This is a genomic window from Corynebacterium sp. HMSC063G05, from assembly GCF_001810555.1.
Classification (GTDB): Bacteria; Actinomycetota; Actinomycetes; order Mycobacteriales; family Mycobacteriaceae; genus Corynebacterium; species Corynebacterium jeikeium_D.
Genome location: NZ_KV801846.1, coordinates 56,423 through 114,093 on the forward strand (window position 1 = coordinate 56,423; position 57,671 = coordinate 114,093).

At 59.2% G+C, this 57,671-nt stretch carries 49 protein-coding genes and 2 pseudogenes (1 of these 51 cut by a window edge); 24 read left to right on the forward strand and 27 right to left on the reverse strand.

The genetic code is table 11. From position 1 onward, the window contains the following. Window positions 1-38: 38 nt before the first annotated feature. From ychF to HMPREF2751_RS04115, 3 genes are all read left to right on the forward strand, one after another. Window positions 39-1,118 (forward strand): redox-regulated ATPase YchF, encoded by a 1,080-nt coding sequence (gene ychF, locus HMPREF2751_RS04105; RefSeq protein ID WP_042389448.1) that lies wholly within the window; start codon window positions 39-41, stop codon window positions 1,116-1,118. A gap of 123 nt (window positions 1,119-1,241) precedes the next feature. After that, complete coding sequence (locus tag HMPREF2751_RS04110; protein ID WP_070595528.1) at window positions 1,242-2,216, forward strand: NAD-dependent epimerase/dehydratase family protein; 975 nt, start codon at window positions 1,242-1,244, stop codon at window positions 2,214-2,216. 617 nt (window positions 2,217-2,833) lie between these two features. Further along, window positions 2,834-4,780, forward strand: a complete 1,947-nt coding sequence (locus HMPREF2751_RS04115; RefSeq protein ID WP_016423165.1) for a hypothetical protein — start codon at window positions 2,834-2,836, stop codon at window positions 4,778-4,780. A gap of 276 nt (window positions 4,781-5,056) precedes the next feature. Here HMPREF2751_RS04115 and HMPREF2751_RS11020 read toward each other — a convergent pair whose 3' ends face one another. After that, window positions 5,057-5,320: a hypothetical protein gene (locus HMPREF2751_RS11020; RefSeq protein WP_197737674.1), complete on the reverse strand. Its 264-nt coding sequence runs from the start codon at window positions 5,318-5,320 to the stop codon at window positions 5,057-5,059. A gap of 160 nt (window positions 5,321-5,480) precedes the next feature. Next, window positions 5,481-5,636 (reverse strand): annotated as a pseudogene (locus tag HMPREF2751_RS11025) (hypothetical protein); the annotation flags it as partial. A 1-nt stretch (window position 5,637) separates the two neighbouring features. Here HMPREF2751_RS11025 and HMPREF2751_RS04125 point away from each other — a divergent pair. The 5 genes from HMPREF2751_RS04125 to erm all read left to right on the forward strand — a co-directional run bounded on the left by HMPREF2751_RS04125 (window position 5,638) and on the right by erm (window position 9,533). Then, entirely contained in the window at window positions 5,638-7,119 is a 1,482-nt protein-coding gene (locus HMPREF2751_RS04125) for an ApeA N-terminal domain 1-containing protein (RefSeq protein WP_016423163.1), read from the forward strand. A 274-nt stretch (window positions 7,120-7,393) separates the two neighbouring features. Next, complete coding sequence (locus tag HMPREF2751_RS04130; protein ID WP_042389445.1) at window positions 7,394-7,723, forward strand: nucleotidyltransferase family protein; 330 nt, start codon at window positions 7,394-7,396, stop codon at window positions 7,721-7,723. Beyond that, complete coding sequence (locus HMPREF2751_RS10980; protein WP_081636726.1) at window positions 7,644-7,898, forward strand: HepT-like ribonuclease domain-containing protein; 255 nt, start codon at window positions 7,644-7,646, stop codon at window positions 7,896-7,898. The genes HMPREF2751_RS04130 and HMPREF2751_RS10980 overlap by 80 nt, the downstream gene beginning before the upstream one ends. 197 nt (window positions 7,899-8,095) lie before the next feature. Further along, entirely contained in the window at window positions 8,096-8,329 is a 234-nt protein-coding gene (locus tag HMPREF2751_RS04140) for a recombinase family protein (protein ID WP_224784272.1), read from the forward strand. A 349-nt stretch (window positions 8,330-8,678) separates the two neighbouring features. Beyond that, on the forward strand, window positions 8,679-9,533 hold the full coding sequence (gene erm / locus HMPREF2751_RS04145) for a 23S ribosomal RNA methyltransferase Erm (RefSeq protein WP_070517629.1): 855 nt from the start codon (window positions 8,679-8,681) through the stop codon (window positions 9,531-9,533). Between the two features lie 70 nt (window positions 9,534-9,603). On the opposite strand, the gene HMPREF2751_RS10900 is transcribed toward erm, so the two are convergent. The 7 genes from HMPREF2751_RS10900 to HMPREF2751_RS04180 all read right to left on the reverse strand — a co-directional run bounded on the left by HMPREF2751_RS10900 (window position 9,604) and on the right by HMPREF2751_RS04180 (window position 17,286). Further along, a complete protein-coding gene (locus tag HMPREF2751_RS10900; protein WP_016423158.1) occupies window positions 9,604-9,957 on the reverse strand; it encodes a type IIL restriction-modification enzyme MmeI in 354 nt (117 codons plus the stop codon). A 642-nt stretch (window positions 9,958-10,599) separates the two neighbouring features. After that, entirely contained in the window at window positions 10,600-12,492 is a 1,893-nt protein-coding gene (locus tag HMPREF2751_RS04155) for a heavy metal translocating P-type ATPase (protein WP_016423157.1), read from the reverse strand. Then, window positions 12,489-12,848 (reverse strand): Cd(II)/Pb(II)-sensing metalloregulatory transcriptional regulator CmtR, encoded by a 360-nt coding sequence (locus HMPREF2751_RS04160; protein ID WP_005530797.1) that lies wholly within the window; start codon window positions 12,846-12,848, stop codon window positions 12,489-12,491. The genes HMPREF2751_RS04155 and HMPREF2751_RS04160 overlap by 4 nt, the downstream gene beginning before the upstream one ends. An 82-nt stretch (window positions 12,849-12,930) precedes the next feature. Beyond that, entirely contained in the window at window positions 12,931-13,998 is a 1,068-nt protein-coding gene (locus tag HMPREF2751_RS04165) for an LLM class flavin-dependent oxidoreductase (protein ID WP_016423156.1), read from the reverse strand. Window positions 13,999-14,312: 314 nt separating this feature from the next. After that, window positions 14,313-14,855: a DUF488 domain-containing protein gene (locus HMPREF2751_RS04170; RefSeq protein ID WP_042389435.1), complete on the reverse strand. Its 543-nt coding sequence runs from the start codon at window positions 14,853-14,855 to the stop codon at window positions 14,313-14,315. 189 nt (window positions 14,856-15,044) lie between these two features. Next, on the reverse strand, window positions 15,045-16,757 hold the full coding sequence (locus tag HMPREF2751_RS04175; RefSeq protein WP_016423154.1) for a SulP family inorganic anion transporter: 1,713 nt from the start codon (window positions 16,755-16,757) through the stop codon (window positions 15,045-15,047). Between the two features lie 286 nt (window positions 16,758-17,043). Beyond that, entirely contained in the window at window positions 17,044-17,286 is a 243-nt protein-coding gene (locus HMPREF2751_RS04180; RefSeq protein ID WP_016423152.1) for a hypothetical protein, read from the reverse strand. A 388-nt stretch (window positions 17,287-17,674) separates the two neighbouring features. On the opposite strand from HMPREF2751_RS04180, the pseudogene HMPREF2751_RS10610 reads away from it, so the two are divergent. Further along, window positions 17,675-17,854 (forward strand): annotated as a pseudogene (locus tag HMPREF2751_RS10610) (YtoQ family protein); the annotation flags it as partial. 16 nt (window positions 17,855-17,870) lie between these two features. Here the strand turns inward: HMPREF2751_RS10610 and HMPREF2751_RS04185 are convergent. Continuing rightward, the gene (locus HMPREF2751_RS04185) at window positions 17,871-18,194 is read right to left on the reverse strand and encodes an amphi-Trp domain-containing protein (protein WP_168161663.1); all 324 of its coding nucleotides are present in this window, start codon (window positions 18,192-18,194) and stop codon (window positions 17,871-17,873) included. Window positions 18,195-18,528: 334 nt separating this feature from the next. On the opposite strand from HMPREF2751_RS04185, the gene HMPREF2751_RS04190 reads away from it, so the two are divergent. Then, the gene (locus HMPREF2751_RS04190; protein ID WP_016423149.1) at window positions 18,529-19,023 is read left to right on the forward strand and encodes a 2'-5' RNA ligase family protein; all 495 of its coding nucleotides are present in this window, start codon (window positions 18,529-18,531) and stop codon (window positions 19,021-19,023) included. 98 nt (window positions 19,024-19,121) lie between these two features. Here the strand turns inward: HMPREF2751_RS04190 and HMPREF2751_RS04195 are convergent, their stop codons facing one another. The 5 genes from HMPREF2751_RS04195 to HMPREF2751_RS04215 form a co-directional block, all read right to left on the reverse strand. Continuing rightward, the gene (locus HMPREF2751_RS04195) at window positions 19,122-20,006 is read right to left on the reverse strand and encodes a hypothetical protein (protein ID WP_070595532.1); all 885 of its coding nucleotides are present in this window, start codon (window positions 20,004-20,006) and stop codon (window positions 19,122-19,124) included. A gap of 146 nt (window positions 20,007-20,152) precedes the next feature. Then, entirely contained in the window at window positions 20,153-21,394 is a 1,242-nt protein-coding gene (locus tag HMPREF2751_RS04200) for an MFS transporter (protein ID WP_222865410.1), read from the reverse strand. Between the two features lie 51 nt (window positions 21,395-21,445). Then, complete coding sequence (locus HMPREF2751_RS04205) at window positions 21,446-21,970, reverse strand: CBS domain-containing protein (protein ID WP_049189374.1); 525 nt, start codon at window positions 21,968-21,970, stop codon at window positions 21,446-21,448. Between the two features lie 295 nt (window positions 21,971-22,265). Then, a complete protein-coding gene (locus HMPREF2751_RS04210; RefSeq protein ID WP_070438737.1) occupies window positions 22,266-23,138 on the reverse strand; it encodes a patatin-like phospholipase family protein in 873 nt (290 codons plus the stop codon). 98 nt (window positions 23,139-23,236) lie between these two features. Continuing rightward, window positions 23,237-24,487, reverse strand: coding sequence for a glutaminase (locus HMPREF2751_RS04215; RefSeq protein ID WP_049189376.1), 1,251 nt, complete (start codon window positions 24,485-24,487; stop codon window positions 23,237-23,239). A 152-nt stretch (window positions 24,488-24,639) separates the two neighbouring features. On the opposite strand from HMPREF2751_RS04215, the gene HMPREF2751_RS04220 reads away from it, so the two are divergent. Both HMPREF2751_RS04220 and HMPREF2751_RS04225 read left to right on the forward strand, forming a co-directional pair. Continuing rightward, on the forward strand, window positions 24,640-26,073 hold the full coding sequence (locus tag HMPREF2751_RS04220) for a GuaB1 family IMP dehydrogenase-related protein (protein WP_049189377.1): 1,434 nt from the start codon (window positions 24,640-24,642) through the stop codon (window positions 26,071-26,073). A gap of 167 nt (window positions 26,074-26,240) precedes the next feature. Then, entirely contained in the window at window positions 26,241-26,690 is a 450-nt protein-coding gene (locus HMPREF2751_RS04225; protein WP_088611608.1) for a YchJ family protein, read from the forward strand. On the opposite strand, the gene HMPREF2751_RS04230 is transcribed toward HMPREF2751_RS04225, so the two are convergent. After that, window positions 26,687-27,640: a DUF808 domain-containing protein gene (locus HMPREF2751_RS04230; protein ID WP_069359251.1), complete on the reverse strand. Its 954-nt coding sequence runs from the start codon at window positions 27,638-27,640 to the stop codon at window positions 26,687-26,689. The genes HMPREF2751_RS04225 and HMPREF2751_RS04230 overlap by 4 nt on opposite strands. A 171-nt stretch (window positions 27,641-27,811) precedes the next feature. Between HMPREF2751_RS04230 and HMPREF2751_RS04235 the strand changes: the two genes are divergently transcribed. After that, window positions 27,812-28,519: an isochorismatase family protein gene (locus HMPREF2751_RS04235; protein WP_016423140.1), complete on the forward strand. Its 708-nt coding sequence runs from the start codon at window positions 27,812-27,814 to the stop codon at window positions 28,517-28,519. 62 nt (window positions 28,520-28,581) lie between these two features. Here HMPREF2751_RS04235 and HMPREF2751_RS04240 read toward each other — a convergent pair whose 3' ends face one another. Then, window positions 28,582-29,136, reverse strand: coding sequence for a gamma carbonic anhydrase family protein (locus HMPREF2751_RS04240; RefSeq protein WP_005510604.1), 555 nt, complete (start codon window positions 29,134-29,136; stop codon window positions 28,582-28,584). A 106-nt stretch (window positions 29,137-29,242) separates the two neighbouring features. Here HMPREF2751_RS04240 and HMPREF2751_RS04245 point away from each other — a divergent pair, with 106 nt between their 5' ends. The 4 genes from HMPREF2751_RS04245 to HMPREF2751_RS04260 all read left to right on the forward strand — a co-directional run bounded on the left by HMPREF2751_RS04245 (window position 29,243) and on the right by HMPREF2751_RS04260 (window position 32,877). After that, window positions 29,243-29,566: a putative quinol monooxygenase gene (locus HMPREF2751_RS04245; protein ID WP_038629105.1), complete on the forward strand. Its 324-nt coding sequence runs from the start codon at window positions 29,243-29,245 to the stop codon at window positions 29,564-29,566. Further along, on the forward strand, window positions 29,566-30,183 hold the full coding sequence (locus HMPREF2751_RS04250) for a hypothetical protein (protein ID WP_048732750.1): 618 nt from the start codon (window positions 29,566-29,568) through the stop codon (window positions 30,181-30,183). Before HMPREF2751_RS04245 ends, HMPREF2751_RS04250 begins: the two co-directional genes overlap by 1 nt. Before the next feature lie 188 nt (window positions 30,184-30,371). Beyond that, window positions 30,372-31,238, forward strand: a complete 867-nt coding sequence (locus HMPREF2751_RS04255) for a 3-hydroxybutyryl-CoA dehydrogenase (RefSeq protein ID WP_005510660.1) — start codon at window positions 30,372-30,374, stop codon at window positions 31,236-31,238. 280 nt (window positions 31,239-31,518) lie between these two features. Further along, on the forward strand, window positions 31,519-32,877 hold the full coding sequence (locus HMPREF2751_RS04260; protein WP_070595537.1) for an acid phosphatase: 1,359 nt from the start codon (window positions 31,519-31,521) through the stop codon (window positions 32,875-32,877). A gap of 8 nt (window positions 32,878-32,885) precedes the next feature. On the opposite strand, the gene HMPREF2751_RS04265 is transcribed toward HMPREF2751_RS04260, so the two are convergent. From HMPREF2751_RS04265 to HMPREF2751_RS04275, 3 genes are all read right to left on the reverse strand, one after another. Beyond that, window positions 32,886-34,037, reverse strand: a complete 1,152-nt coding sequence (locus HMPREF2751_RS04265; protein WP_049189383.1) for a MalY/PatB family protein — start codon at window positions 34,035-34,037, stop codon at window positions 32,886-32,888. A 96-nt stretch (window positions 34,038-34,133) separates the two neighbouring features. After that, a complete protein-coding gene (locus HMPREF2751_RS04270; protein WP_049189384.1) occupies window positions 34,134-35,717 on the reverse strand; it encodes a glycerol-3-phosphate dehydrogenase/oxidase in 1,584 nt (527 codons plus the stop codon). Window positions 35,718-36,339: 622 nt separating this feature from the next. Beyond that, window positions 36,340-38,034 (reverse strand): FAD-binding oxidoreductase, encoded by a 1,695-nt coding sequence (locus HMPREF2751_RS04275; protein ID WP_083304404.1) that lies wholly within the window; start codon window positions 38,032-38,034, stop codon window positions 36,340-36,342. Window positions 38,035-38,258: 224 nt separating this feature from the next. Here HMPREF2751_RS04275 and HMPREF2751_RS04280 point away from each other — a divergent pair, with 224 nt between their 5' ends. Beyond that, the gene (locus HMPREF2751_RS04280; protein ID WP_049189386.1) at window positions 38,259-39,218 is read left to right on the forward strand and encodes a diacylglycerol kinase; all 960 of its coding nucleotides are present in this window, start codon (window positions 38,259-38,261) and stop codon (window positions 39,216-39,218) included. A 55-nt stretch (window positions 39,219-39,273) separates the two neighbouring features. Here the strand turns inward: HMPREF2751_RS04280 and HMPREF2751_RS04285 are convergent, their stop codons facing one another. The 6 genes from HMPREF2751_RS04285 to HMPREF2751_RS04310 all read right to left on the reverse strand — a co-directional run bounded on the left by HMPREF2751_RS04285 (window position 39,274) and on the right by HMPREF2751_RS04310 (window position 47,929). Next, window positions 39,274-41,190: an ABC transporter ATP-binding protein gene (locus tag HMPREF2751_RS04285; RefSeq protein ID WP_049189387.1), complete on the reverse strand. Its 1,917-nt coding sequence runs from the start codon at window positions 41,188-41,190 to the stop codon at window positions 39,274-39,276. 59 nt (window positions 41,191-41,249) lie between these two features. Continuing rightward, complete coding sequence (locus HMPREF2751_RS04290) at window positions 41,250-42,602, reverse strand: maltokinase N-terminal cap-like domain-containing protein (RefSeq protein ID WP_049189388.1); 1,353 nt, start codon at window positions 42,600-42,602, stop codon at window positions 41,250-41,252. Between the two features lie 32 nt (window positions 42,603-42,634). Continuing rightward, the gene (treS, locus tag HMPREF2751_RS04295; protein ID WP_049189389.1) at window positions 42,635-44,446 is read right to left on the reverse strand and encodes a maltose alpha-D-glucosyltransferase; all 1,812 of its coding nucleotides are present in this window, start codon (window positions 44,444-44,446) and stop codon (window positions 42,635-42,637) included. 108 nt (window positions 44,447-44,554) lie between these two features. Beyond that, entirely contained in the window at window positions 44,555-45,874 is a 1,320-nt protein-coding gene (locus HMPREF2751_RS04300) for a PH domain-containing protein (RefSeq protein ID WP_049189390.1), read from the reverse strand. A 60-nt stretch (window positions 45,875-45,934) separates the two neighbouring features. Beyond that, the gene (locus HMPREF2751_RS04305; RefSeq protein ID WP_049170706.1) at window positions 45,935-46,423 is read right to left on the reverse strand and encodes a PH domain-containing protein; all 489 of its coding nucleotides are present in this window, start codon (window positions 46,421-46,423) and stop codon (window positions 45,935-45,937) included. Between the two features lie 231 nt (window positions 46,424-46,654). Continuing rightward, window positions 46,655-47,929 carry a carboxylesterase family protein gene (locus HMPREF2751_RS04310; protein ID WP_049170708.1) on the reverse strand — a complete coding sequence of 425 codons (1,275 nt, stop codon included), beginning with the start codon at window positions 47,927-47,929 and terminating at the stop codon, window positions 46,655-46,657. 108 nt (window positions 47,930-48,037) lie between these two features. On the opposite strand from HMPREF2751_RS04310, the gene HMPREF2751_RS04315 reads away from it, so the two are divergent. Continuing rightward, the gene (locus tag HMPREF2751_RS04315; protein ID WP_070595539.1) at window positions 48,038-50,092 is read left to right on the forward strand and encodes a M3 family metallopeptidase; all 2,055 of its coding nucleotides are present in this window, start codon (window positions 48,038-48,040) and stop codon (window positions 50,090-50,092) included. Window positions 50,093-50,167: 75 nt separating this feature from the next. After that, window positions 50,168-50,383: a hypothetical protein gene (locus HMPREF2751_RS10715; RefSeq protein WP_042388817.1), complete on the forward strand. Its 216-nt coding sequence runs from the start codon at window positions 50,168-50,170 to the stop codon at window positions 50,381-50,383. A 359-nt stretch (window positions 50,384-50,742) separates the two neighbouring features. Here the strand turns inward: HMPREF2751_RS10715 and malQ are convergent, their stop codons facing one another. Beyond that, window positions 50,743-52,962, reverse strand: a complete 2,220-nt coding sequence (gene malQ / locus HMPREF2751_RS04320; RefSeq protein ID WP_049189616.1) for a 4-alpha-glucanotransferase — start codon at window positions 52,960-52,962, stop codon at window positions 50,743-50,745. A gap of 154 nt (window positions 52,963-53,116) precedes the next feature. Between malQ and HMPREF2751_RS04325 the strand changes: the two genes are divergently transcribed. The 4 genes from HMPREF2751_RS04325 to hrcA form a co-directional block, all read left to right on the forward strand. Next, window positions 53,117-54,949 (forward strand): AMP-dependent synthetase/ligase, encoded by a 1,833-nt coding sequence (locus HMPREF2751_RS04325; RefSeq protein WP_016423122.1) that lies wholly within the window; start codon window positions 53,117-53,119, stop codon window positions 54,947-54,949. A gap of 205 nt (window positions 54,950-55,154) precedes the next feature. Continuing rightward, the gene (locus HMPREF2751_RS04330; protein ID WP_016423121.1) at window positions 55,155-55,841 is read left to right on the forward strand and encodes a hypothetical protein; all 687 of its coding nucleotides are present in this window, start codon (window positions 55,155-55,157) and stop codon (window positions 55,839-55,841) included. Beyond that, the gene (hemW, locus tag HMPREF2751_RS04335; protein ID WP_070595540.1) at window positions 55,838-57,001 is read left to right on the forward strand and encodes a radical SAM family heme chaperone HemW; all 1,164 of its coding nucleotides are present in this window, start codon (window positions 55,838-55,840) and stop codon (window positions 56,999-57,001) included. Before HMPREF2751_RS04330 ends, hemW begins: the two co-directional genes overlap by 4 nt. A gap of 9 nt (window positions 57,002-57,010) precedes the next feature. Further along, a protein-coding gene (gene hrcA, locus HMPREF2751_RS04340; RefSeq protein ID WP_070549898.1) for a heat-inducible transcriptional repressor HrcA crosses the window boundary here: on the forward strand, window positions 57,011-57,671 show its 5' portion. The gene runs 377 nt beyond the window's last position; the window shows 661 of its 1,038 coding nt (coding positions 1-661); its start codon is at window positions 57,011-57,013; the stop codon falls past the right edge of the window.

A 57,671-nucleotide genomic window follows, 5' to 3' on the forward strand; every position in this document is an offset into this window, starting at 1 on the left:
GTTCAAATCTTTCTCCCCGAGCCCGTAAGATGAGCAATGTGAGTCTTACACTTGGAATCGTCGGTCTGCCCAATGTCGGAAAGTCAACCCTGTTTAACGCCTTGACACGCAACGATGTGCTGGCTGCGAATTATCCGTTCGCCACCATCGAGCCGAACGTCGGCGTTGTGGAGCTTCCCGATCCCCGTTTGAATAAGCTCGCCGAAATTTACGGCTCCGAGCGTATTCTTCCGGCTACGGTGTCGTTTGTGGACATCGCCGGCATCGTCAAGGGTGCATCGGAGGGCGAAGGTCTAGGTAACAAGTTCCTCGCCAACATCCGCGAGGCTGACGCTATCTGTCAGGTCGTCCGTGTCTTCAATGATGATGACGTTGTGCATGTCGACGGCAAGGTTGACCCGGCCTCTGACATCGGTGTGATTGAAACCGAGCTTATCCTGGCTGATATCCAGACTATTGAGAAGGCGCTGCCGCGTCTGGAAAAGGAAGCCAAGAAGGATAAGGAAAAGGTCGGTGAGGTTGAAGCCGTCAAGCAGGCTCTCGCTGTGCTGGAAGAGGGACGCACTCTCTTCGCAGCTTCCGATGACGTGAAGCTCTCCGCTCTGCGCGAGCTGCACTTGCTCACCGCAAAGCCGTTCCTCTACGTCTTCAACGCTGATGAGGAAGTGCTTGCCGACGAGAACCGCCGCGCGGATCTGGCCGCTGCTGTGGAACCGGCGGACTGTGTGTTCCTCGACGCCAAGGCTGAGTCGGACCTTCTGGAGCTGGATGAGGAATCCCGCAATGAGCTCCTGGCTGAAATTGGCCAGACCGAGCCGGGTCTGCATTCGCTTGCTCGCGCTGGTTTCCGCACTCTTGGTCTGCAGACTTACCTGACCGCTGGCCCGAAGGAGTCTCGCGCCTGGACCATTCCGAAGGGTGCTACGGCTCCGCAGGCTGCCGGCGTGATTCACACTGATTTTGAGCGCGGTTTCATTAAGGCTGAAATTGTGTCCTTCAACGACTTGGTCGAGGCCGGTTCGATTGCCGAGGCGAAGGCCAAGGGCAAGGTCCGCCAGGAGGGCAAGGACTACATCATGCACGACGGTGACGTGGTCGAGTTCAAGTTCAACGTGTAGGTTAGCCGAATAAGAAGCTCTGACAGATGGTGGGGTAATCCTGCTCTGACATCTTATTCCAGCTTCGATGCGCTGGGATTAGGACTGGTCACGTGTGAGAAGGTTTCGTGTACAACTAGTGACATGAACTTTTTATTGCTCGGTGGTACCGGTTTCCTTGGAGGACACATTGCGGCGGCAGCAATCGACCGAGGACATCAAGTTACTTGCCTCGCGCGGGGTAACGGGAAGGTTCCCAACGGAGCCGAATTTGTGAGTTCAGACCGTGACCGTGACGGTGCGTACGATGAGGTTGCGGGGAAAACTTGGGACACCATTGTGGATCTGACGAGTCAGCCGAAGCATGCGCGGGATGCGGCGACGAAACTCCAGGCCAAGCATCGTATATTTGTGTCTTCGAGCAGCGTATATGAGGACCAAGGAAGTATTTCTTCCGAGTCTGATTCCGTAGTCACTCCGCTTGAAATTGACTACATGGAGAACATGGGGCAGTACCCGGCCGCAAAGTCTGCTTGCGAAACGATTTATCGCAACATAAATAGGTCGGTAATGGTAGTTCGACCCGGTCTGATCGCCGGCTACGGCGACGAAACAGGGCGCAGTGGTTACTATCCGTGGCGCTTCGCGCATCCCACGGGTGAGAACGTGATCGTCCCAGACCCGGCGTTTCCCGTCGCTATGATTGATGTGAAAGACCTTGCAGACTGGATAGTTGAGTCTGCAGAAGTTGGAACTTTCGGAACCTTTAACGCCACGGGGTTTGCTACTTCCTTGTCCGATGTGTTCAAGATTTCGCGTGAGTTAACCGCATCGGAGGCTACGGAGCGACCTTGCTCTGATGAACTGCTTCTCGCTAATGATGTATCCCCGTGGATGGGCCCAAAATCGTTGCCGTTGTGGGTACCAGGTGAACAGTTTCGCAACATCGCGCTACTCGATTGCGCCACAGCCTACGAAGCTGGCCTGCAGATTCGCCCGTTGAAAGAAACATTGGCGGATGCGCTGCGATTCGAAGAAGAACAGCAGGGGGAAAGACTCGCTGGGCTCAGCGATGAAGAGGAAGTCGTGCTTCGCCAGCGGTTAGAAGATGGTATTTAGTTTCGGCAGGAACAGTTTTAGTTGCAGTCGGGACCGTACTAAGTTGGTTTTCGTTCCGCGACTGACTGTGAGAATGAGTCCGAATCTGACTTGAGGGGAACTTCGGCGGTGCTAGCTCTTCATGACGCGGAACGATCTAGCCTGCGGAGGCTGCCTTTCCGAGCAGGAAACGCCTTGCGGCACACTTTTCGGCTTCTCGAATCGCTTGCAACTGAGTGAGGTAGCCTTCTTTCGCCACTCCGTGGAGTTCCGTTTCAATAACTAGTGAGATTCGTTGATGATTCTCGTCGAGTGTTGAGTCAGGACTAGTGCCCGGCGCTTTTGCCAGGGACCTACCCGCGTAGTTGTACATCGTCCGTCGTGCGCCGCTCCGCGGTGGGGAGGAGCCCGATGGGGCGCGGGACTATGCCCATGGAGACGTAGGTCGTGTCCGCCTCGGGGTGATGCGCCGCTAGTTCGGCTCGCTTCCACGACAGAACGAGGAGCCGGCGCAACGATCGACGTGGACGACGGCTCCGCCCAAGGGGACTGCTGCACGATCAGGCAACAACTTCAAATTCGTGCCACTAGGCGCCCCCGAACTGTATAGAGTGACGCCTACCGGGAGGGAGATTCGAGTGTCGGAAAGCGGACCAGAGAAGAGACTGAAGTTCTTCGGCCTCAGCGACTACGGAACCTTCTGGCAGGCCGACCGCCTCCTAGAGCTCGTCCGTGAATTCGATGCTACTCGTGGCGATCAAGGCATAAACGACATCGTTGAGTTGCATCATCTCGCGTTGTTCCTAGAACACAAAGTTCTCCCGAAGGACCTGGCCGAAGCAGAGCGAGACGCGCCTCTGGCGCACGTCTCCGAGATCCGGGAAGTCATCGGCAGGTTTTTCGGCAAAGTGACTGACGCCACCTTCTCAACGCTCGTTCAGGACGTTGACTTTCAGTACCGCACAGACGTCCTCGATCTCCTCGGAAAGAACAAGGTCTTCGAGCGCTGCACTGACTCGATCGTGCTTGCTGCACTTCAAGAGCAGAGTTTCCACCCGCACGATCTGCTCTCATGCCAGACACTCGTGCGTGCCTACGACCAGGAGATTCGGGCCCTGCTACTCGATGAGCCGCGCAATGCTGAGCTGCTTGCGCGGAAGTTCCTCCAGTCCGAGGGGCGGGATCCAATCCATCTTCCGAAGAGCTTTACTCCCGCGGATCAGCGTGGCCTGTTTGACCGATATCTCGATGAGGAAGAGCCCAACCTCAACTTCGTCAAGCTGATCGCATCCGCACGAGCTGACAAGAACACCGGCGTCGATGCACGACTGAAGCTAAAGGCTCGTCGCAAGGCAGATGCGCTCACGAAGAAGATGTTCGAGTCCACGGAGGGGATCAAGACCGGCTGCGAAGTGGGCATCTCGGCCGATCAGGTCGAAGAGGTCGTCCAGTCTTTGGACGGCATGGTTGGCAAGTACTCCTACAGTCGAACCTGGCTCACGGAGAACCTCGACTACCCGACTATCCTGAATAACTTTGTTCACCTGTTCCAGTTCGCCAACGACCACATGCTCCTGGAACTTCCTTCCTACGGAGCGCAACTTGGCGTCTTCGAGCGGTTCATGGGTACGCCGGGCAAGGGCGACTACCGGACGGGGGCGGTGTTCAGGCTCAAGGATCAGGCGTCCTTGCTCCAGACCTTGATGTACGAGCGCTTCCTCAGCTCCGAAGGTATAGAGCTCGAGTCGGTCATCGCTTGGTTCTTCACGGACTACCTTGAGCAGGAGTTCGGTGCCAAGGGGCTGAAGTACCGCGCCTCCAGCCCGACCGCTACCTACCTTGAGAAGAGCCGCCATCTGTTCTCAGAGATGGAGAGCGTCCTCAAGCAGTTCACGCTGCATGTCGACTACGGCGAGGTTGACCCGGAGCTGCTGACAATCACATCGGAGCAGCTTTCCTACGGCGACATCCCGAGTCAGGTTGTGGATAAGTACGCCTACGTTGCCAACAACGCGGACATCCAAGGAATTCAGCACCTGCTCTTCTCGGACCAATCCGGATTGGTGCACATCAGCAGCGATCTGGAGGCAGAGAGCTTCCTCCACTTGGTCATCGCCAATGACATCGCCTACGACCAGTTCCACGAGTACCAACAGCGCAACATCGACTTCCTGGTCGAGAAGGGCATCCTGACCGGAGATCGTGACCGAATTGCGTTTGCAAGCGCGCCACAATTGCATGTGCTCAAGGAACTCTGGGAGTACGAGGTGACGAGCTGTCTCCATCATTCGGCGGCCGGCCAGAAAGCCATTGACGAGATGGTGAGCGCCGGATGGCTGGTGCATCGATCAACGCTGCTCAGCGCCGCGGAGGTCAGCTACTTCAACTACTTCCTTAACGATAAGGAGTTCAGCAACGGACCTAGCCTGCGCAACCGCTACCTCCATGGATCACAGGCAGACGGTGACGACGACCGCGTTCACCGCCACACGTATCTAACAGCGCTCCGCCTACTCGTTGCGCTGGTCATCAAGATCAACGATGACTTCTGCCTGACGGATAACGCCGTGCTCGCGAAGGAATAGGGGCCGACCGCTGGCATGGTCGAGCCCTCTTCAGATCCCTAGTATGTGGCGTCTCAGCCGGGTTCCCTGCCGGCGTGATGGCGCGGTACCTCCTTCGTGGCGTCCTGCAGGCTGACCCACGTCGAAGGTGAGCCTGTGTCCCCTGATCAGTAGCGAGCACTGACCGTGGGGAGGGGGAGCACGTGAACCCCGTGTTCAGATGTACCTATGTGCCGGAACTCGGTGGAGTTTAGATTCAACGTGTGATCGACGGCCGATTATCGGGCACGCTGGACTTCAGTTCATCTGTGGTCGAGCGGCCCAGGCGTTGACATTGCATTGCTGCTCGGTGTGGTCGCCCGCAGCCACGACTGTTCCGTCGGCGCGCAGCCCGAGCGAGTGTCTCGCTCCGGCTGCGATCGCTGTGATGCCGGTCCATGACTGGACATCGCACTGGCCGAACTGGTTGTCGCCCGTTCCGAAGACCCTTCCGGTCTGGCTCAGCGCGAGCGTATGGACGGAGCCGGCCGCTACTGAGGTGATGCTTCTCCACGATGACACCTCGCACTGGCCTCTGCTGTCGTCGCTGACGGCGACGACGGTGCCGTCTTCGTGTAAGCCGACGGTGTGCAGGGTAGCCGGCAGAGACCCCGGACAGGTGTGTCCACCGGGCGACGTCGGTCTGCCCTCGCTGATTGTTGCCAGTTGCGAGGGCTGTGCCGTCGCGTCGAACTGCGATTGTGTGCCAGTCGCCGCATCCGATCTCAGTTGACCATGATCTCGCTGTAGATTGTCCTACGTGGGGGCATGTGGTGGAGTAAAGATTTTCGACCTGACATCTGGTCGCAAGACAGGAAGGAGCCCGGACCGGGAGCACGATGCCTAATGATCCTCTCAACCTCGACAAGGCCGGCGAGTGGGCTGGCGTGTGGTGGCTGCCGGAAGCCCCTAGCGAGAAGGTCCCGGGTGTCCTACGGTACGACCCGGAAGATGGTCTCTCTCTGTCGCTGATCGGCACCTTCGAGGATCGGATCTTGACGACGGACTCGTCTGGATGGACTGCTGTTCACGAAGGAACCCGCACCTGGGAAGTCATGCACGGTGTGGCCGAGCTCAGGGAGATCACACTGCTCGGCTGTGTTCCTAGGAGCACCAGAAGGACCATGGGTGCGCGAGTGGCGAGCCCTGATAAGCAGACCGTGACCGCGACGGTCGCCATCATCGGCGCGCATGTCAGCGGTGACGCGGATCCGGCGTTCGCTGGGGCAGAAGTCTCAGTCGAGGATCTGAGTCTCTGGGCGGCGTCTTCTGTGTTCGAAGGATCCCTCGGGGCTCCCGACGGCAAGATCGACGGGACCGGGCGTATCTCGGTGAAGCCGGTCGAGGCGCAATCGGTCGTGGTCGACGACACTGAGTATCGCCTTCAGCACACGCACACGCTTCCATTCTTCGACCAGCGCAAGGGAGGAAGCGTCGGACGTATGCGGGACACGGTGTCCATCTGCGTCGTGCCAGCCGAACCATTCTCTCTGAGTGTTGCTCTGCAGGAGGCGAGCCTGGTGCAGGACCTGATCTCCCTGGCGACGCATCGCGCGGCCGGAGTGATCTGGCTCCGACTGGAAGTTGCCGGGACCGAGTCGCACTTCCCTGATGGCCGCCCGCTGCCGCGCCGACGTGCCGATGTGCTCTACTCACCGGCCGCGCTTGGAAAACACGACGCGAAAGCCGTCGATCACCACCGAATGTTCTTCACCTGCGGCTCGATCCCATTTGAGGAGGTCATGCCCCGATGGTGCGAGGCCCATGGCCGCCTGGAGGCAGCGACAAACATGATCTTGGGCTTGTGCTACGCACCGGCCCGTTTTGTTGAGAACAATCTTCTGACGGCAGTCGGTGCTGCCGAGGTGTTGCACCGCAACCTCCGCATCGACGAGAAACCGTTCCCCAACGTGGAGTTCAGGGCGATGCGAGAGGCGATGCTGGCGCAGGTACCCGATGAGCACCGAAACAGGTTCAAGGGGGCGATCCGCAACGACCCGACCCTCCGTGATCGGCTCCATGCCCTCGCCGCGCGACCCGATCAGGAAGCGATCGCACAGCTCTTACCGGATGTCGACCCTTGGGCGAAGTGGACGACGCGCGCCCGCAATGACCTCGCGCACGAGGGCAGAACGTCCAACCATTCCATCGAGGAGCTGATCGCCGTCGTCGAGGTGACGACCGCGGTCGTAATCCTCAACCTCTTGCACGAGCTCGGGTTGCCGGCGGAGCGGCAGCGAGAGATCGTGCGGGAGCACCCGCAACTGAGGGCTACGTTCCGTACCGCTGCCGAATGGCTGGTTCCCTCACCAACCCCTTAGGTGCACTGCGATAGCCGCTACTTCGGAACCTCCGTGACGCTGCTGCCCGGTCGTTTAGTGCGAGACGCGTGTAAGCCTGCTCTATCGCTCGTTCGTTGAGTGCGTCATGGCGGGCGGGCGAGACGACCGGCTGTAAGTGGTGGCAGCGCGTCAGTGCCGCCTGGTGCGGCGGTGAGACGGGAGAATGTCGTCGGCCCTTAAGAACGCGGTGGAGTTCCGCTTCAATGTCAAAGCTCCATGTCGACGTGCTGCCGAGCCCGTTACCCCCGGAAGCATGTCTGAGACCGTCGTGACGCCCGAGACGCTTGCCCTACGCAAGATTCTCGTTGCGCGTCTTGACAAGTTCCAGGTGCTCCTCGATCGGTACGGCGCGACCAACCCGAAGTTGTTCGGGTCCGTCGCGCGCGGCACCGCGTCTGCAGGATCGGACATCGACATCCTCGTCGGGATGGACCCTGCGGAGGGACGTCTCCTGATGCGTGCGTCTGGTCTGCTCGAGGAGAGTCGCGCTCTGTTCGGGCGCGATGGCATCGACGTGTTTCCTGCCCAGTTGCTCAGGCACCCGGTATCCGCTTCGACGCTCGCCGAGGCGGTGCCGCTGTGAGTCGCAGTCCGGCGAAGCCGTGAACCATCTTCCCGATGAGATCACCGGCGCGCACCCTGAGATCGTCTGGCCTCAGATTCGGGATTTCCGCAACATCCTGGTGCACCAGTATTTCGGCGTCGACATCGACGTGGTCCGCGATATCGTCGATACTCATCTGCCTCCTCTTGCCTAGGCGCTGCGGTGCCACATCTCTGCTAACTGACGGCGCGGCTCCAAAGGTTATTCGGCTACGGAACGTGGTCGAGTTTAAGTTCAATGTTAGCTAAGGGCCTTATTAAAAGCGTTTGGCAACACGCGCTCCTATTTACCTTCGTATCTCGCGAGACGCTGACGTGGATGGCCTCACCATCGACCGGCAGCGTCAGGACTGTGAAGCCATTGCAAAGCAGCGTGGCTTGGACGTTGGACATAGGACATAACTACGTCGATCAGTCCATTTCCGCGTCAAAGAAGAATGTGGCTCGCCCCGACTACGACGCCATGGTGGCATCCTTTGAACGCGGCGAAATCGACGCGATCATCTGCTGGGACCTCGAACTACCCGCCCCACGTCGGTGGGTAGTCCGATCAGTCGGACAAAACTACTCCCGCACCACAGCGTAATAAGGGGTGCACCTTAAAAACATCCGGAGGTGGGGGTAACTCCCCCTCGTTGCCCAGAGACAAAATACGCCAGTGGCGTCTGTACGACGAGCCGAAGGTAGGACAAATTCCAATCCAGAGAGGTCTTGCACTGTTGCGGTGCGGTTGTCTTCTTTCTCACCGTATTGGACCCTGCGAAATTAATTGGATACGATAGGCCCATGTTGATTTCAGGTTCCGTTTTCATGCGGCCGCTCACCAGCCGCTAAGGCGGTTTTCTCCCTCCCGCAGGTTAGAAACCGCTCCGGTCCTTTAGCCGGGCGGCTATTTGTCATGCCCGGCTCCGTTTCAACTCCAAGGAGCACACCTGATGTCTGCATACGGATACGGCCGTCACGAGCATGGCCAAAATTTTCTCACAGACCACAAGATCATCAACTCCATCGTCGATCTTGTGAAACAAACCTCCGGCCCCATCATTGAGATCGGGCCAGGAAGCGGTGCCCTCACTCACCCGATGGCCCACTTGGGGAGGGCGATAACGGCAGTTGAGGTAGACGCAAAACTAGCTGCCAAACTCACAAAAAAGACCGCCTCGGCGGCGGTCGAAGTGGTCCATGATGATTTCCTTAACTTCCGGTTACCCGCCACTCCCTGCGTCATTGTGGGAAACATTCCCTTTCACCTCACCACTGCCATTCTTCGAAAGTTGTTGCATGCGCCGGCATGGACTGACGCTGTACTCCTCATGCAGTGGGAAGTCGCTCGCCGCCGGGCCGGGGTAGGTGCAAGCACGATGATGACGGCTCAGTGGTCCCCATGGTTCACGTTTCACCTTGGTTCCCGAGTACCAAGGTCTGCTTTCCGGCCACAGCCAAACGTTGACGGGGGGATCTTAGTGATCCGCCGGGTGGGTGACCCGAAGATTCCGATAGAGCAGCGCAAAGCCTTTCAGGCGATGGTGCACACCGTTTTCACTGCCCGGGGACGCGGGATAGGGGAAATTCTCCGAAGGGCAGGGTTGTTTTCATCACGTTCAGAGACACAATCATGGTTGCGCTCGCGAGGAATCGACCCCGCGACCCTACCTCCCAGATTGCACACCAGCGACTGGATCGATCTCTTCCAGGTGACTGGTTCCTCTCTACCTCACCATCGGCCCATTTCACCATCGGGAAGTAGTCAACGACCTCCTCAACGGAAAAATCGAGGCCGGCGGCGGTAATCCCCCCACCACCAAAACCGAAATCCACCAGTAGTAGTGAACGACCCATGTTCGTCTACCGTGAGCCGCGTTATGGCAGTGACGTGTTCTCGTCGGGCACAGTCATAGTTCCCGGCGTTGCCAGCGACAGGGTTCTACACCCAGCAGCGGGACCGATCAAAATCACCCGCACGGGGAACGACCCTGCTGGTGGTTTCGATTTTGATGAAAGCGAGGAGACATAGCCCCTCGCCAACTCCCCGTAGCTGGCGAACAGTAGCTCCTGGCGCTGGCGCTCGTTGGTGAGTTTGCGTGCCACATCGAAAGCCTTATCGACTTCCCGGTCCAAGTTGTTGTGAGCCTTGAGCAGAATTGGGTCCATCGATAACGGGTTGTAGTGCTCCGCGAGTGACCGCTGGGGGTGCCGCTCGCGTGCCCGCAGCACCAACTGTCCAGCGTCGATGATTCGCTGCTGCGCCTTCTCATCTAGTTCACACAGAGCTGGTCCGCAGTTGTAGCTCCCGATGTACTCCGAAAAACGGAAAAAAATAAATAGTGGGGATACATCAACCTTCCACTTTCCATTCTTCCGGCTCAGAGTATTGAGGGGTCTGGGACCGGGTCCGTAAACCCTTTATGTTTTTCGCGCACAGCGGTTTTTAGCGACGCACCCTATAGGTTTTCCGCAGAACTTATATGTGTTTCTGTGCACCCCATATGTTGTCTGTTTTAGCGGTATTTCGTTGTTAATTCCGCACGCGCGCATCAAATGGTTATTTATCGACGACACTCCGTCGAGTTCAAGTTCAACGTGTAACGCGAGGCGTTAATGACGTTTCGCGTTATTGGGGGTAGGTTGAAGAGCGCTGTCTCTAACTCGGGTTTTCGTTCGGCCTCGGTCCATTCCGCTACCTCGTGTGAAGAATCTGCAAGCGGTATCGAACCGTTGAACTATTAGGTTCCCCCACAGTTCCCGTGCCTGCACGCATCGAGAAGGACCAGGTGGTGAACTCGAATGACTCGCCTGGTCCAACGTGTGTGCGCTCGGCGCGTGGTTTAACCCTTATAAGACTTGCCGGTCACAGCCTCAGCGTTTCGCTCGTGCAGCCCGCAGGCCGTTCAAGATCACGATGACTTCGGCGACTTCGTGTACCAACACGACGGCGGCCAAGCCCAGTACACCGCTGATCGCCAGTGGCATCAACACGATGATGATGGCCAGAGACAGCACGATGTTTTGGTTGATGATCCTGCTGCCTCGGCGGGCGTGCTGCAGCGCCTGCGGGATCAGCCGGAGGTCGTGGCCAGTGAAGGCGACGTCAGCGGACTCGATCGCGGCGTCAGAGCCGGTTGCTCCCATCGCAATGCCCACCGTTGCGCCCGCCAGTGCCGGCGCGTCGTTGATGCCGTCGCCGATCATCGCCGTCGGCGTCTTGGAGGAGAGTTCGGCGACGATGCTTGCCTTGTCCTCCGGTCGCAGCTCGGCGCGCACGTCGTCGATTCCGGCGATTTCAGCCAGCGCCCGGGCGGTGCGAGTGTTATCGCCGGTGAGCATGCTCACTTCCACGTCGTTGTCGTGCAGGGACTGCACGGCATCGGGCACCTCGGGCCGCAACTCGTCGCGCACCCCGATCGCCCCGGCGAGAGCGTCATCGACGGTGACTAGGACGCAGGTCTGGCCTTCGGACTCCATGCGCTCAACGTCCGCCTTCAGTGGCCCGGCGTCGATCCATCGGGGGCTGCCGACCAGCACCCGTCGGCCTTCGACGGTGCCGCCGATGCCATGACCGGCTTCCTCGCTGATATCCAAGGCGGTGGGCGCTTCGGGCTCCGCTGCCACGATCGCCGCGGCGAGGGGGTGCGTCGATTGCTGCTCAACCGCCGCCGCGAAGGAAAGCACCTGCGCCCGATCGAATCCGTCTGCCGGGACCACTCCGGTAACCTCGGGCTGGTTGCGGGTAAGGGTTCCGGTCTTGTCTACCGCTAGGTGACGGATGCCGCCGAGTCGCTCGAACGCCGCGCCGGACTTGATGACTACTCCGAACTGGCTGGCCGCGCCGATCGCGGCCACGACCGTCAGCGGCACGGAGATTGCCAGCGCGCACGGCGACGCTGCGACCAGGACCACCAGCGCACGGGTGATCCAAGTCTCGGGGTCGCCCAACAGCGAGCCGATCACGCCGACCAGCACCGCCAGGATCATCACCCCGGGCACTAGGGGTTGGGCAATTCGGTCGGCGATCCGGGCGCGGTCACCCTTCTCCGCCTGCGCCTGCTCGACGAGGTCGACGAGTGTGGTCAGCGAGTTGTCCGTTCCAGCTGCGGTCGTCTCGACCTCCAGCACACCGGCGGAGTTGATCGCTCCCGCGGGTACCTCGTCGCCGGGCGCAACCTCCTCCGGAATGGATTCTCCGGTGATCGCTGAGGTGTCAAGGCTGGAGCGTCCGGACCGAATGATGCCGTCCGTGGCGATCCGCTCCCCGGGGCGTACGACCATTAGCTCGCCAACCTCAAGGTCCTTCGCAGCGACCTCGGCCGTCGTACCGTCGCGCAGCACGGTCGCGGTTTGCGGTACCAGCTTCAACAGTGCCCGCAGTCCGCCTTGGGCCCGGTCCATCGCCTTGTCTTCAAGCGCCTCGGCGATCGAGTACAGGAACGCCAGCGCCGCGGCCTCTCCGACGAAACCAAGGATCACCGCGCCGACCGCGCTGATCGTCATAAGCAAGCCAATGCCGAGCTTGCGCTTCGTGACAAGGTTCCGGATCGCTCCAGGTGCGAACGTGTAAGCGCCCAACAGCAGGCCAAGCCAATACAGTACCGTTGCGGGCGTCTCCAAGTCGGACCAGTCCAGCGCCAGTCCTGTAATGAGGGCTACGCCGGAGAAGATCGGTAGCAGTAGCTCGGGGTCCTTCCACCATGGCCGATCGAGCTCTTCGATCTCCGTGGCGGGTTCGTGTTCGCATCCACATGCTGAACTCATGCGTCCGTTCCTTTCTCGCCGCAGCCGGGCACCGAGCACTCGGTGTCGATGCAGGGGGCATTCTCGTCGACGGCCAGCGTCGCGTTGACCAGCGCTTCGAGCGCCGCCGCGAGGTGCGGATCGGCAATTTCGTAGCGGGTCTTACGGCCCTCCGGCTCAGCGACGACGATGCCACAATCGCGTAGGCAGGACAGGTGGTTCGAGACGTTCGAGCGGGTCAGATCCAAGCTTTGCGAAATCTCGGCCGGGTAGCCCGGACCGTCGAGTAGGGTCATCAGGATTCGGGAACGCGTCGGATCAGCCATGGCCCGGCCGAGCCGGTTCATGACGTCGAGGCGCGAAGCAATAGTCAGCATGTGCTGAACAATACAACGTGTGTTGAACTATTCAAAATGCACTGAACTGACGGTTCCGCGAAGGTCCTGCGACCTGCAGGAATTAGTCGATGGGATAGCCGGTAACTGGGCCTTCGTGATTCGGCTGCCAACCCAACGCGGGGGCGACATGCGTGGCGAAGTTGTCCAAGATCTTCACGTTGACGTCGACGCCCATCCCAGTGGGGATGGTGATGAGCAGGGTGTCGGCGGACATGACGGCGGCGTCGGCTTTGAGTTGCTCAATGAGTTTGTCCGGCTCGGCGGCGTAGGTGCGGCCGAAGGTGGAGGCGCCGACGTCGGGAAGCATGCCCACCTGATCGGAGCCGGAGGCCTGCATGCCGAACAACTGCATGTCCGCGCCGTCGACGATGGGGAAGACGGAGCGGGACACCGACACACGCGGCGTCCAATCGTGGCCCGCCTTCTTCCACGCGGCGCGGTAGCGGCTGATCTGATCCGCCTGGATTTCGCCCAGAGTCTCGGCGGTGGTCTCGGAGACCAGGGTGGAGGACATCAGGTTGAGCCCGTCCTTGGCGGTTTGCTCGGCAGAAGCGTGGGTGCCGGAGCCGTAGAAAATGTGCTTACGCAGCTCGGGCACCATGGGGAAGACCGGCAGGGCGGAGCCGGGTTGGAACATGTTGGGGTACTGCCGGTCTAGCGGTGCGGCGGTGGCGAATCCGTTGCCGTCCACTGCAGCCATGAACGCCTCGAGGTGGGCTCGCGCCACGTCCGCGCCGTTGGGCGCTTTACCCTTGTAGCCGAAGGCCTCCCAGCCGCGGTCAGCCACCTCTGGGGCGCCGCGCGAGACGCCCAGGGCCACGCGGCCACCGGAAATTTGGTACAGCGACGCGGCCTCTTCGGCGAGGTAGAGCGGGTTTTCATAGCGCATGTCGATGACACCGGTGCCCATCTCGATGTGTTTGGTGGTGGCCGCGACAGCACCCAGCAGCGGCATCGGGGCGGAGGCCTGCGGCACGAAGTGGTGGACTCGGAAGGACGCGTTGTTCACGCCGATTTCGTCCGCAGCCTGGGTGATCTCCAGATGAGTCTTGGCGATCTTTTCCGCAGATGGCCCGCGCTGGCCACCGAAGGCGTAATGCCCGAAGCTTAAGAATCCGAACGCTTTCATTGGATACCACTCCTTTTCATGGTGCTAACGAGAAAGTAACTTTGCAACGAGATACCGTGGACTTTAAGCTCGATGTCTAGGTCCGTGGCAAGACGGTAGATCGATTTTTCGATTCGGCGCTTTGGGGCGCTACCGGAGTCCCCGGTGGTCTTCTTAGATTGAGCGGTTCAGATTTCCTAACCTAAAGCTCGTTTGAGCGTGCTATCCGCTGGTGCGCCTCCGATACTGCTGCTCATAAGGTGGCGGGCGCTCCATGAATACAAAGCGTAGGTCAGGTCGAGGAGGATGCAGCCCCCTGGGCTCTGGTGTATGTGCTAGCCCCGCTCGGGGTAGCGCACGAGGAGATCGTTGCCGATGACTGCGCCGTCGTTGAGCGTTGCCTCGCTCACCTTCGCCCCGGCTGCACCCAGGCCCATAATGTGGCCAACCTCGTCACCGTGGGCGATGAGGTGGTCGGCGATGATACGCCGGTGGCAGCGCCACCACACCGCCTCGGAGCACATGATCGCGGTGGGAGTTTCGGCTGCGTTCGCCCGTAGCTGCGAGATCGCGTCGGAGAACTCCTCGCCCAGCGCATGGTCGGCGTAATTGTGGAAACTGCGGTTACGCCAGTTGCCGTTAACCTCAAACGGCACCGAGTGGGACACGTTGCGCCGTCCGGTTAGGCCCTCGCTTCTGCTGTAAGTGATGCCACATGTGGGAAGGTGTTCGGCAAGGTGGTCGCCGTTGAACCACGGGTACTTCCTGGACCCGGGCAGCTTGCGCACATCCACGATGGATGCCACACCGGCCGCCTTGATCATTTCAGCGAAGTCCTCGAACTCGAGGTTGGAGTGGCCCACGGTGAAAATGCGCATGTCACCAATGCTACGCGCCAAGCGATTACACTCACATCGGCTTCACGAATGAGAAGGTGACTTTGCAACGACACGTCGTGGAGTTTAAGTGCAACGTGTAAAGGTTTTTCAAGCGTCGCGCGATGGGGATGTGGACCCACGATTGCAGGGTCGACTGCGACGGAGTGACCATTGTCTGGCTCAGCCAAGCTATTGACTCTGCGATGCCGCGGGTGCGCCATCAGACTCTTCATGCTGAATGCGCGAGGCATGCAGTCGGGCGTGGGCGATGGCGTCGAGAGTGTTGTCGAAGACGTGATTCTCGTGCGCAAGCTGGTCGAATACGCCGAGTTCGCGCAACACCGGAATATGTTCGGGCTTCGTGGCTGCGAGCAAGACCCTGGTACCGCGGCGTTCGAGGCGCCCAATCGTGTCGGCGAGCATCTGGGCGCCGGTGGCGTCGATCGTCGTAACGTAGCGCATGCGGAGCACGACAACCTTGACCGACGAGACATCAGCGAGCTCGAGGAGGAAATCGTGCGCTGCACCAAAGAAGAGGGGGCCTTCCATACGGAAGGCGGCGATGTGCTCGTCGAGAAGCTCACGCTCCTTGTCGCGGTGGTCTCCCTCGTCTAGCGGGGCGGCCTCTAATACCGCCGTGCGGGCGGTATCGCGCAGTGCGAAGAAGCCCGCCATAATGAGGCCGATGAGCACGGCGACTACAAGATCGAACACGACGGTGGCGGCAGCTGTGATGAGCAGGGTCGCCCCGTCGCCCTTGGTGGCGCGTATCACCGAGCGGAGGTTCCGCGGGTGGAGCATCTGAATCGCAGTGGCGATGAGCACGCCGGCGAGCGCGGCGAGAGGAATCTCGCCCACCCACCGAGCCGCGACGAGTACGGCGACGAGCAGGAGCAGCGAATGGAACACCGCTGCCAGGCGTGTGCCTGCGCCTGCCCGCACATTGACGGCAGTTCGGGCAATCGCGGCGGTCGCGGGAATCCCGCCGAACAGGGGCGCGACGACGTTGGCCACGCCCTGTCCAAAGAGCTCGCGGTCGGGATCGTGCCGGTCGCCAACAGTCATTGCGTCGGCAACCGTCGCAGATAGTAACGATTCCAACGCGCCGAGAGCTGCGACGGCGACTGCTGCCAACAGAAGCGAATCCAGGTGCTCCCACGGGATCTGTGGCCAGCGCGGGGCAGGCAACGTCGACGGGATGTACCCGATTGTCTTCAGGCCGCTGTCTGCCAGCATGTTGATGGCCGTCGCGGCAGCTACCAACACCAGCGCCGCGGGGAAGCCGCTACGAACGCGCGCAGCAAGCACGATTCCAGCCGCCACCGCAATGGTCATCACGGGCGCTTGCCATGCCGGAGCGTCTAACCAAGCTTTGATTGCGCCCCACGCCAACCCGAGGACTTTCTCGCCGTCCACGTCAACACCGAGTGCTGCGGGCAGCTGTTGGAGGCCGATGATTAACGCAATACCGGCGGTGAAACCTTCGACGACAGGTAACGGCATGTACTTCATCGCTCGGCCAGCACCGGTGACCGCCAACACGAGCAGCATGAGCCCTGCCAGCACGCCGACGACGAGCACCCCATCGGCACCATGGTTGGCCACGATGGGGATTAACACGACGGTCATTGCGCCGGTCGGGCCGCTTACCTGGACATTGCTACCGCCGAAGACTGCGGCCAGGATACCCGCGACGATGGCCGTCGTAATTCCGGCCGCCGCGCCGACACCGGACGCAACGCCGAAGCCGAGTGCGAGGGGGAGGGCGACGAGGGCCACCATGAGGCCTGCCGAGAGGTCGCGCCCGATTGTCGCGCGGGACCAGTCCGAGCGGCGCGGTGCGAAACGCAGGGCACGGGACCGGATGCCCACCGTAGAGGCGGCGGAGGAGGGGTGGGTCATGCTACTTTCTTGCTCCTTCAGGGCTCAATGACACTCAAAGGATACACAAGGTGCCATCCTCCGACGGTCACATTCCCGGTTCTGGCCGAGGCCTCATGTCGGGGGAATAAAACTTCCTGACCTGGCGGGAGTTCGCTGGAGCGTTGTCGCGGTGCTTGGAGTGACGTGCGTGAGCCGGTGTCCGAAGAGCAGGTAGCCCAGGAGAACCGGTACCAGTGTCATACAGAGCGCGACACCACTGCTCATGGGTCGGGCCTGACGGCGGGCTGGGGGGGGCGAGGGCCGGCTACCGGATCCGGGCTTTCGCAGTGACGAGCAGCAGGGCGGCATGGTCGACTTCGCCGTTTTTGATCTCGCGATTGAGCTTGTGTAGCACCACGGGGCAGCGCAGGCAGCGGATGCCGGATTTGCAGCACTTCTTCTTCGGTGTCATCGCAGCCAGTTTGAAGGGGTCCTTGCCGGCGAGCTTTTTCGCGGCTTTGGCGGCGTCCTTCTTCTTGCCCTTGTCGCCTTTCTTGCCCTTGGCCATGCGCGTTCCCTTCGTCGCGAATTTTCCTGAATTAGGTTAGCGTCACCTCATGCGATGTGGGGAGGCGTGGGTGCCTGACGGGTGTAATTGGGTGTTGCTTGACGACGGCTCGCTTGTCGGCCAGTGCCGCAGCGGTAAATGACGGCCAAAGGACGCAAAATCGACCAAAACGACTCAAATCTGTTCGCTGTGACCTGCGGAAATGGCGAGCGGTAGTGAGTTGTTTCGGCGACGGGCGCTCCTCGGCGTGCAGGAGTTCATTGTGCGACAGATTGGACAGTATCACCCTGGCCGCTGGGCCGATGTCACTGCTGTCAAAAGCCTGAGCCCATTAACTCGAAGCATGCATAGACGGCGTTACAACCCGAGAAACACTCGGCCCGTGTGCGACCACCTGGGGGAGGCACCTGCGGGATTCTGACATGATCACCAGTCCTCGAAGGTCAACTCCATTCGCACCCGTACTCTGATTGAGAAGGCGGACATGGTTGTTGTCCGTTTCGGCGACCAGTACAAGCAGTGGAACGCAGCCTTCGATGCAGGTTACTGTGCTGCGCGGAACAAACCGGACAGCAACAAGCCTGCTAGGAGATTGCGAAGCCAGATGCTGGTCCTGGCTTTTCGACAGGCTCGCCAGCCTCGTCGACCATCCAGTCGATTTCCAGCTCTAGCTCGCGCTCGATGCCGGTACGCTTTCGGGAATCGACAACTTCCATCGTGGTATTAAACGATGTTGGCATGGTCATCGTCACCGCGGACTTGCCAGTGCCGAGAGTCATTTCCCCGGCGCGGATGCGAGCCGCCAGCGTCTCCAGCAAATCAGCGAGCTCTTCGCGACTGAAGCTTGCCTTGCTCTTCACCAACTTTTGATTCTTCGGGGGCGTAATCTTTTTAGGTTTCGGTGCCATGTCTTTACGTACCTTTCCAGCCGTGTCGGTATTTGTGCCACGTGGAGAATCGGCCGTCATTCCACACTGTTTTTGAAGATGCTCTAGAGGGCTTTCAGGAAGCCTGCCCACCTCCATTATCCCAATAAAAAGTTGTTTTTACCAGGGGTAATAATAAGAGGCTAGAAATTTCAATAGGTAGGTTATAAATTGTGGAAAATCCTTACGCTATGCTCTGGAGTGCAAGGTTAGTGCAAGGTCCTGAGTGTCTTAGGTGAAGAGCGCTAGTAACGGCGCCCTTCGTCAGTGCTTCAAGTGTGTCGACCGACAGCAATAGGGGAGGAGTAAGCGTCACGTGGTGTCACCTGACAACATCCTGATGTACCTTCTGCCTGAGCAAGAGGCGCAGGTTAAAGAGATCTTTGCGCAACTGGCAGAGCGTGGATTCCCGCAGCAGAATCAAAAGCCCCACATCACTGTGACTTTTGCGCCGACTATGAGACCGAAGGTAGTCCAACGAGCAGCCGAAATTCTCCCTCCGCTTATGCCAGCAGAGTTTCGCAGGGTAGGAACGGTAGTGTTCGGCACAAAGAGTAAACAGACTGTCGCATGGTTATTAGAAACAAGCGATGAGCTGGAAGAGGCTGCTCGCGCAATCAGTCGTCTCAACCCTGACGGCCGCGGCTCCCGCTGGATTCCGCACCTGACCATGGGCCTGAGAATTCCACGGGATATTGTGCCGGACTACGTGCGCGCACTTGACGAAATAACGAACCCGCACTTTAAAACTCTCAACGCGCCACGAGCTGCGTTCTGGAGTCCCAAAGTGCAGGAATTGACGGAGTTCTAGGGAGACTCCGGTACTTGTGTGCTGATGCTCCTCAGCGATTGCGTCCCGCTATTTCGCAAAAACTGTGGTTTCAGAAAACAGTAGGCTAAGAAGAAAAACTAAGCAGCATCCATAATCTTCTTTGCCTGGGCATCGAAGACCTCCAAGGCACGCTTCTTTGCCGCTTCCTTAGACTCTGGAGTTGCCTCTGGAATCTGCATGGGATCCGTCGTGTTTTCCATGTTGTCAGTTGGTACATCCGGAGTCGGGGCGGCGGACACCATTACCATTACGCCATTGACGATCCCGACAATGTCGTAGCTGGTGGCCGTAGTATCCGTGCCACCGGCGTTGATGTTCGCACTGGTCTCGTGTGCAGTGAACTCAGCTGGCTTGACGGAAAGATTTGGCTCCCACTTTTCTCGGTGCAGTTTCATTGTGGTCGTCATGTCCATGTCATTAAACATGTCCTGCATCTCAGGAGAAATCTCCTGACCTTCCATGGAGTCTTTCAGAATGTCGGAAGCATCCATCGTAGCCGTCACGTCGGAGCACTTTTCGAGGCTGTCCTCGTACTTCTGGTACGCCTCAGGATTCTTCAATATCGAGACGCTGACAGTGACGTTCTCTTCCTTAATGTCCGTGTAAGCGCCGGCAGCATTCTCCAATTCCTCAGTTGAGTTGGTGAAAGTGGCGCATTCGGCCGGTTCAAACTTCATGGAATCTTCCGAAAACATCTCCATGGCATCTTTGAACCCGGTGATCTTGTTTCCGGAGAAGTCCGCCCCTTGAACTTCATTTGTGAGTAGGAGCTGATCTTCGGCTGCAGCAGGAGCTGACCCATCTGCTTTCGTCATCTTGCTGGTCGACTCTTTGCCTGCCTCACCACCGGCATTGCTGCTTTCTTCCCCCGAGCCACATGCTGTGAGCAACGCGGCGCTTGCCAGACCCGCCACTACAGTTGTCGCAAACTTCTCCCACATTCCAGAGCTGCGCTGCTTCATGATTCCTCATTCCATCGAGCTGAATTTCAACAACCTATGCAACCCGCCCAGGAGCCCTGGGCCGGAGCCAAGCTTTTGTGAAAGAAAGAATACAAGAGCTCGTCTCAGCTCGCTTCCCCAAAACAAGGATTTCAGTCGCGTCTGCTTTACGACGCTCCGTCGGACCTCACCGCAGACTGCGCAACCTTTGCCACGGGATACATGGAGACCATTGCAATGATCGCACCGAAGACGAAAACGGGCACAAACCCGAATTTCGGCGCTGCGAAAGAAATAACAAAAGGAGCGAAGAAACCAACATAGGTCAGCGAATAGTAGATAGCGGTGGCAGCACCCAACTCGGCTGGCGGTGCGATAATTTGCACTTCGCGGAGACCGGAGACCATCATTACGCCATATGCGGCACCGAGGGTCAGAGCGGCGGGGAAAACGCTCCACACGTTCTGGGTGAGTGCGACGATGAGGCTGAGCAACATTCCGACCGTCGTTAAGCCAAGACCGAAAATAGCTGGCGGGATAAAGCTGCTGGAACTGATTCGAGTGACCAGTGGTTGCACCAGAACGCCGGTGCCCATCGTGATGCAGGCGATGAGTCCGGCAAAGGCAATGGGGTAGCTGGATTCGGCGATTGTCGGAAGGACGACGAACGATGTGCACGCGGCACCGAAGACCCACGGTGCCCAAGCGGCGACTGCCCACAGGAATCTCGGGCTAAGCGTGGCGGAGGAGAAGAACCGTTGCGGGGTGTCGCTGTGCGCTGAGGTTGGCAGTCCGCCGGAAGCGTTCCATGTCAGTGGTGTGATGCCAAGCAGCAGTGCGAGATGAACAAGATAGGGGATGACATCAGGGCGGGGAGCAAACTCCGCGACCAACCCGGAAGCCAGGGGGCCGAGGGAGAACCCGGCGGAGAGCGCAACGGTTGCGCGCCGAGCGGAAATTTGAGGTGCGACGGGCGCAATCTCTTTAATCCACGAGGCGCCGGCGGCCATTACCATACCCATCGAAATGCCGACGACAAGGCGTCCTATCAGCAGTGATGGGAAGTGGAACCAGACGCCGGTGAGTAGGACGACGGAGCCGGCGGCAGAGGTTATGAGTGCGGGCCGGATGATGGCGCGACGGCCGAGCCGGTCGGAAAGTGGGCCGCAGATGAGTAGCGCGGGGATGAGTCCTGCGACGTAGATGGCGAAGAGAAAGGTGACCTGGGACTGGTTGAGAGCATCGGTTATTCGATACGCGGGCAGGAGTGGTGCGAAGAGGTTGGCTCCAAACGCAACCGCGAACATGCCCAGGGCTACCCGAATCCAGTCTCGTATCACGGTTGCCTCCTGAGGGCTCTCATCTGTGGGGATAGAACAGTGTGGTAACAACAATAGGCCAGCTAGCAAACGCTAGCTGGCCTATTGAGTTACTCGGGTCGTCTACCCAAGTTAGTCGCCCTAGTTATTGGCGGCGCCGAAAAACGCGGTAATCGGCGAGAAGAATCCCTTGGACTTCTTTGACTTCTTAGCTGCCTTTGTCCTGCCAAGAATGCGCTCAGAGATGCGGTCGGTGAGGACACCTACCAGCTTGCCGCTGCGGACGACGGGCAGCTCGCTGAGCGGCCCGTCAATAAGCTGGCGAGCCCTGATTGCAGCTGGATCCTCGGGCTTGACAAAGACCTTCACCGGGGCGCCGACGGTGTTCATGTAGGCATCGCGGTCGGCGTACTCACGGAGTTCCTTCAGCGTAATATCGCTGGTCAGGTAGCCTTCATCGTCGACGAGGAAGACACAGGTATCGTCATCGAGACCAGCAAATTCGGCTGCGTAGGTGCTCAGTGCCTCACCGACCGTGATGTCCTCCGGCAGCGCAATGTAAGAATCCGTCATGTGCATGCTTACGGTGTCAGGCAGGAGGCTGTACGGGCTGATTGAAGACTTCGGCTTGAAGAAGTTGGCGATGGTGTTCTGTGTCTGTGTCATTGTGGATCCTTTTCCAGGTATCCCAGCTCCTTTGCTAGGAGGGAATTTCTGTTGATTGAAAAATTATGGCTCCCCGCCTAAGAGTGTTGGCAATGTAATGCCGTAACTAAAGGTGGCCACTTGAGATGGACCCTTGCTTCGAGAGTCTTTCGAAACTCTCGATAAAGTGCAGGGCAGCGGCCTATGTGGATATAGGAGCCTTACCTAACGAGGTTGTTCGCTACGCAAAGGTTAACACAAGGTTACGTACACAGTAAAGAGGAATGAACGAAAAGCTTCCTAAAGGTGGCGGGAGTTATAAGCCCATGAACTCTCGAATTGCTGGCCATTCGGCATCGGCTTGCGCCCGGCCGAGCTCGTAGTTGTGCAGCAGCTTCGACCGCCTCCGCTCCGCCTTTGTGATGCTCATGTTATTGGCGTAGAAAACATATGCTTGGCCTTTTCGTTCAAGCTCAGCAGCCCAATCGAGAGAAGCGTTGTAGCGCTCGTGTCTAGTGATAAGCAGCTCAGCCACCACCGGGTTACTGCGGAAAATCTGGCGCAGTAGCTGTGGGCGCTTAGGGGCGGTGCGACGGAATCCTTTCGGGCGAGTCAGGACGATGAGGAACTTCTTGAAACCATCTGCTTCGGCGGCATTAATGGGAATGCCACCTGATGATCCCAGTGCACCGTCGACGAACGGAACGCCATCAATATAGGGCATACGCATGACACCCGGAATCGTCGAACTGGCGCGAGTGTACTTCATCAGCGTAGGTAGATCTGGGATATCGTCCGGCCCCCAGTTGATGGTCTCGCCCGTATCCGCTCGGACAGCAGAAATCCGGTAGGGAGTTGGATTGTTCTTAAAAGTCTCGTAATCCAGGGGCATGGCGCCGTCGGGAAGTCCCGCGTCTTCGTAGATGTACTCGGCATCGAAATAGCCCCGCCCGCGCAACATTGGGCGCCAGCCACTGCTGTTCGGCTGTGCGATGAAGTCAGTGAAGCTATTTATAGAGCGCTGGATATCCCGGGAAAGGTAATTGACCACGTGAGAGGCGCCGGCGCTTACGCCACCGACCCAGCCGACATCGATGCTCTCGCGAAGTAGCCGCTCGACGAAAGGTGCCGTGTAACTATTGCGAGTCCCTCCGCCCTCGAAGACTAATGCCACATCGCTGACCTGCATTTACATCCCTCCGGTTGTTCTCGCGCTGCTGCCTTTCGAGCGTTACGATCGTTCAAGACTACCCGAACGTCACCATATTGGATTTCGGTTAGCGTAGTTTACGGCGCATCTTGGAGGATGACTGGCAGCAGCCCCTCGCCCATATCTGGGTTCGGCAGTACGCCCTCCGGGTCGTAGAACAAGATCTCCTTGCCGTCATGGCTCAGACGTCGCATCGCTTCCAGAATCAACGTGCGTCCCACCGGGTTGACAATGCCAACGCGGCTGACGTCGAAGACAACTTCGCTTTCCGACGGTGTGGAAGTCGCCAACCTGTTGAGAATGATCTCGGCCGCAGTGAAGTTGACTGGGCCCTGAATCTCGATGATCGAGCGGCCATTGCTGACGCGCGTACCGCGCAGCGCACGCGAACCAATCGCATCGGCATCCATGAGATGAAGACCCAAATCTTCGGAGAGCTTCCGGAAGATGGCAATGCTGCGGACGCTGTTGCCGTGGTCGTTCAATCGCGGCGAAAAGGCTGCAAGACCCGCCTGTCCAGGCAGCGCTCCCAGCAAGCCGCCGGCGACACCGCTCTTGGCGGGAATCCCGACCTCGGTAAACCATTCACCGGCCTCGTCATACATGCCGGCAATAGCCATCACGGACAAGACTCTGCGAACAACCGAGCGGCCGAGCACAGTCTGATTGGTGACCGGGTTAACGCCACCGTTGGCCAACACTGCGGTCATCATGGCGACATCGCGAGTGTTGACCAGCACGGAGCACTGTGCGGTGTAGCCGCGGACAGCATCGTGGGGCGTGGTTTCGATGAAACCGTAAGCTGCCAGCATATGTGCGATGGACATGTTTCGATGGGCAGTGTCCATTTCGCATTCATAGGCATCGTAGTCAACGCGGAGCTTACGGCCAGCCAAAGTTGAGAGAAGCTCCACCATGTGCTTGGTGCGAGTCTTCCAGTTGGCACCTGGCTGGCATACGAACTGGTTGATGGTCAGTGCACCGACATTAATCATCGGATTCTTTGGTCGGTGCGTGCCCTGCTCCAGCGACAGCTCGTTGAAAGCCTCACCGGAAGGTTCGGTGCCCACAATGCTGTCGATTTTGTCTGTGCCGTGCTCGGTGATGGCTGCGGCATAAGCGAAGGGCTTGGACATCGACTGAATGGTGAATTCAGTATCGGTGTCGCCCGTGGCGTAGGTGCGACCTGACACGGTGGTCATAGCAAGTGCCAGGCGGTCGGGATTAGCTTGGGCAAGGGTGGGAATATAGTCCGCTACCTCGCCAGACTCATCGGGGCGGACGGATTCGACGATTTCGGACAAGTAATCTTTGATCGGCGTTTTCATCAGATTCTGCTAAGCATCTTTCCTGGGCTGAAAAATCCCGGTTGAGTCAATGGAGTCCCGTTCGAACCTACACCAGGCGAGGTCAGCCACTGATGCTCACCTCTGTGCACTCTCACCGTGCGCGCCGGAAAAATCGGCATATCCTGGGGTGTGTGAAATTCCTCAACGATCAGTCCGCGCCCTACGAGTTGACCTACAGCGATGTCTTCATGGTGCCGTCAAAGTCATCCGTCGGCTCTCGCATGGGTGTCGATTTGGCCACCGATGATGGCACCGGCACAACCATTCCGATTGTCGTCTCCAATATGACGGCCATCTCCGGTCGCCGGATGGCCGAAACCACCGCTCGCCGAGGCGGAATTGCCATCCTGCCGCAGGACGTCCCAGCTGACATTGCCGCTGAGACCATCCGCAAGGTCAAGTCCGCTGGGCTGGTTTTCGACACTCCGATCGTCGTCAAGCCTCACCACACCGCGGGGTATGCGCGCCATCTTCTGCCGAAGCGCGCGCACGGTGCGGCAGTGGTGGTGGAAGACAACAAACCGGTTGGGCTGATTACCGGCCGTGATCTGGCGGGCGTTGACAACTTTGCGCAGGTGGGGACGCTCATGTCCACTTCGCTATTTACGCTTCCGGCCGATATTGAGCCCCGTGACGCTTTTGACCAGCTCACTGCTTCCGGGCGCAAACTCGCTCCAGTGGTGGACGCCGATGGCGCGCTGGTGGGTATTCTCACGCGTAAGGGCGCGCTGCGTGCGACGCTTTACAAGCCCGCTGTCGACGCGGAGGGCAAGCTGCGCGTCGGTGCGGCGCTTGGCATCAACGGTGATGTTGAAGGGCGCGCGAAGACACTGCTCGACGCAGGTGCCGACGTGCTCGTTGTCGATACCGCCCACGGTCATCAGGAATCGATGCTCCGTGCTTTACGACGAGTCCGCGCGCTCAACCCACCTGTGCCAATTGCCGCTGGCAATGTCGTGACCGCCAATGGTGTTCGCGACCTAGCGGAGGCGGGAGCCGACATTATTAAGGTCGGCGTCGGTCCGGGTGCGATGTGCACAACCCGAATGCAGACCGGAGTTGGGCGTCCACAGTTTTCTGCCGTGCTCGAATGCGCTGCAGCTGCCCGTGAATGCGGCGTGCATGTCTGGGCTGATGGTGGAGTGAAGGATCCTCGCGATGTTGCGCTTGCGTTGGCTGCGGGTGCGTCCAACGTGATGATTGGCTCGTGGTTTGCCGGTACTTTCGAGTCCCCAGGGGATGTCCAAAAGGACGTCGACGGGCGCATGTTCAAGGAGTCCTTTGGCATGGCTTCACACCGTGCGGTGGAGAGCCGAAATGCACAGGTAGAGGCCTTTGAGAAGGCCCGGCGCGAGATGTTCGAAGAGGGCATCTCGACTGCGAAAATCTACCTGGAGCCAGGCCGCGAAGGCGTGGAGGACCAGATCGATCGCATTATCTCGGGCGTACGTTCTTCGTTCACATACGCGGGTTCGGCCACCATCGAGCAGTTCGCTGAGCGGGCAGTGGTGGGAATTCAATCCGCTGCGGGCTTTGCGGAAGGAATGCCGAGGGCGACGCGGTAGCCGTCGTCAAGCCTCTCGGGGCTAAGCCGACTAGCGGTGCTGCGGGCCAATTGGTAGGTATGTAAAGACGTTGTTAGGACGTGTTTAGTACCACGTGCAAGATTGGGGAGGGGCTGGCGATTATGGGTCGGCAGGTAAGAGAAAACAGTGCTGTAACGGAGTCTGGATTGGTAGCAGGAAACGGTGCTAGAGCAGGAAGCGGGAACGCATTTTTCGCCCGCGCCCGCGTTACTGATTCCGATTTGTGCCCGTGTGGTGGGGGACTCTACGGGCAGTGCTGTGGCCCGCTGCACCGCGGTGAGCGGGAGGCGGTGACCGCAGCTGAGCTGATGGCAGCGAGGTACAGCGCTTACGCTGCCCACGAGGCGGATTACATCTGGCGGACGTGGCATCCGCGCTACCGCCCGGAAGTTATCAATGTCGATGACGGTGTGGAATGGGAAGGACTCACCATCATCAACGCTGTCGATGGCGGCGAGGATGACCGCGAAGGCATCGTGGAATTTGAAGCGGCTTTTCATGACCATGACGGTGTCGGTACGATGCACGAGCGTTCCCGTTTTGTTCGGCGTGCGCGACGTTGGGTCTACGTCGACGGCGAGGTCACGTACTCCTAAGCATCAGACTTGTTGTGCTTGCCGTGGCCGAATGGCAGCACGGCGACAATCGCCACAATGATTGCACCCCAGATGGTGCCGAAAATCAGTGAGCCGGTGGTATTGGCCAACCAGCCGAGGAAGCCGCCGGTAAACAGCTGCTCAAGGTTGTGGACCAGCTGGTAGGGGAGATGCCAGCCCAGCTCGTCGAGGCCGACCACCATGATGTGGCCACCGACCCACAACATGGCAAACGTGCCGATAATGCCGATCGTGTTCAGAACGATTGGCATGGCTTTGACCAGTGCCGTACCAAACTTGCTGATACCGGCTGACTTCTTGGACTGCAGGTGCAGGCCAATGTCATCAATCTTGACCAAGAGGCCCACCACGCCGTAGACCGCAAGCGTGATGATGAGTGCGACCACAATAAGAATCAGCGCGCGATTGAGCAGCGGCTGATCAGCGACCTCATTGAGAGAAATCACCATGATTTCCGCAGAGAGAATCAAGTCTGTGAAAATTGCAGACTTCACCAGCGAATCTTCATTCTGTGGTGTGCGGTTGGTCGCCGCCTCTATCCGCTCCTGCTCAGTCTGATCGGGAGAGATTCGGTGCTTAATCTTCTCCCAGACCTTTTCCATGCCCTCAAAGCACAGGTAGGAGCCACCGAGCATCAAAATCGGCGTCAGCGCCCAGGGCAGAAACTGACTTAGCAGCAATGCAATCGGCAGAATAATGACAATTTTATTGACCAAGGAGCCCTTGGCGATACGCCAAATAATCGGCAGCTCGCGTTTCGGCGAGACACCCTCGACGAATTTAGGTGTCACCGCAGCGTCGTCAACCACAACACCGGCGGCTTTAGCGCTAGCTTTGCCGGCCGCAGCCGCAATATCGTCTGTTGTTGCCGCTGCAGCACGTGCAATCGTGGCAACGTCGTCAAGCAGCGCGACAAGTCCGCCTGCCATAAAAACCTCCCGTATTGGAGGACGCGACCAGGAGCCGTCGTCGTACCAAAGAATTACCGGAGCAATTTTAACCGCTTTCCCGGATTGACTCTGTGTTGTCGGTAGGGCGTCGATGTCCGGTCGATAGTTCACGTGCTCCTCTGAACGTGGGCACGTGGCAAGATATAGGCCATGAACGCTTCCTTCTCCGAAATCTACCGACAGGTCAATGCGGACAACTCGGACAACGCTGGCACCGAGGCAGACACCAGCAATGACGCCCACTCCGAGGAACAGCAGCGCCCGGCGCGTCCCCGCATGGCACTGGTAGTCGTCGACGCTCAGAATGATTTTTCCGCGGGTGGCGCACTTGCCGTCGACGGTGCTGAGGCAGCGTACACCGCTACATATCTGCATGTTGCGGGCACAGCTAACAAGTACTCGGTTCTTGCGACCACCCGTGACAATCACATCGACCCAGGCACGCACTTCTCTGAAACCCCGGATTTCGTCGATACCTGGCCGAAACACTGTGTTGCAGGTACCCCGGGCGCAGAGATTCACCCCGGCATGCAGCGCGCCATCGCGTTTTTTGAGCAGCTCAACCCCGCTGCTGTGCGTATCGATGTCACAAAAGGGGAGTACGCCGCCGCCTACTCCGGTTTCGAGGGAACAACGGAGGCTGGCGTTTCGCTTGCCGACGCTCTCCGCGCCTCTGACATCGAAGAAATCGATGTGGTGGGAGTTGCGACTGACCACTGCGTCCGCGCCACAGTGCTCGATGGCCTCAAGGAGGGCTTTTCCGTTCGTGTTCTGAGCAATCAGGTCGCGGCGGTGGACCCGGAGCGCGGCAAGGCTGCACTAGCGGAATTGGCCGCGGCGGGCGCGACAGTGGTGTAGTGCTGCGACGCTGACCGTCAAACAATCCGCCTAGCCGCTTAGCTAGGCGCCTCGGCAGCTGCCTAGTTAAAAGTCACCATATCCAGGTCGACCTCGCGGAGGTGGCGGTGGTTGGACGCTGTTTCCACATAACGCCCTGCATGGGCGATGAAGCCCTCTGCTTCCTCGGCGGAGAGTTCACGACGCACCTTGGCGGGAACGCCTGCAGCCAGCGACCTGGGGTCGATAATCTGATCTTCCAACACCACGGCACCTGCAGCAATGAGGCTGCCAGCGCCGATACGGGAACGCGAAAGCAGGGTGGACTTCATGCCGATGAGGCAACCATTTTCAACCGTGGTGCCGTGGACCAAGGCCATGTGTCCGACGGTGACATCATCGCCGAGAATTGTGGGCACACCTCGGTCGACATGGACTGTGGAGTTGTCCTGAATATTGGTGCGCTGGCCGATGCGGATCGGTGCGACGTCTCCTCGGAGAACAGAACCGTAGAACACGGAGCTATCCGCACCGATTTCGACATCACCGATAATGACCGCGCCGGGCGCAATCCAGGCGCTGGAATGAATGCGTGGGGTCTTATCTTGGTAGGTGAGAATGAGCGGAGTGTTCATCATACAAACCAATATAACTGTCACCTGAGGTCAGCGTAAGAAAAATTCTCAGCGAAACTCTATTCGTCGAAGGGTGCAATTCTGCTTGGACGCGCCTACAGTGGGCGACATGATTTTTATCGTTGTGAATTACCAAGTTAAGCCGGAATTTGCCGACGAATGGATGGACCACGTCGCTGAGTTCACCGCTGCCACCCGCGCAGAGGCTGGCAACAAGTGGTTTGAATGGTCCCGCAGCGTAGAAGACCCCAACCAGTACATCCTCGTCGAGGCATTCGATGATGACGCTGGTGAAGCCCACGTCAATTCCGAGCACTTCGCCAAGGGCCTGGAGGCGATGAAGCCGCTGCTCGCTGAGACCCCGAAGATTGTCTCGCAGGTACTGCCAGATAAGCAGGACTGGGATCGCATGGGCGAGCTGCAGGTCGACTAATGTCCTCAGACACCATTCGCGATAGCGCAGCCGCTTCCAGCAGTGACACCTATTCTCTGATTGGGCGTGGCCTGCGTATTGGCTCCGCTGTGCTGGCCTCTGCTCTCGTCGTTGGTCTCAGTGCTTGTGGGGATAGCGATGAGGCAGCCCTGGAGGGTAGCCAAAATCAGTCAAGCCAGGAGCAGAGTGCTGTTGCCTCCACTGCCGCCATTCGGGATAACTTGGCTCAGCTGGCGGCAGATACTGCGGCGCTGAAGAAAGCATCGCAGACACTAATTGCAAAGGAATCGGTCTCGGAAGAGACTCGAAAGATTGCGCAGCAGGCGGAGCCAATCTTTGCTGAAGAGGAAGCGCAGCTAGTCAAGACTCTCGGCGTCGATGTTGATCCGTCGGAGACCAAGCTCGACACCGCCACCATGACTCGCCTCGAGAACGAGGAGGGGCCACACGCAGATATGGCTTATCTGACGTTGATGGAAGGCAGCCTGGATAAGATGCTCGGACAGTGGGAAGAGCTGGAAAAGCATGGCGGAAACGACCTGCAAGAGTTGGCACGCTCTTCTCAGCAGCAGCTGGAAGATATTCAGCAGGCGCTGGAAAAACGTATGCAGTACTAGCCGCTGCCCAAAGCTCGTGGGGGGGGGAAATTCAAGTAAAAAGTCCTGCAAAGCGTGCCCGGGGAACCGGGGAAGTGAGTAGCGTGTAAATAAAGCCAGTGCGCTGTGATCGTCGTCAAGCGAATGCGCACTCGGATGAAGCACAATGCTGGCTAATAACCCAGAGTAGAAGGTAGGAAAACACGCCAATGGCAAATAGTATCTCGCGAGTAGGTATCGTCGGCGCCGGTCAGATGGGCTCCGGAATTATTGAGGTCTGTGCGAAGGCCGGTAGCGATGTCAAGGTCTGGGAGGCCAAGGAGGAGTTCCTTGAGTCCGGTCGCGCCCGTATTGAAAAGTCACTGGATAAGGCCGTTTCCCGTGGTAAGCTAGAGCAGTCTGCACGTGATGAGATTCTGGGACGTATTAGCTTCACCACCAAGCTGGAGGACTTCGCTGACCGTGAGCTGGTCATCGAGGCCATCGTGGAGAACCCGGAAGTAAAGGCCAGCGTCTTCTCGCAGCTCGATGAGATTGTTGAGTCGGACGATGCCATCCTGGCTTCCAACACCTCCTCGCTGCCGATTCAGTCCATTGCCGCAGCCACCAAGCGTCCGGAGCGCGTCATGGGTCTGCACTTCTTCAACCCGGTGCCCGTTCTGCCTCTGGTAGAGCATGTCGTTACTCTGACGACCGGTGATGTTCAGTCGGAGCGTGCGTACGAGTACGCTTCCGAGGCGCTGGGCAAGACCGTCATTCGCGCTAAGGATCGCTCGGGCTTCATTGTTAACGCCCTGCTGGTTCCGTACATCCTCGGCGCTATCCGCATGCTGCAGGACGGCATTGCTACCGCAGAAGACATCGATGCCGGAATGGTCAATGGCTGTGCGCACCCGATGGGTCCGCTGACTCTGGCCGACATGGTTGGTCTGGACACCATCAAGTTCATTGCCGATGCCATGTTCGATGAGTACAAGGAGCCGACTTACGCGGCACCTCCGCTGCTCAAGCGCATGGTTGAGGCGGGTCACTTCGGCCGCAAGTCCGGCCGTGGCTTCTACGACTACTCCAAGTAGTCCACGCTTTTAGCCCCGTTTGGGGCGAGTATTGAATTCTTACCGGTTGACGGGCTTTTATCCCGCCAACCGGTTTCTTTTATGCATTTATCAGTGAAAATCCGGAGTCTGAGGGGGAAAGTTCCCACGATTGGCCCTAGCATTTTGAAAACTTGTTTCTTTTCAACGCGCCGAAACCTCACAGTGCGCTTAACATAAGTGAAGATTTTGTCAGACCTTGGCTTATAGAGCACTTCACAACTGGTGCCTCCCACGCAGCAATCTGGAAAGGAATGCTTCAGTGTCTTCTTTGAAGCCGCACAAGCGCACTGCAACACGTACTCGCGTCGGCGCTGCTACCGCAGCAATGGCAGTTGTAATGGGGCTTACACCGGCAACGGCCGTGGCAGCTCCGGTCAACCCGTTGGCCGAGCTCGGCAACCGCCTGGACTCTGTTTCTGATCTTCCAGCTAATGTGGCCGCTCCAGAGGGAATCAAGCTCCCCGGCGGTGGCTTCGAGGTCCCGGATTCCATCTCGCTGCCGTCATCTTCCGGTGAAAACACCGACCCGAATGCGCCGAAGCCAACCTCGTATCGCCCGGACCAGATTGCACGCGCGTACCCGTCGGATGCCGCCACCGATAACTGGTTCTACTTCTACGTTGTGCATCCTTTCGTGGAGCTGGAGAAGAACCACCCAGAGGTTATGGACCAGAACCTCGAAACGGTCGTCCGCATTAACAACGCTGCCAAGAATGAACCGCAGGCACAGGAACTCGCTCTTGATGACGACTACCTGGACCCACTGGCCAATATTTCCACTGCTTTCGGTGCAAACCTGGGCCAGCACTTCCGTGATGCCTACGACGAGGATCGCCTGCCGAAGGTAAAGGCCCTGCTGTCCGGCAACCTTGCTCGCGGCGGCGGTCTGGTCAGCTCGACCTTCTTCGAGAAGTACGTCTACGGCTACGATCGCCCGTTTGTGGTGGCGCCGGAGCGCATCGAGCGCTACTACCGCGAAGGTCAGGACGACCCGTACTCGACCACCCCGTCCTACCCGTCGGGCCACACCAACAAGGCTGCATGGACTTCAACCATGCTGGCTATGATGCTGCCGGAGGTTGCACCGCAGATTCAGGCGCGTGCGTCCGAGGCTGGTCATTCTCGCCTTGTCATGGGCGTCCACTACCCGCTGGACGTTATGGGCGGCCGCATGATGGGCAACCAGGCCGCAGCTGATCGTTGGGCAGACCCAGAGTTCCGCCCACTCATCGAAGAAGCCATGGATGAGCTGCGTACGGAGCTCGAGTACCGCTGTGGCGACACCATCGCCAACTGCGTTGCCAAGGACACTCCGTACATGAGCACCGCAGCTGCCGTTCAGCAGTACACCGAACGCATGACCTACGACTTCAAGCAGGTTGGCCCGGCTAACGAGCCAGTTGTTGTTCCGAAGCGTTACGCAGGTTTGCTGGAGACCCGCTTCCCGCAGCTGACTGAGGAACAGCGCAGCTCCGTCCTCGCTCAGACCGCAATCCCATCCGGCTACCCGCTCGATCGCACTGACGGTGAGGGCCAGCACGTTCGCATGAACCTGGCTCGCGCTCTGGCCGCCAACGTTGTTGTCAACGCCGACGGCAGCGTCACTGTCACCAACTAAAACGTCAACTACAAGCGCAGGGCCGCGTCAAGACGGTCCAGGGCCTCACCGAGGATTTCCGGGGAGGTCGCAAAGTTAAGCCGCACATGCCCAACCCCGCCTTCGCCGAATGCGAAGCCGGGGTTGAGTGCTATTTTGGCGTTTTCAACCAGCCACGCAGCTGGGTCCTCACTGTCAACACCAGGCACGTCACCCAAGTCCAACCACGCCAAAAATGATGCTTGCGGTGGGGTAAAGCGAGCCTGTGGCGCAAAAGTGGACAAACGTGTTCGCAGAGTCTCACGGTTGGTGCGCAGGACATCGACAAAATTGTCCAGCCAGGGCACGCCATCGCGGTAGGCGGCGGTGGCCGCGACGACACCAAGAATAGAAGCGCCTTCGCGAACAATGAAGGGCAGCTCCAGCCAGGTTTTGGCATCTTCGTCGTTAAAGATGATTTGCGCACACTTGAGGCCGGCGGTATTCCAGCCCTTCGAGGTAGCAGTCACCGTGATAGTCACGGCCGCCGCGGTATCCGACACCGACGCGGTTGGAGTGTGAGTGCCATCTAGAACAACTGGGCCGTGAATCTCGTCTGAGATAACGCGCGCACCAAAGCGAGCGGCTAAATCGGTAATCTCACGCAGTTTTTCGGGGGAGTAGGTAAAGCCGAGAGGATTATTCGGGTTACACAAGATCAGGCAACCGGCACCGTCGGCGAAGGCGCGTTCGAGGGCGCCGAGATCCGGGCCGTCGGCAAGCGTGGGAATGCACACTGTCTCGCGTCCCAGCGCGGGACCTACCTGGAAAAACGGCATGTAGGCGGGAGTGGGGACGACAATTGCGGAATCGGGGCGGGTGAAGCGTTCAACCGCGAGTGTGACACCGCGGACGACGTCAGCGACGGCAAAGATATTGTCGGGGTTCGGGCGCCATCCGTAGCGTTGTGCAGAAAAGTCCGCGGTTGCGGTCGTAAGCGCGGTGATGTCCTGCGAGAGGTATCCGAATTGTTCGCGCTGACACGCCTCGTCGATTGCGGCACTGACGGCAGGGCAGGTTGTGGCATCGGATTCGGCGATCCACAGTGGCAGCACGTCCGGTGAATATGCGGTCCATTTGACTGTCCTGCGGGAGCGGAGTTCATCGAGGGAGGGGAAAGTGACAGCGTTATTTACACTCATAGTTTCCGTGTATACAGAAAAAGCGGGAAGTCCGAAGACCCCTGCTTTAACCAGTAGCTACGGCCGCATCAGAAGCAGCCGCGGCAATGGCCAGCGCTAGGCCAGCCCCAGTGCCTCCTGAGCAGCTGGCAGGGCAGCTTCGCGATCAGCCTTGACCAGCCCCAGACGTGTGCGGCGATCGAGAATATCGTCGACGCTGAGAGCTCCCTCGTGCGTCACATGCCAGGCGAACTCGGCGCGGGTGACATCGAGACCCTCCGCTACCGGGTCGAGCGGTCGGTCGAGCGGACAGGATTCGATGACCTCGAAGGATTCGGCACCGTAGCGGTTAAACAGCGGCATCGGGATACGGCCGGCAGCGGCAGCGGTGCGAGCGCGGTCGAGCTCCTCTGGCTCGGAGCCCAGCACAGGGATGGTGCGGGTGGAGCACGGAGCAAGCGAAACACCGAGCTTTTCCGCAACCTTGTCCACGGTTTGCTCCGCCATTAGACGGTACTCGGTGAGCTTGCCCCCAGTAATGGAAATCAGGCCGTTCGGGGCCTCCAACAAGGCGTGCTCGCGGGAGAGGTCAGCGGTGTGTGCCTCGCCGGCGTCGATGAGCGGACGCAGGCCGGCGAAAGCACCGATGACATCGTCACGAGTGAGCGGAACCTCGAGTGCCTGGTTGATGACATCGAGCAGAAAAACGATGTCATCCTCCGGCACTTCCGGCTCGTCCGGAATCGGGCCCGGTGCATCCTCATCGGTCAGGCCAATGTAGACGCGGTTGTGCTCTGCGGGAAGGACAAAACAGAAACGGTTGGTGTGACCAGGAACCGGTACCGTCAGAGAGCCGGTAGGGTTGCCTAGCTTCGCGGCGTCAAGAACCAGATGCGTGCCGCGAGATGGGCGAATCTTGATGTTCGTCGCTAGGTTTGCGGCCCACACACCAGTGGCATTGACCACAGCGTGAGCCGGCAGCTCGAAGGAATCGCCAGTGAGCTCGTCGCTTAGTGTGGCGCTCGTTCCAGAGGCAGTCTCGCAGCGGACCCGGGTCAAGATAGTTGCACCGTAGCTAGCGGCGGTTCGAGCGATAGCGGTGACCAAGCGTGCGTCGTCACGCAGCTGACCGTCGTAGTTGACGTAGCCGAATTTCACGTCGCGCTTACGGACGGTCGGCGAAAGCTGGCTGACTCGGCGGGAACTGACAGTGCGGGACAATGGCAGGGTAGTGGCGGAGGTACCAGCGATAATGCGCAGAAAGTCACCGGCCAAAAAGCCTAAACGCGGCAAAACCCTGGTCAACGGTGCAAAGTTATCCATCACCGGTACAACCTGCGGCAGGTTACGCACTAGGTGCGGAGCGGTGACGTCGAGCAGCGCACCACGTTCAATAGCTGAGCGGCGAGCGATACCGACATTGCCGCTGGCAAGGTAGCGCAAGCCCCCGTGGGCGAGCTTCGATGACCAACGAGAGGTGCCGAAAGCTAGGTCCTTCGATTCGACGAGAACGGTCGTCAAACCCCTCGACGCCGCATCTAAAGCGATGCCGACACCAGTAATACCGGCGCCGATGACCAGCAGATCTGGGATGTCGCCCTTAACGGTCTCTTCGCGTAGACGATTCAAGTCCGCTTGCCGACGAGCCTTGTTCAAAACCGCAGCTGAGCGATCGCGCTGAGGAGCGTGCGTGGCAGTCATAGTCTTTCTTCCTCGACTTTCCCGAAGACGGTAATAGTGATGAAACTATCTGGCGTAAGTGATGAAGTTGTGGAGTGCGTAGTGAGTGTGAACTATTTCGGGCGTACCCCATTGCAAGGCGCTTAGAAATAGACTAAGTTGTTCATTATCAACGACCGGCACGGATATTGATTCAAGAAATCTTTCTTAGTTGCGAATCATTTCCCGGGATTACAAGGAAGGAGACACCTCGATGGCTATGCACCCAGCGTCCAACCGCTCTGAGTCCATGAACCGAGCTTTCGCTGCTATTGCACCATCGCTGCAGATGTGTTGCTGCTGTCTCCAGTCCGTGCCACCCCAGACAGGTCGTAACTAGAAAAGCACGCTTAGGTATTTAAAACGCCACGCTGTTTGCGGTCGCACGGACGAAATCGCACCGATTGAGCCGACCATCCCACTATCCGGGCATCTTCGCTTGGGATCCCAGGAAGAAGCGACAGCGACAATGACCGCAGCACTTGAATCTTTTACCCTTGACGATTACGTTTCACTGTTTATTTATGACGGCCCAACGTCGCCGGAAATCTACGCCAGCGAACTGGTCAGTCTAGCTCGCTAGCCGAAGCCGGCGGCAACAGGGTTAAATCATGTTGCCGTCGTAACGCTCTTCCAAGGAGCGCGGACCGGTAGCCAACTTGCCCGGGTTGAGGATGCCAGCAGGGTCGAGTTCGTCCTTAATTGCGCGCATGACCTTGGCGAACAACTCGGTGTTCTCCTCGTAGTACTGCGGGCTGTGATCCTGGCCAATGCCATGGTGGTGCGTGATGGTGCCGCCGAAGTTCATCATGGCCTCTGATGCCGCAGTCTTGATGTCCATCCACTGCTGGAGGATCTCGCCCTCGGTCTCGCGGAAGAAGTACGTGAAGTACAGCGAGCAGCCGGATTCGTACATGTGCGAGATGTGGCAGAAGACGTACACCGGGGTGCCGTGCTTCTCGCCAGCGGCTTCCATTGCGGAGGCGATTTCGCGGCGCAGTGTAGCGGCGTTATCCCAGGTGGTGGCGGTCTCCAGGGTGTCGACGCCGACGCGGCGAGTCATCATGACATCGCGCAGGTACGGCGAGGAGAAGCGGTGGTTAACCCAAGCCATGCCCGGGATGGAGCCCATGCGGACGCACTTCTTGGTCAGCAGGCGAGCGGCCAGGCGCTCACGGGTGACGCGGGCGCCGACCGGATCCGTCTGCGCAAAGCCAAGAATCACCATGCACGGGGTGTCGATGCCACGCAGCTTCAGGTACTTTGTGACCTTCTCGGACATGCTGGCGGAGCCCAGCTGAGTGAGGCCGAACAGCGTCTCCTTCTCGTCGGAGATGCGTGCTAGGTGCGGGATATTGCCGCTCTGCTCCAGTTTGCGCAGCTCCTCGGCGGCTTCCTCAAAGGAGTTGAAGAAGTAGGTGTCGAAGAGCATCTCCTTTTGTGGACGCTGATTCAGGGCAATCGTCACATGCGTGATGATGCCCAGGGTGCCCTCCGAACCCAGGAAAAGCTCACGCGGGTTCGGGCCGGATGCCGACGACGGCATGTCGCGGAATTCCATGGTGCCGGCTGGCGTGACGACGCGCATGCCAATCACGTTGCGGTCGATACGACCGTAACCAGAGGATTCTTGGCCTGCCGAGCGGCAGGAAACCCAACCGCCGACAGTGGAGTACTCGAAGGACTGCGGGAAGTGACCAGCGGTGAAGCCGGCCTTGGACAGCTCCTTTTCCAGGTCGGGGCCGAAAACGCCGGTCTGGGCGGTGACAGTGCCAGCGACTTTGTCGATGTCGATGATCTTGTTAAAGGCGGTCATGGACACTGCGATGGCCTTACCCATGCCTCCGTCAACAGCCTCCACGCCGCCGACGACCGAGGTGCCACCACCGAAGGGGACGACTGCAATCTTGCGCTCAGCGCATACCTTGAACAGGTCTTCGATGTGCTTTTCAGTTTTCGGTAGCACTACAGCATCTGGGGCGACATCGAGCTTGGCTGCGCGAAGGCGAACCAGGTCGGGGTAGGAGCGTCCGACCGCGTGCTTGACGCGGGTGTCGTGGTCGGTGGCGACGGCATCCGCGCCGACAACAGCGCCCAGGGCTTCGATATCCTCGGCGCTGAGGCGACTATTGGGGATAGTGACGTCGGCGATGTTGCGCGGCGGGTTGTTTGCGTCCAACGACATACCGATTTCGCGCTGCAGTAGCTTCTCGCTGGCCGTGGTGATTGGCTTGTCGTTGCCGTCAACACCCCAGCCCCACCAGCGCATGCGGTACGGAATCGTGAGCTTGTTAGACATCCTGAGCTTCTCCTTGGGCATCGGTGCTGCGAGTCTGAACTGCGGAATTATATGTAACTTGCGCGGAAGCACATCTTTACATCTTTTATTATAGCGGTATTACGTTACGTTTTCTCAAAAAATGTCAATCAATCTTGGTAAGCTTTAGTTAGATGCATTAACGCACTCCCATAAAGGCCAGTATTGACCGGTCAAAAGCCCACGTAAAAGTAGGTATTTCTTCGATGAACGCTAACGACAAGAATCTCAACTACCCGCTGGGAACAACTGAGATTCGTACCCTTGCTCTGGTCACTAACCCCCACGCGGGTCATGGCGCCTCGCAGATTGCGTCCGCCCGGGCGAGCCGGGTGTTCGCGGATCGCGGCATCGATGTCATCGCTCTCCAAGGTGCTAACCCCGACGACGCCCGCAAGCTCATTCGTGAGGTCATCGCCGACGGCCGAATTGATGCCCTGGCAGTCTGTGGTGGCGACGGCATGATTAACCTCGCACTGCAGGAGCAGGCACAGACCGGCATCCCCCTCGGTATTATCCCGGCCGGTACCGGAAACGACCACGGTCGCGAATACAATCTGCCGCGTGGCAATGCTCGCGATGCCGCTCACGTTATCGCCGATGGCTTCTGGACGACCACTGACCTCGGCCGCATCACCAATGAGGCAGGGGAGCAGCGCTGGTTCGGCACTATCATGTGTGCCGGCTTCGACTCGATTGTCTCCGACCGCGTCAATCAGATGACCTGGCCGCATGGCCGCAACCGCTACAACCTGGCTATCGTCCGCGAGTTCTTGGCTTTCCACTCGCTGCCATTCCGCATCACGCTGGATGACGATCGGGTTCTCGAAGATCCAATCACGCTGGCCGCCTTCGGTAACACCCGTTCTTATGGCGGTGGTATGAAGATTTGCCCGTCCGCAGACCACTCCGACGGACTGATGGACATCACTGTCATCGGCAAGGCCGGGCGCATTAAGGCCGCCCTGGCCTTCAAGTCCGTGTTCGACGGCACCGTTGAAAAAATCGGGGAGGTCAGCACCTACCGCGCCAAGAAGGCTTACGTGGAATACATCGGCCCGCCACGCCAGATGAACGCCTACGCTGACGGCGACCTCATGTTCCCGATGCCGGTCACCGTCGAAATTGTTCCGGGCGCTGGCCGCTACATCGTTCCCCGTCCGTAAAAGGGCGCAGGGGTGCCCGTCGTCAAGCGTTTCCTGCATGCTTGACGACGGCGCGTTACCCCTTGATGCCGTACTTCTTCAGGCGCAGACGATCCGCCGCCGAGGCCGAAGCCGTCAGGCGTAGCAACTCGGCGTAGATACCGTCAGTCTGCGCCAATTCTGCGGGTGCGCCCACCTCGTCGACGTGACCGTCACGCAGCGTCACGATGGTGTCCACATCGGAAATTGTGGACAGGCGGTGGGCGATGATAACCGTTGTGCGTCCCTCCATCAGCTTGTCCAAGCCTCGCTGAACTTCGCGTTCGGCCTTGGTGTCCAGCGCCGAAGTGGCTTCGTCCAGGATGAGCAGGGGAGCATCCTTCAAAATAGCGCGCGCGATGGCGATGCGCTGCTTCTGGCCACCCGAGAGCTTCAGACCTCGCTCGCCGATAGTGGTGTCGTAGCCTTCGGCGAAGCTGCGGATGAAGTCGTCGGCGTTGGCCTTCTTCGCGGCGGCAATGATTTCTTCGTCGGTGGCATTGGGTTTGCCGTAGGCGATGTTTTCCCGAATCGTGCCGGAGAACAGTGACGAGTCCTGGAACACGACGGCAGAGCCGGCGCGCAGAGTGGAACCGGAAACTTCGGAGACATCCGACCCCAGAACGCTCAAGCGGCCTGCGGTCGGGGCGTAGAAGCCGAGCAGCAAGTTGACGATGGTGGACTTGCCGCCACCGGACTCGCCGACCAGGGCGATTTTCTGGCCTGAATATGCCTGGAAGCTGACATTGGAGAGCACCGTCTTGTCCTCTTCGTAGGCAAAATCCACTGCGTCGAAGTCGACAATGGGAGCGCCAATTGCCTCCTGTTCGGCTGCGCGTTCCAGGGAGGAACGGTGGGCGCTGTCGACGGACTCTGCGTCTGCGGTGGAACCAACGGACGCGGAGTCGAAGTCGCCGTTATTCGCGGTCGCTGCACTGAGCAGCTCCGGCTGCGTGCGGGTCTCTGGAGTAAGCTCCATGACCTTGAAGTAATCGCGCGAACCGGCGACTGCGCGCTGGGCAGCGTCGACCAGGAAGCTCATCATGGTCACTGGTTGGCGCGCCATGTTAATCAGCTGAATGAGCATGACCATGGTGCCGATGGAGAATTCTCCCGACAGCGTACGCAGGAAAAGCAGCAGGTAGATGCCTGCGAAGATGATATTCAAAATGCCCCCGCGAAGAGCATCCATGCGGTGCCACCACGTTGACTGATCGCGGGTCAGGGAGATGGTGCGGCGGAAGCGGGAACCAAAGAAAGCGATTTCGCGCAGTTCCGCAGTGAAGGAGCGGACAACCTTGACTTGGCCGATGACCTCGGCAAAACGGCCACCGGCGATATCGATTTGTTCGTTCTTTTTCGCTTCAATCTTCTGCCAGCGCTTCGAGGTCAGCGCGGTCAGCAGGGTGTAGACCGGGAAAACGATAATCAATAGCACCGCCAGGGGCCAGTAGTGCCAGGCAGTGATGCCCAGTACCGCGCCGACGGTCAACAGCATCGGGAAGAAGTTGTTGGAAAACGCCTGGAGGAACTGCGTGATATTGCTAATCGAGCGTTCCAGGCGGGCGATAATTGTGCCGGTGACCTGACTGTCGAAATAGCGTTGCGGCAGCGACAGCAGCTTTGCATAGTAGCGGGTCGACAGAATCTCGCGCATGCGTGCAGTCATCACATCGCCCAGGTAACCACCGATGTTATGCACGATGGTTTGCGTCAGATCTGCGATTAGCAGCCCGATGACCAGCCAGATTACCGTGCGAGTGGTATCGGACATCGCCGCCTGGCTCAAGGCTTCACCGCTGGACACCGCGCCGACGATGGCGTCGGTGGCATCGCGGATGAGGAAGGGGCTAATCAACGACGCGGCGGCGGTGGCCAGCGAACAGATGATGACCCCGATATAGAAAGGCCAGAGCACTCGTGTAGTGGACAGGATTCTGCTGAGCAGACGCACGAAAGACCTCTATCTTGCGGGAGGATCACTCCCGCTATGAAATTACTGCGACAAAAGCCCTATCCTAACAGCGAGTGCACAGCACCAAGCGGCAGCGGCAGCCAGTTGGGGCGGTTCTGCGCTTCGTAAAGGCACTCGTAGATGGCCTTATCCAGTACAAAGGCCTCCAGTAGCGTCGGGTCACTGGCATCGCCATAACCCTCCAAGAAGGCATCGATATTGCGGCGAGCCCACTGCTCAACACGCTCGGTAGCCGCCTCGGTGTCTTCACGTCCGGTCAGCAGCGGGTAGTGAGCGGCGTAATCGAAGGAGCGAATCATGCCGGCGATATCGCGTAGGCGGTGATCCGGCAGACGACGCTCCTCCCACGGGCGCGACGGCTCGCCCTCGAAGTCAATCAAGCGCCAAGAGCTCGGCGTGCGCAATACCTGCCCCAAGTGCAGATCACCGTGGATTCGCTGGACGACGGCGCCACCTTCCGGAACCGCAGCCTCTGCGCGATCGAAGATAGCCTGAGCCTTATCCTTGACCTCAGCAATTTGTGGCACCACACCAGCGACGAAGTCCAGGCGAGCTCGCAGTGGGGCTACCAGCTCCGCACCGGTCAGACGCTTCTTTACCGCGACAGCGGCAGCGAGGCTGCTGTGTACCGAGGCCACTGCTTCGCCGAGCGCACGCGCTTCGGATGTAAAGTCGGTGCCCAAATCTTCCAGCGGGGTCTGACTGTCGCGGATGGCATCGCGCACTGCGCCAAGAGCCAGCTCCCAGCCATCGACCGAGTTCGGTGCGAATTCCTGCAGCATGGCGGTGGTGTAGGCGTCTTCGCCAATGGTGGTCTCTACCCAGGAGTAGAGCTCAGGGACGAACTTGCAATCTGCCTGGGCGAGTGCGGCCAGCAGCTCCACATCGGCATTAGTGCCGGGGTAGAGGCGACGGAAGAACTTGCACATCACGCGGTCGTCGAAAATGACCGAGGTATTCGACTGTTCGACTCCCATGGGGCGGCCGGATTCCGGACGGAGCTGTTCAGAGCCCGGCACACGTCGCAGTTCCATGCGGCCGAGCTTGCCTTCGTCGGAAAGCTTCTGGCCGAGTGCTGTGATGGCATCCGAATCAATCAGAGCGTCGTAGCCGACGATGCCCTCCGCGCGAACCAGCAGGGACTGCTCGTGGCCATCGGGGACGTCCTCCGCCCAAGCGATGGGCAGCTGATAGGTCGGTGCAGAATGTGCGGTGTGCACCCTCACCAATGCGATATCGACATCGGGACTGTCGGGATTGTCGCGCAGTACGGGGTCAAGCGCGAGGATCTCGACGTGGTCGATGTCAGAGACCTTGTCAGCGAAAAAGCGCATCTTGACCAGTGTGTCTGCCAGCTCTTCGGCAATGAATTCGGCGGTGGGAATAGTCATTTTAGTTCGTTCGCCTTTCGGGACTTAAAAGATCACTCTTTATTATCGGCGTTTGTGACGGCATCGGCGGCGGCATCGGCGGCGGTGCCTGAGTGCTCGCGTGATGACGTCACCGGCGCGTCCGATATCGCCTGCGCAACCGGGATTGTCGGTGCCGACATCGAGGCGCTCGATTCGAGGTTTGTCTCAGGTGGAAGCTGGATTTCGAACCAGTAGAAACCGTGGCCAGGAAGCGTGATCTGGTAGGAATCGGTGCCAATTGTGGGGAAGGGAACCGAACCCGTGAGCTCTACCGGGGTGGCACCGGCGAACTCGGACAGATCCAGTGAGACGGCCGCGGGGTAAGAGGACAGGTTGTTGACGCACAGCAGCACTTCGTCGCCGTATGTGCGCAGATAGGTCAGAACAGAGGCGGTATCGCTATTCAGCTCGCGGAAATCACCGAGGCCAAAAGCCTCATAGCGCTTGCGGACCTGAATCAGTCGACGCACCCAATTCAACAGCGAATTGGAGTAGCTCGCTTGGTTCTCGACATTGACCGCCTGGTAACCGTAGGTCGCATCCTGAATGGTCGGCAGATAGAGCCGACCGGGGTCGGCCTTGGAGAACCCGGCGTTGCGGTCGGGTGACCACTGCATCGGTGTGCGCACACCATCGCGGTCACCGAGCCAAATGTTGTCGCCCATACCAATTTCGTCCCCGTAGTAGAGCACCGGCGAACCTGGCAGGGAGAGTAGCAGGGCATTGAAAAGCTCGAGCTGAGTGCGGTCATTTTGCAGCAGTGGCGCTAGACGACGGCGAATGCCGATGTTGGCCTTCATCCGCGGATCGTGCGCATACTCGGCGTACATGTAGTCGCGCTCGGCATCGGTGACCATTTCCAGCGTCAGCTCATCGTGGTTGCGCAGGAAAATGCCCCACTGAGCCGAAGACGGAATCTCCGGCGTGGACTCCAGGATCTCCGAGATGGGGAAGCGGGACTGCTTGCGCACCGCCATGAAAATGCGTGGCATGAGTGGGAAGTGGAAAGCCATGTGGCATTCGTCGCCACCGACCTCCGGGTCGCCGAAGTATTCCACCACATCGGAGGGCCACTGGTTGGCCTCCGCCAGCAGGACGCGACCCGGGTATTCCTCATCCATGACCTTGCGGCAGCGCTTCAGAAAAGCGTGGGTCTCGGGCAGATTCTCGCAGTTAGTACCTTCGCGTTCGAAGAGGTAGGGAACAGCGTCGAGGCGGAAGCCATCGATGCCGAGATCGGACCAGAAGCGCAGCACATCGAGCATCGCTTCTTGCACCGCCGGATTGTCATAGTTCAAATCCGGCTGGTGGGAGAAGAAGCGGTGCCAGTAGTACTGGCCACGCACCGGGTCATAGGTCCAGTTGGAATCCTCGGTATCGACAAAGATAATGCGTGCGCCCGAGTAAGTGTCCGGGTCATCAGTCCAGACATAAAAGCCGCCGTAGGGGCCATCCGGATCAGTGCGCGACTGCTGAAACCACTCATGGGTATCGGAGGTGTGGTTCATCACCAGGTCAGTAATAACGCGGATACCGCGCGCATGGGCCTCGTCGAGAAGCACCTTAAAATCCTCGACCGTGCCAAACTCGTCGAGCACGGCGCGGAAGTCGCGGATATCGTAACCGCCGTCGCGCAGCGGGGAGTCGTAGAAAGGCGGCAGCCAGAGGCAGTCAACGCCCAGCCATTGCAGATAATCGAGCTTCTCCGTCAGCCCTTTGAGGTCGCCGGAGCCGTTGTTGTCGGAGTCGAAGAAGGCCCGGACGAGCACCTCATAGAACACCGCGCTGCGGTACCACTCGTAATCTTCCTTGGCGATAGTCATGCATCCCAGCGTAATGACTATGCCACTAGCCTGCAGAGAGAGTTTTCCTGCGAGATCCCACAAGACCGCGCGAGACGGCCGTCCTGGGAGACCTCATTAAATAGCATTCTAAACAACCTTGTGTTCCTGAATCAGCGCGGTGAGCTGGTACGCATCATCCAACTTCAACTCCGTTGCCACCGGAGTGACCGCTCCCGGCACCATGTCGATTCGCACGTTTGCCACTCCCGCCGCTTTCTTCAGCGGAGAAATAATCAGTGTATGTCCTTGAATACGCTGCCAGGGAACGATGAACCGCGTATGCCAGAACCGGCCCTTTGTCACTAAAAGACCCCGCCGCGTGGCCTGCACCTTTTGGAATTTCCAGTCAATTGGGCTGAGCCACCATGCCGTGCGTGGAGTCTGCCAGGAGCCCAACAGGTCATCCGCGGAGGACGGTCCCGCAATCTCATTCATCAGGTAATCGACAATCGCGTCCGTCTCCGGTGCCGGTGCCACTGGCACCAGTGTGTTGTTCGACTGTGTGCTGTCCAGGCCATAGCCCGCCACCGAGACATCCGCACGGGACCATCTCCACGGACGCCACCAGAGCGGTTGCACCACTTTAAAGCCATGAATGCGATCAATGGGAATGGTCTGAGCGCGCGTCGACAACAGTCCGGCGGTAATCGCCAGACGCCTGCTTTCCGACGATACCTTCAGCGTGAAATCCCACGACTGATTTAGTACCCCGAAAAGGCCGACAGCGAAACTGCCAATCACAATCAGAGTAGTGATGGTTACTCCGCTGAGGATTTCTACGATGAGGTCGGTAAACAGCGCAGAGACAACGGCGAGGAGGATGAGAGCTATACCGACGAAAAGACCGGGTCCAATGGCCACGGATGCAATCAGCCGTCCGACATCGACCGGGCCAAAGATGGTCTTCGCTTCGGGCATGCGAGAGGACATGTGAGCGCCGGAGTCGAGGGGCGCGGTGGAGCTGTCGCCGTCGTAAAGCGAACGTGCCAGCTCGGTGTCCAGCTTTTCTACCTCACCCAACACGTCAGCGCGGAACTGTTCGCACTGCGGGGGAGTGAGGTATTTGATTGTGAAGTGTGAATCGGAGCCGCCGGCTGTTTCAATGACAATTTCGGCGAGCCCGAAAATGCGCGCCAACAATGGTTGGTTGATATCCACCGCCTGCACGCGGTCGAGCCGTGCCGCGCGTCGAGAACGCAGTAGCCATCCGGAGCCGTAGCGAACCTCATCGTCGGTGAGCTCGTAGAACGTATACCGCCAGGACAGCCACGAGAAAAATGCAATCAGACCAATAATTATGGCGACCGCACCGGTACCGACAAGGAGACCGAGCCATGCCCAGTCGTAGAGCTGAGTCACGACCGCAACGGCCAACTGCCACTGATTCGCGACTGCGAATGCAGTCACCGCAGCGATTGTGGCAAAGCTTTTGAGCAGCGGAGATAGGGGATGAACTCTATGCCTCATTTAGAGACCCGCCATCCGGTCGTGGGCGCGCTGAGATAGACGAGCGCGCAGGGCGAGCGCTTCTTCACGTGGCAAACCGTGGACGGCTGCATCCGAGCTCGCCGATGCTGTGTTGAGCTTCAGCGTTGCCAGTCCGAATAGTCGAAGGAGAGGTCCTTCATCGATGTCGATGAACTGGATTCGTCCGTAAGGGACGACAGTGACCGAGCGCCACCAGCGTCCGGACGCAACAATGAAGTCGTTGTCCTCTTCGAGGTATCGGTGGGCACGAACTCGTCGACCGATGAGCCAGTAGATATATGCGAAGTAGAGCACGCAGGCGAGGACGCCCAACCACATCCACGGAGTCCACATCACAGCGGCGACGACGGATGCAATCGTGATAACTAGCAGGGGAGCGGCGTGCGCGACTCGCTTCACCTTAGCCAGCGCGGGGTCGACCGGCTGCAGCGCGGAATTCTCGGGGACTAATAAATCAAGCGGCTCCATAGTTGACAGTTAACCACAGAGGGTAAAGCTTGCGTCTGGCCTGGTGCTTCGGTAAGAACGGTGGCTATGGATCGCAGGAAACTCATAGCAGTACTTATCACGCTGATCACCATTTTGGTCTGCGTCGAGATTTATCGGTACATGCAGACTTTGCCAGCTTAAGTCGCTGGGCTCAGTTGTTGAGCACAACAGCACAGCGCTAACCAGCGCAAGCCTCACCCGCCTTATGCCTTATGCGCCAAAGAGCTGGCGCGGAGCCGCCCACGCATCGATGGCAATGTCCTCGACTGCCTGGGCGTCAGCGCCAGCAAAGGTGGTCACCTTGCGGTCATTGTTGTAGCGGGGCATGTGTGAGGTGCCTTCGCGGATGAACTCGACCGCCACTTGGTGGAATGGATGGTTGGGTTCCTTCATACCGAAGAAGCGTGCAATGTCGATGCAGTGCGGAGCACCACTGGTGCGGCCAGCAGGTGCATAGCCCAACCCTTCTCCCGGTTCGAACTGTGCCGCCCACACATCCAGCTCAGCCGCCACGGACCGTTCGGCGACTTTAACAGCGTATGAGCGAATCGCTGAGTCAGAAATGACATTCCCCATCGGACGTTCGGCATAGGCGGTGGCCGGAAATTCGCCGTGGCCGCGATGCCCCTTGGCGTAGCGCCGAGCCATCCACTCCCGCATGGGCAACTTGTCCATCGCCACAACCGGCGGTTCTGAGAAGAACTCTTCGCTGGTGGCAGTCACCATCGTTGGCAGTGTGGGAGCAAAGCTGTCAAAGCGAGGCCCAATTGCCGGATCCGAAGGTGAGGATGCCGACACCAATTTCTGGGCTCGAGCGACCCTGCGTTCGTCGGCACGCGAAAAGACGTCGGTGGACGGCGCACGTCCCACACCGATGCCCGCCAACGTGCGGCGGAGACGCGAGCCCGACAGCAGCGAGAAGGCCGGCGACATGGCGATGGTGCGCTGGATCTGGCCGCGAGTGCGTTCGTCGGCAGCGAGAGTGAGCGCCAGCGCCGCACCCGCCGATTGCCCCGAGATAGTGATGTTGTCGATATCGCCGCCGAAGGCAGGCGCGTTACGACGAGCCCACTGCAGCCCCAGATACAGGTCATCAATGGCCCGGTAGGTCTCTGTTTCACTGTCGCGCCAGAATCCCTCGAGGCCCTTGCGGTATCCGAGCGAAACGGTGACGATGCCTGCCTGTGCGAAGGCCGTCGCGTCCGTCCAGGGCTCGGAGGGATGCCCAAACTCGTAGCTACCACCGTGGATCCACAGCAATACGGGATAGGAAGCGTCCGCGGGCTCAGCCGGTGCGGTGACGGTGAGAACTAATTCGCGCTCGGGTTCACAGCGCCGAGTGCCTGACTGTGGCCCGTCAGCCACCGGTGCCGACGCGGCGAACGGAGCAGCATCTGCGTAATCGATATTGAAAACTTGTATTGCGTCATCGTGAATACGGCCGGTTAGCCTCCCACAGGGAGCGGAAATAGTCGTCTCTGTCATGGCGGAAAACGCCTCCTCGTCACGGTTGGTCCTGCCAGAACGGCGGGGAGCCTGTTTCAGACGGTAGGCGCACTCTGGTTTTTCGAGCACGCTACAGTTGAATTCACTATGACCAATGATGCACGAAATCCACTGTTGACACCGTCAGAATTGTTCTGCGAATTGCCAGATTTTGCGGCAATCGATGACAGCCACGTCCGCGAGGCCTTTAGCGAAGCAATGCGCAGCCATGCACGCGAGATCGACGCCATCGCCACGTCGTCGGAGGCGCCGACCTTTGTTAATACCATCGAGGCAATGGAAAAGGCGGGCCAGGATCTGGACCGCGTCGCTGCTTATTTCTTCAACGTTGCCGGCACGGACGCCACCGATGTCCGCATGGAAATTGAAGCCGAGATTGCCCCGCAGCTCACTGCACACCTGGATCAGATTCGCATGCGCAGTGACCTGTGGCAGCGCATCAATGCCATCGACAGCGTTGAGGATGCCGCCAATCCGGAAGAGGCGAAGCTGCTGCTGAAGAAAGTCCGCGAAGACTTCCAGCGCGCCGGTGCGGACCTCAGCGACGAGGACAAAGCCGAGCTCAGCCGCATCAATTCCCGTCTCTCTGAGATCTCCACGGCTTTCGGTGAAAACCTACTGAAGGACACCGTCGCGCGCGCCGTGGAGATCTACGACCGCGAGGAACTCGCCGGGCTTTCCGACGACGCCATTGCGTCCTTCGCCGCCTACGCGAAAAAGGCCGACACCGATGCGCCGTGGCTGATTCCGCTGGACCTACCGTCAACTCCGGCACAGCTGGCTGACCTGGATAATCCGGCTACTCGCGCCAAGCTCTATGAAGCCTCACTGGGGCGTGCGGGTGCTGCCTCCGGCACGTTCGACAACTCCGGCATTGTGCTGGAAATGGCGCGCCTGCGTGCCCGCCGTGCCAAGCTGCTCGGCTACGACACGCATGCGGATTACGTCATTGCCAAGGAGACGGCAACCACCGCAGAGGCTGCTCGGAAGCTCATTGCAGACCTGGCGCCAGCTGCCATTGCCAATGCTGAAGGCGAGTACAAGCGGGTCGCTGATCTGGCTGGCGGTGAGACGGTCACGGGCGCTGACTGGCCGTATTGGGAGCGCCGTCGTAAAGCGGAAGAATTCGCAGTCGACACGGAGGAACTCAAGAACTACTTCGAGCTGCACCGTGTCATCGAAGACGGCGTGTTCTACGCTGCCCGCAAGCTCTACGGCATCGAGGTAGTCAAGCGCGAGGACCTGCAGGGATACGCGCCGGGCACGACCGTGTGGGAGGTACGCCAGGGCGGAGGCGAGACCATCGGCCTGATTATTACGGACTACTTCTCGCGCCCGACTAAGCGCGGTGGTGCATGGATGAGCTCGTTTAGGGACCAGTCCCGTCTGCTGGGGCGCCTGCCAGTCGTGGTCAACGTGATGAACATCGCCGAAACCGAGCCGGGAACCCCGGTGCTACTGACGCTCGACGAGGTCACCACTGCTTTCCACGAGTTCGGGCACGCCCTCCACGGTCTGCTTTCCGACGTCACGTACCCGACCTTCTCGGGCACTAACGTCCCGCGCGACTTCGTGGAATTCCCCTCCCAGATTAACGAGAACTGGGCACTTGAGCCATCCATTCTGGCCAATTACGCCGTCCACGTTCGTACCGGTGAGCCGATCCCGGCCGAGCTAGTCGAGTCTGTGAAGAAGGCCCGCACCGCTGGTGAGGGATTCGCCACGGTTGAGTACCTCGCCGCGTGCGCCATCGATCTGGCCTGGCACAGCCTCACCGAGGAGGAAGCAGCTCAGGTCACTGATGTTGATGCCTTCGAAGCGGAAGCACTCGCTGAACTCGGCCTCGACGTTCCCCACCTGGCTCCGCGTTACCGCTCCCGCTACTTCAACCACATCTTCGCCGGCGGTTACTCGGCGGGCTATTACTCCTACCTGTGGGCAGAGGTGCTCGACGCGGACGGTTTCGGTTGGTTCACCGACAACGGCGGTGCCACAATCAGCGGCGGCAGCCACTTCCGCGAGGAGATTCTCTCCCGTGGTGGCGCCATCGACTTCATGGCCGCCTACCGTGCCTTCCGAGGTCGCGATAAGGACATCCAGCCGCTCCTCGAACGCCGCGGGCTGTCGGGCACTGATGCCTAGCTTCACGCTTTACGACGAGCCCCGCGACCGCCGCCCACTGGTTATTCCGGTCACCGGCAGGGTAGGTTGACACTCATGGCAGAAGCATTCGACAGAGTAGGGCAGTGGCTTATCCAATTGCCACTGCTTGCGCAGGTCAGCGTGCTATGCGTGGTTCTCCTGGTAGTCGGAGGGTTTCTTGCTTTCGTTCTCGTTGGCGCAATCGATGTTGTCAGCGGACGTCTGTGGCAGAGGTCGGTGCATCGGCGGGAGCGTTCGCAGGAGCGTCGAGGAGCGGGCAGCGAGAGCTAGCCGAAGAGGTAGTGGCCTTGCGGATAGCTCACCGAGAGACCCGATGAATTGAGCTGGGAGAAGCCCCCTTTAAGTGTTGGGTCGCTATCGCTGCCCTAAGGTATGTCTTAAAGTATTAGGAAATTTGCCCAACAGGCTAGAGTTGGGTAGTTCGCAAATATTTCGCAGTAGGGAGCTGAGTTAGCATGCATCGGTCGAGGCACTCGAAGGTCCTACTTGCCCTAATCGTTTTGCTTCTTCTCATCCTCATCGCTGGTGCAGTCACCGATTTCCAGTTTTAGCCTCGGTTTTAGTGCCGGGCATATAACCTGAAAGATCGGTGAACAGCAAAAATGAGGGATTAGTCGCTCACGAACCAATTAACGCTTGAATCCGGGGAAGCGAGGCAGGTCCTCGACAAGCACGGCCTTGCCCTCGGCATCGGTTAGCGGAATGCACCAGTTCGGGTACTGGTCGTGGCTCGTGCCCGGCTGGTTCTGAGTACGACGATCGCCGACCATGTCCACCAAGGCCTCACACTTCAGCGCGGATGGCGTCTGGTCGAGGAAGCGGTGCAGCCCCGTGACCAGTGCGTCAATTGGTGGCAGATTATCGCGGGTAAGGGAATGAACATCCATGTCCGCCGCAGCCGTGTCACCAAAGCAGCCGGCTTCCTTGGCCGCACCCAAAACCTTTCGAATCCACTCGAAGTCCCGGCGGTCTTCCTCCGCGACGTCGGAAAGCAATAGTCTCAGGCGTTCCCGTAGCTTGATGTGCTCGCCTGCGAGGTAGCCTGCCGTCGGCGGCAGATCGTGCGTGGTGACGGAGGACAGGCACAGGCTGCGGTAAGCGCTTGGTGGTTTCGGCTGGTCGCCCTCGGATTCAAACCACACGATCGAGGTGCCCATGATGCCCCGCGAGGCCAGGTAGTCCTGCACCCACGGCTCGAAAGTGCCCAGGTCTTCGCCTACGACGACGGCCCCAGCGAGCTCGGCCTCAAGTGCGAGAATGCCGACCATTGCCTCGTGGTCGAAGTACAGGTAGGTGCCATTGACGGGGGACTCCATCCGCGGCATGACCCAGAGGCGGAACATACCCAGCACGTGGTCAACACGAATGCCACCTGCGTGGCGAAGGATTGTGCGCAGCATGTCGCGCCAGGGGCGGTAGCCGGCCTCGGCTAGCTTGTGCGGGTTCCACGGCGGCTGCGACCAGTCTTGGCCGCGCTGGTTAAAACCGTCTGGCGGTGCGCCAACAGAGATAGCAGGAGCGAGCCAATCCGCAAGGTTCTCGGCATCCGCGCCGCCAGGGTGCACGCCGACGGCAAGGTCGGCCATGATGCCGATGCGCATACCCGCATCCAGGGCTGCCTCTTGTGCCTGGCCGAGCTGCTGATCGAGAATCCACTGCACCCAGAGGTGGAACTGGAAGATTTCCTCCCGCAGAGATTCGACACTGGCGTGGTTACCCAACGGTGGAACCAACTCGATATCGTTCTCGGTTACGGCACCAGAATCGGAAGTGGCAGCGCGTGCAGCATCGCGGGCAGCAGCGCGATCCGCGAGCTCGCGCTCGGTGCACCACGACGCGTAGTCGTATATGCCACGGCCCTCGGCCTCCAGCCAACGGTCAAATTCCGCCTGGCGTGCGCTGGACAGGGGGATCTTGTGAATTGCCCGCAATACCTTGAGCTTTGCAGCGTAGATGGGGTTGCGGTCAATCTCATCAGGGCTGTGATTGAGCTGGTGGAAAGAGTTCGCTAGCGCACGGGCTTCATCGGCCTCGTCCTTGTCCAGGTACCCGAACTCGTCGATAAGCTCTGGGCGCGCGTACAGCGGATTGACATAGCGGCGCGTGGTGGGCAGGTACGGCGAGTCTTCTACCGGAGGCAGTGGCTCTGCGGCGTGCAACGGATTGATGAGGACGAAATCAGAGCCCGCGTGCTCTGCACTGACCTGTGCCAAGTCGCCGAGGGTAGCGAAATCGCCAATACCCCAGCTGCGGCTGGAGCGTACCGAGTACAGCTGTGCCATGACACCATGCGCAGGATTCTGCACGTACTTGTCGGCAGTGGCGAGACGGTTGGGGGTTACGGCCACATCGCACTCAGCGACGTTGTCATCGTTGACTGCGCGCAAGCGATGCCAACCAAGTGGCAGATCCTCTGGAATTGCGAAGGCGGCTTCACCCATCAACACATCGCCGACCTGGCGTGGCGGTACCAAGTGGTGCACCTGAGCGCAGGGCCATTCTGCGCCGTCCTCCAGTTTCACAGTCACGCTGACATTGCTGCCGTGCGGTACGTGAACCAGAACTCGGTGGAAGATGCCCTGGCGGGTAACTACCACGGGCGGGAGAAGGCGAGACCACTGCGTGTCTGCCCACTCACGACGGGCGTCGTTGATGTCGGCATCGCTGGGATCTGGGCCCAGATCGATGTCGAGAGCAGCGAGAGTTTTTAGCACTGTCTCACGAGAGACGTGCACGAGTTGGCCCTCGGTGGAGTAGTAGGAAACCCCAACTCCGACATCTTTAGCGAGGTCGGCGAGTGGAGAGGAAAGGGGAGGATTGGAAGCTGCCTGTGTCACCCTTTCCATCATGCCAGTTTAGAAAAACTTTGCCAGTAGTAAGGTAAATCACTTCGTTATCGAAATATTTACTGAAATCACAACGGCGCAGGGTTTGATGTTCTAAGTTGATTCCTAACGAAACCAACGACGGACAGAACTACCGAAAGTAGGGGTTTGTAACTCGATGCGTGAATATACTACCGAGGCGAAATACGTCATCGGCGAGGACGAAACGATTATTACCTCGCTGCAGGAGCTGGTGCAGAAGCGCCCGAAGCTGGTGCTTTTCACTCGCCCCAAGAACTTTGAGTGGGTAAATGTCACTGCTCAGGAGTTCTATGACGAGGCAAAGGGCGTCGCTAAGGGGCTAATTGCCAACGGTGTTCAGCCGGGCGACCGCGTAGCGCTGCTCAGTGAGACTCGCTACGAGTGGAACCTGATCAATACCGCTATCTGGATGGCAGGCGCTGCTGTTGTCCCGATTTACGGCTCTTCTTCGTCTGGCCAGATTCGTTGGATTATTGAAAACTCCGGTGCTGTTTTCGCATTTACCGAGTCGCGTGAGCACACCGACCGCATGAAGCCTCTGCTGGTCGAAAAGGGCACCGAGAACCCGGAGGGCGAGTCTCAGCTGCGTCGTGTACTGGAGATTAACGCTTCCGCTACTGACACCATTAGCTACGAAGGCCGTGACATTGACGGCGACGAGGTCGAGCGCCGCATCAAGGACACCAAGGCCGACGACCTGGCAACCGTGATTTACACCTCCGGTACCACTGGTCGTCCGAAGGGCTGCGTGCTCCTGCACAGCAACTGGCTGGCGGAGGCCCGCGCCATCCTCACCAACGAGATTGGCCTGATTGCCCGTCCGGGGAACCGCATTCTGACCTTCCTGCCGTTGGCGCACGTGTTGGCTCACGCAGTGTCCCTGGCTTCGATGATTTCCGGTGCTACCCAGTCTCACTGGGCTGATACCAAGACCGTCACCCTGGAGTTCCAGCGTTCCCGTCCGCACATGATTCTCGGTGTGCCGCGCGTGTTCGAGAAGGTTCGTGACTCCGCCTACGCCTCCGCTAAGGAGAAGGGCGCATTCGGCCTGGCCATGTTCGAGCGTGCTGAGGCCACCGCCATCGAGTACTCCAAGGCACTGGATACTCCGGCAGGTCCGTCGCGTGTCTTGAAGCTGCGTCGCCAGCTCTACGATCGCCTGCTGTTCTCGAAAATTCGCGCAGCTATGGGTGAGGCCGTGCAGTACACCATTTCCGGTGGTTCGGCTCTGTCCTCTGACCTCGGGCACTTCTTCCGTGGTCTCGGTGTGCCTGTCTACGAAGGCTACGGTCTGACTGAGTCCACGGCTGCCGTCACCGTGAACAACCCGAGCGAGCAGATTATTGGTACCGTTGGTCGTCCGGTCGGTGGTTGCTCCGCCGCTATCGCTGATGACGGCGAAGTTCTGCTCCGTGGTCCGGTTGTGTTCGACCGCTACTGGAAGAACGAAGAGGCAACCAAGGAAGCCTTCATCGACGGCGAATGGTTTAAGACTGGTGACCTCGGTGAGCTGACCGAAGAAGGCCACCTGAAGATCACCGGCCGCAAGAAGGACCTCATTGTCACCGCTGGTGGTAAGAATGTCGCGCCGGGCCCGATGGAAGACCGCATGCGTGCGCACCCGCTGGTGTCCCAGGCAGTCGTCATCGGCGATGGTCGTCCGTTCGTCTCCGTGTTGGTCACTCTCGATGAGGAGGCACTGGAGAAGTGGAAGATTGAGCACTCCGTCCCCGAGCACACCTCGATCCGTGAACTCGCTGCCTCCAGCGCAGTTTTGCGCGCCGAGATTCAGGACGCCGTCAACTCCGCTAACGAGCTGGTTTCTCACGCAGAGGCCATTAAGAAGTTCCATATTCTGGACAGTGACTTCACCGAGGAAAGCGGCGAGCTGACCCCGACCATGAAGGTCAAGCGCAACATTGTCATGGACAACTACTCGCGTGACATTGAGGCTCTCTACCAGCGTTAATTCACGGTCTACCCGCTGCCGATAGAAAACGGCAGCGTGTTGTTACCGCGCTAGCGCCCCTCACCCCATTAAGGTGAGGGGCGCTAGAAATTTTTAAGGAGTTTTCAGTTTTCGAAAGTCGGCATTCGTCAATGTTCGTCGATATTCGAAAGCGGAAGACTGCAATGATGTCACCGGCGCCGAAGATGTCGTGGGAGGGCGGGCAATGATTAACCACTTCGATGCTCGGCTACGCCTGCGCGAAGTGACCCAAGAGCTCTACGACATTGGTGACGAAGTTGCCGAACACATCGAGCACCTTGCTCAGGCGGTTGCTGATGTAGATCGTGAGCTGGTGGACGAATGTGTCCTCGAGCTCGCTGACATCGTCGACGAGGCCGTTGAGGACTGCCGCCCTCTGATTGGTGAGCTTGATGGTCTACGCCAAGCGTTTACCTCCGGCATTCGCTCGGGGCGCATCGGTACTCTTTCCTCCGCTTCGACACCGCGTCGACACCCGCATCCGGCACCGAAGTCGCCGGATGTGCAGTCACTGTCGCTCATTCCGGCTCCTTTGAAGCATCCGGTTGCAGTCCCTACGGTCACGCAGGCAATGATTGCTCGCTCCGATGCCGTGGCTTCTTACCTGGAGGAACTCGCCGACTGGGTTTCCGCCGAAAACATCCGAGGCGTGGAAAAGCTCGGTAGTGTGGTGCTTCCGCAGCTTTACGCACAGTCTGGCCGCCGTGCACTGTCCGCTGCCGCCGCTTGGTGTGTTGCTGTTCCCGAGACTCATCCGGCAGTTGCCAATGCGCTGCGCGGCCGTAGGCCTCCGGAGTTCCTGATGGAACGTGCCCGCATCGATGAAATTGTCCGCCGCGTCAAGCAACGTCGAGCCAAGGAGCATGCGTGAGCGAAGCCTCCGCACACACCGATTCCTTCGGTGTCTACTTACACGTCCCATTCTGTGCCACCCGTTGTGGCTACTGTGATTTCAACACGTACACGCCAGGTCAGCTGGGCAGTGGCGCAACGCAGGGAGACTACCTCGATGCCATCGTGGCTGAGCTCGAGATGGCCGTCGTAAAGCACCCCGAACTAGCGCGTGGCGCCGATACCGTATTCGTCGGCGGTGGTACGCCGTCGATGTTGGGGGCGAGTGGTCTTCGTCGCCTGCTCGACGGTGTGCGCAACAGCTTTGGGCTTGCCGACGACGCCGAGGTCACCACCGAGTCGAATCCCGAGTCGACCTCCCCGGAGTTTTTCGAAGGCTTGGCCGAGGCAGGGTTTACCCGGGTGAGTCTGGGCATGCAGTCGGCTGTGCCGCATGTGCTGGCCACTCTGGATCGTACGCACACGCCGGGGCGTCCTGCGGCGGCAGTGGCGGAGGCACGCGCGGCCGGCTTTGAGCACATCAACCTCGACGTTATCTATGGCACGCCAGGGGAGTCGATGGCGAACCTCGATACGACGTTGGAGGCAGTCCTGGCCACGGACGTCGATCATGTTTCGGCGTACTCGCTGATTGTCGAGCCAGGTACCGCGATGGCGCGTAAGGTTCGTCGCGGTGAGCTGCCGATGCCTGACGACGACGATCTCGCCGATCGCTACGAGCGCATCGATGCTGCACTGAGTCAAGTCGGTTTCTCCTGGTATGAGGTGTCCAACTGGGCGAAGCCGGGTGGCCAGTGTCGCCACAACATGCTCTACTGGCGCGATGGAAATTGGTGGGGTGCGGGCCCCGGTGCACATTCGCACCTGGATGGCACGAGGTTTTACAACGTCAAGCATCCGGCTCGCTACGCGGTGACCATTTCCGGCGGCGAGTTGCCAGTCAAGGATTCAGAAGGGCTAACGGCCGAGGATCGACACACCGAGAAGATTATGCTGGGCCTCCGCCTGGCCGAGGGTATTGATGCCAATCTGCTCGGTGAGGATGAACTGGACAAGGCACGTCGGCAAGCGGAAGCGGGCATGGTGGAGTTTGTTTCCGTCGATGGTGGTCAGCGGATTCAGCTGACAAATCGCGGCCGTTTGCTGGCCGACGCAATAATTGTTGACATCCTTAGTTAAACTATCCGCATGTCATCTCAGACGGATAAGCGCAGGCAGGAAGTTCTTCGGGCAATTGTCTCGGATTACGTAGCTTCCCAGGAGCCGGTCGGCTCGAAGGCTCTGGTGGAGCGCCACAATCTGGGTGTGTCCTCGGCGACCATTAGAAATGACATGGCTGTGCTGGAGGCCGAGGGCTATATCCAGCAGGAACATGCATCGTCCGGGCGTATCCCGACTGAGAAGGGCTACCGCCTTTTTGTGGACAACCTTTCGCAGATTAAGCCGCTGTCCCGGGCTGAGCGCCGAGCTATCCTCGAGTTCCTCGAAGGTGGCGTCGATTTGGAGGACGTGCTGCGCCGAAGTGTGCAGCTGCTGGCCCAGCTAACCCGCCAGGTCGCAGTAGTGCAGGTGCCGACGCTGGAGGTCTCCCGCGTCCGACACTGCGAGGTCGTCCAGCTCGCCGACGCGCGATTGTTGCTGGTAGTCATCACCGACACCGGGCGCGTGGAGCAGCGCAATGTCGAGCTGCCAGCACCGATGGATCCCGATCTCGTGCCGCTGTTGCGTGAGCATTTCAACCGTGCAATGTCGGGGCACACACTTGCCGACGCGTCGATTGCGATTTCCGATCTTGCGGCTAACGCCCCGCGCGATTTGCGGGATGTAATCATCCGCTGCTCGACGGTGC

Bases quoted from the DNA above. Each gene is read 5' to 3' on its own strand.
- HMPREF2751_RS04110 (WP_070595528.1), top strand. From the start codon at position 1,242: ATGAACTTTTTATTGCTCGGTGGTACCGGTTTCCTTGGAGGACACATT.
- HMPREF2751_RS04125 (WP_016423163.1), top strand. From the start codon at position 5,638: ATGCCTAATGATCCTCTCAACCTCGACAAGGCCGGCGAGTGGGCTGGC.
- HMPREF2751_RS04130 (WP_042389445.1), top strand. From the start codon at position 7,394: ATGTCTGAGACCGTCGTGACGCCCGAGACGCTTGCCCTACGCAAGATT.
- HMPREF2751_RS10980 (WP_081636726.1), top strand. From the start codon at position 7,644: ATGGCATCGACGTGTTTCCTGCCCAGTTGCTCAGGCACCCGGTATCCG.
- erm (WP_070517629.1), top strand. From the start codon at position 8,679: ATGTCTGCATACGGATACGGCCGTCACGAGCATGGCCAAAATTTTCTC.
- HMPREF2751_RS04155 (WP_016423157.1), bottom strand. From the start codon at position 12,492: ATGAGTTCAGCATGTGGATGCGAACACGAACCCGCCACGGAGATCGAA.
- HMPREF2751_RS04160 (WP_005530797.1), bottom strand. From the start codon at position 12,848: ATGCTGACTATTGCTTCGCGCCTCGACGTCATGAACCGGCTCGGCCGG.
- HMPREF2751_RS04165 (WP_016423156.1), bottom strand. From the start codon at position 13,998: ATGAAAGCGTTCGGATTCTTAAGCTTCGGGCATTACGCCTTCGGTGGC.
- HMPREF2751_RS04170 (WP_042389435.1), bottom strand. From the start codon at position 14,855: ATGCGCATTTTCACCGTGGGCCACTCCAACCTCGAGTTCGAGGACTTC.
- HMPREF2751_RS04175 (WP_016423154.1), bottom strand. From the start codon at position 16,757: ATGACCCACCCCTCCTCCGCCGCCTCTACGGTGGGCATCCGGTCCCGT.
- HMPREF2751_RS04180 (WP_016423152.1), bottom strand. From the start codon at position 17,286: ATGGCCAAGGGCAAGAAAGGCGACAAGGGCAAGAAGAAGGACGCCGCC.
- HMPREF2751_RS04185 (WP_168161663.1), bottom strand. From the start codon at position 18,194: ATGGCACCGAAACCTAAAAAGATTACGCCCCCGAAGAATCAAAAGTTG.
- HMPREF2751_RS04195 (WP_070595532.1), bottom strand. From the start codon at position 20,006: ATGAAGCAGCGCAGCTCTGGAATGTGGGAGAAGTTTGCGACAACTGTA.
- HMPREF2751_RS04205 (WP_049189374.1), bottom strand. From the start codon at position 21,970: ATGACACAGACACAGAACACCATCGCCAACTTCTTCAAGCCGAAGTCT.
- HMPREF2751_RS04210 (WP_070438737.1), bottom strand. From the start codon at position 23,138: ATGCAGGTCAGCGATGTGGCATTAGTCTTCGAGGGCGGAGGGACTCGC.
- HMPREF2751_RS04215 (WP_049189376.1), bottom strand. From the start codon at position 24,487: ATGAAAACGCCGATCAAAGATTACTTGTCCGAAATCGTCGAATCCGTC.
- HMPREF2751_RS04230 (WP_069359251.1), bottom strand. From the start codon at position 27,640: ATGGCAGGCGGACTTGTCGCGCTGCTTGACGACGTTGCCACGATTGCA.
- HMPREF2751_RS04235 (WP_016423140.1), top strand. From the start codon at position 27,812: ATGAACGCTTCCTTCTCCGAAATCTACCGACAGGTCAATGCGGACAAC.
- HMPREF2751_RS04240 (WP_005510604.1), bottom strand. From the start codon at position 29,136: ATGATGAACACTCCGCTCATTCTCACCTACCAAGATAAGACCCCACGC.
- HMPREF2751_RS04245 (WP_038629105.1), top strand. From the start codon at position 29,243: ATGATTTTTATCGTTGTGAATTACCAAGTTAAGCCGGAATTTGCCGAC.
- HMPREF2751_RS04250 (WP_048732750.1), top strand. From the start codon at position 29,566: ATGTCCTCAGACACCATTCGCGATAGCGCAGCCGCTTCCAGCAGTGAC.
- HMPREF2751_RS04255 (WP_005510660.1), top strand. From the start codon at position 30,372: ATGGCAAATAGTATCTCGCGAGTAGGTATCGTCGGCGCCGGTCAGATG.
- HMPREF2751_RS04265 (WP_049189383.1), bottom strand. From the start codon at position 34,037: ATGAGTGTAAATAACGCTGTCACTTTCCCCTCCCTCGATGAACTCCGC.
- HMPREF2751_RS04270 (WP_049189384.1), bottom strand. From the start codon at position 35,717: ATGACTGCCACGCACGCTCCTCAGCGCGATCGCTCAGCTGCGGTTTTG.
- HMPREF2751_RS04275 (WP_083304404.1), bottom strand. From the start codon at position 38,034: ATGTCTAACAAGCTCACGATTCCGTACCGCATGCGCTGGTGGGGCTGG.
- HMPREF2751_RS04280 (WP_049189386.1), top strand. From the start codon at position 38,259: ATGAACGCTAACGACAAGAATCTCAACTACCCGCTGGGAACAACTGAG.
- HMPREF2751_RS04290 (WP_049189388.1), bottom strand. From the start codon at position 42,602: ATGACTATTCCCACCGCCGAATTCATTGCCGAAGAGCTGGCAGACACA.
- treS (WP_049189389.1), bottom strand. From the start codon at position 44,446: ATGACTATCGCCAAGGAAGATTACGAGTGGTACCGCAGCGCGGTGTTC.
- HMPREF2751_RS04305 (WP_049170706.1), bottom strand. From the start codon at position 46,423: ATGGAGCCGCTTGATTTATTAGTCCCCGAGAATTCCGCGCTGCAGCCG.
- HMPREF2751_RS04310 (WP_049170708.1), bottom strand. From the start codon at position 47,929: ATGACAGAGACGACTATTTCCGCTCCCTGTGGGAGGCTAACCGGCCGT.
- HMPREF2751_RS04315 (WP_070595539.1), top strand. From the start codon at position 48,038: ATGACCAATGATGCACGAAATCCACTGTTGACACCGTCAGAATTGTTC.
- HMPREF2751_RS10715 (WP_042388817.1), top strand. From the start codon at position 50,168: ATGGCAGAAGCATTCGACAGAGTAGGGCAGTGGCTTATCCAATTGCCA.
- malQ (WP_049189616.1), bottom strand. From the start codon at position 52,962: ATGATGGAAAGGGTGACACAGGCAGCTTCCAATCCTCCCCTTTCCTCT.
- HMPREF2751_RS04325 (WP_016423122.1), top strand. From the start codon at position 53,117: ATGCGTGAATATACTACCGAGGCGAAATACGTCATCGGCGAGGACGAA.
- HMPREF2751_RS04330 (WP_016423121.1), top strand. From the start codon at position 55,155: ATGATTAACCACTTCGATGCTCGGCTACGCCTGCGCGAAGTGACCCAA.